Origin of the sequence: Nocardia amikacinitolerans NBRC 108937 (assembly GCF_001612615.1) — a bacterium.
GTDB lineage: Bacteria > Actinomycetota > Actinomycetes > Mycobacteriales > Mycobacteriaceae > Nocardia > Nocardia amikacinitolerans.
The window spans coordinates 1-54,545 of the sequence record NZ_BDAU01000054.1; the positions used below are offsets into that span (position 1 = coordinate 1).

General features: G+C 68.4%; 48 protein-coding genes, 1 other RNA gene and 1 pseudogene. 23 read left to right on the forward strand and 27 right to left on the reverse strand.

Going from position 1 to position 54,545, the window contains the following annotated elements:
* Nucleotides 1-63 precede the first annotated feature (63 nt).
* Entirely contained in the window at nt 64-270 is a 207-nt protein-coding gene (locus NAM01S_RS30585) for a hypothetical protein (protein ID WP_143861392.1), read from the reverse strand.
* Between the two features lie 82 nt (nt 271-352).
* Entirely contained in the window at nt 353-2,023 is a 1,671-nt protein-coding gene (gene ctaD, locus NAM01S_RS30590) for an aa3-type cytochrome oxidase subunit I (RefSeq protein WP_253799481.1), read from the reverse strand.
* 202 nt (nt 2,024-2,225) lie between these two features.
* On the opposite strand from ctaD, the gene NAM01S_RS30595 reads away from it, so the two are divergent.
* Entirely contained in the window at nt 2,226-3,521 is a 1,296-nt protein-coding gene (locus tag NAM01S_RS30595) for a cytochrome P450 (protein WP_067791943.1), read from the forward strand.
* Nucleotides 3,522-3,910: 389 nt separating this feature from the next.
* Here NAM01S_RS30595 and NAM01S_RS30600 read toward each other — a convergent pair whose 3' ends face one another.
* The 6 genes from NAM01S_RS30600 to NAM01S_RS30625 all read right to left on the reverse strand — a co-directional run bounded on the left by NAM01S_RS30600 (nt 3,911) and on the right by NAM01S_RS30625 (nt 11,665).
* The gene (locus NAM01S_RS30600) at nt 3,911-5,287 is read right to left on the reverse strand and encodes a DoxX family protein (protein ID WP_067791946.1); all 1,377 of its coding nucleotides are present in this window, start codon (nt 5,285-5,287) and stop codon (nt 3,911-3,913) included.
* A 134-nt stretch (nt 5,288-5,421) separates the two neighbouring features.
* Complete coding sequence (locus NAM01S_RS30605; protein ID WP_067791949.1) at nt 5,422-6,309, reverse strand: alpha/beta fold hydrolase; 888 nt, start codon at nt 6,307-6,309, stop codon at nt 5,422-5,424.
* Nucleotides 6,310-6,397: 88 nt separating this feature from the next.
* Entirely contained in the window at nt 6,398-8,074 is a 1,677-nt protein-coding gene (gene casG, locus NAM01S_RS30610) for a steroid-24-oyl-CoA synthetase (RefSeq protein WP_067792048.1), read from the reverse strand.
* Between the two features lie 29 nt (nt 8,075-8,103).
* On the reverse strand, nt 8,104-9,144 hold the full coding sequence (locus tag NAM01S_RS30615; protein WP_067791952.1) for an NAD(P)-dependent alcohol dehydrogenase: 1,041 nt from the start codon (nt 9,142-9,144) through the stop codon (nt 8,104-8,106).
* Nucleotides 9,141-10,292 (reverse strand): serine hydrolase domain-containing protein, encoded by a 1,152-nt coding sequence (locus tag NAM01S_RS30620; RefSeq protein ID WP_067791955.1) that lies wholly within the window; start codon nt 10,290-10,292, stop codon nt 9,141-9,143. The genes NAM01S_RS30615 and NAM01S_RS30620 overlap by 4 nt, the downstream gene beginning before the upstream one ends.
* A 5-nt stretch (nt 10,293-10,297) precedes the next feature.
* Complete coding sequence (locus NAM01S_RS30625) at nt 10,298-11,665, reverse strand: flavin-containing monooxygenase (protein WP_157107984.1); 1,368 nt, start codon at nt 11,663-11,665, stop codon at nt 10,298-10,300.
* Between the two features lie 180 nt (nt 11,666-11,845).
* On the opposite strand from NAM01S_RS30625, the gene NAM01S_RS30630 reads away from it, so the two are divergent.
* Together NAM01S_RS30630 and NAM01S_RS30635 are read left to right on the forward strand one after the other, a co-directional pair.
* Nucleotides 11,846-12,484 carry a TetR/AcrR family transcriptional regulator gene (locus NAM01S_RS30630; protein ID WP_067791961.1) on the forward strand — a complete coding sequence of 213 codons (639 nt, stop codon included), beginning with the start codon at nt 11,846-11,848 and terminating at the stop codon, nt 12,482-12,484.
* Between the two features lie 240 nt (nt 12,485-12,724).
* Nucleotides 12,725-13,450 (forward strand): DUF6319 family protein, encoded by a 726-nt coding sequence (locus NAM01S_RS30635; protein ID WP_253799480.1) that lies wholly within the window; start codon nt 12,725-12,727, stop codon nt 13,448-13,450.
* Between the two features lie 93 nt (nt 13,451-13,543).
* Here NAM01S_RS30635 and NAM01S_RS30640 read toward each other — a convergent pair whose 3' ends face one another.
* Genes NAM01S_RS30640 through NAM01S_RS30650 form a run of 3 tightly spaced genes read right to left on the reverse strand, consistent with a single transcriptional unit; the run spans nt 13,544 to nt 16,256 of the window.
* Nucleotides 13,544-15,097: a GGDEF domain-containing protein gene (locus NAM01S_RS30640; protein WP_067791967.1), complete on the reverse strand. Its 1,554-nt coding sequence runs from the start codon at nt 15,095-15,097 to the stop codon at nt 13,544-13,546.
* Nucleotides 15,097-15,666 carry a hypothetical protein gene (locus NAM01S_RS30645; protein WP_067791969.1) on the reverse strand — a complete coding sequence of 190 codons (570 nt, stop codon included), beginning with the start codon at nt 15,664-15,666 and terminating at the stop codon, nt 15,097-15,099. Before NAM01S_RS30645 ends, NAM01S_RS30640 begins: the two co-directional genes overlap by 1 nt.
* A 5-nt stretch (nt 15,667-15,671) precedes the next feature.
* The gene (locus tag NAM01S_RS30650) at nt 15,672-16,256 is read right to left on the reverse strand and encodes a pyruvoyl-dependent arginine decarboxylase (RefSeq protein WP_169810925.1); all 585 of its coding nucleotides are present in this window, start codon (nt 16,254-16,256) and stop codon (nt 15,672-15,674) included.
* Between the two features lie 172 nt (nt 16,257-16,428).
* On the opposite strand from NAM01S_RS30650, the gene galK reads away from it, so the two are divergent.
* The 3 genes from galK (at nt 16,429) to NAM01S_RS30665 (ending at nt 19,817) form a co-directional block, all read left to right on the forward strand.
* Nucleotides 16,429-17,538: a galactokinase gene (galK, locus tag NAM01S_RS30655; protein ID WP_084483440.1), complete on the forward strand. Its 1,110-nt coding sequence runs from the start codon at nt 16,429-16,431 to the stop codon at nt 17,536-17,538.
* Between the two features lie 308 nt (nt 17,539-17,846).
* A complete protein-coding gene (locus tag NAM01S_RS30660) occupies nt 17,847-19,535 on the forward strand; it encodes a sodium:solute symporter family protein (RefSeq protein ID WP_067792057.1) in 1,689 nt (562 codons plus the stop codon).
* Between the two features lie 12 nt (nt 19,536-19,547).
* Complete coding sequence (locus NAM01S_RS30665; RefSeq protein WP_067791971.1) at nt 19,548-19,817, forward strand: hypothetical protein; 270 nt, start codon at nt 19,548-19,550, stop codon at nt 19,815-19,817.
* A gap of 163 nt (nt 19,818-19,980) precedes the next feature.
* Here the strand turns inward: NAM01S_RS30665 and NAM01S_RS30670 are convergent.
* From NAM01S_RS30670 to NAM01S_RS30710, 8 genes and pseudogenes are all read right to left on the reverse strand, one after another.
* Nucleotides 19,981-20,436, reverse strand: a pseudogene (locus NAM01S_RS30670) (SRPBCC family protein); the annotation flags it as partial.
* Between the two features lie 17 nt (nt 20,437-20,453).
* The gene (locus tag NAM01S_RS30675; RefSeq protein WP_067791976.1) at nt 20,454-20,924 is read right to left on the reverse strand and encodes a DUF4383 domain-containing protein; all 471 of its coding nucleotides are present in this window, start codon (nt 20,922-20,924) and stop codon (nt 20,454-20,456) included.
* A 146-nt stretch (nt 20,925-21,070) separates the two neighbouring features.
* Nucleotides 21,071-21,781: a DUF8020 domain-containing protein gene (locus NAM01S_RS30680; RefSeq protein WP_067791979.1), complete on the reverse strand. Its 711-nt coding sequence runs from the start codon at nt 21,779-21,781 to the stop codon at nt 21,071-21,073.
* A 133-nt stretch (nt 21,782-21,914) separates the two neighbouring features.
* Nucleotides 21,915-23,387: a PepSY-associated TM helix domain-containing protein gene (locus tag NAM01S_RS30685; protein ID WP_067791981.1), complete on the reverse strand. Its 1,473-nt coding sequence runs from the start codon at nt 23,385-23,387 to the stop codon at nt 21,915-21,917.
* 203 nt (nt 23,388-23,590) lie between these two features.
* Nucleotides 23,591-24,154: a hypothetical protein gene (locus NAM01S_RS30690; RefSeq protein WP_084483442.1), complete on the reverse strand. Its 564-nt coding sequence runs from the start codon at nt 24,152-24,154 to the stop codon at nt 23,591-23,593.
* Between the two features lie 96 nt (nt 24,155-24,250).
* A complete protein-coding gene (locus NAM01S_RS37005; RefSeq protein WP_084483443.1) occupies nt 24,251-25,987 on the reverse strand; it encodes a TerD family protein in 1,737 nt (578 codons plus the stop codon).
* A gap of 120 nt (nt 25,988-26,107) precedes the next feature.
* Nucleotides 26,108-27,763 (reverse strand): acyl-CoA synthetase, encoded by a 1,656-nt coding sequence (locus NAM01S_RS30705; protein WP_067791988.1) that lies wholly within the window; start codon nt 27,761-27,763, stop codon nt 26,108-26,110.
* Nucleotides 27,764-27,975: 212 nt separating this feature from the next.
* Nucleotides 27,976-29,595, reverse strand: a complete 1,620-nt coding sequence (locus NAM01S_RS30710) for an acyl-CoA synthetase (protein WP_157107985.1) — start codon at nt 29,593-29,595, stop codon at nt 27,976-27,978.
* A 241-nt stretch (nt 29,596-29,836) separates the two neighbouring features.
* On the opposite strand from NAM01S_RS30710, the gene NAM01S_RS30715 reads away from it, so the two are divergent.
* Nucleotides 29,837-30,817, forward strand: a complete 981-nt coding sequence (locus NAM01S_RS30715; RefSeq protein WP_067791996.1) for an acyl-ACP desaturase — start codon at nt 29,837-29,839, stop codon at nt 30,815-30,817.
* 235 nt (nt 30,818-31,052) lie between these two features.
* Here the strand turns inward: NAM01S_RS30715 and NAM01S_RS30720 are convergent, their stop codons facing one another.
* From NAM01S_RS30720 to NAM01S_RS30730, 3 genes are all read right to left on the reverse strand, one after another.
* Nucleotides 31,053-31,694, reverse strand: a complete 642-nt coding sequence (locus NAM01S_RS30720) for a hypothetical protein (protein WP_067791999.1) — start codon at nt 31,692-31,694, stop codon at nt 31,053-31,055.
* A gap of 219 nt (nt 31,695-31,913) precedes the next feature.
* Complete coding sequence (locus NAM01S_RS30725) at nt 31,914-33,137, reverse strand: acyl-CoA dehydrogenase family protein (protein WP_067792003.1); 1,224 nt, start codon at nt 33,135-33,137, stop codon at nt 31,914-31,916.
* Nucleotides 33,138-33,171: 34 nt separating this feature from the next.
* Nucleotides 33,172-34,566, reverse strand: coding sequence for an acyl-CoA dehydrogenase family protein (locus NAM01S_RS30730; RefSeq protein ID WP_372511751.1), 1,395 nt, complete (start codon nt 34,564-34,566; stop codon nt 33,172-33,174).
* Nucleotides 34,567-34,856: 290 nt separating this feature from the next.
* Here NAM01S_RS30730 and NAM01S_RS30735 point away from each other — a divergent pair, with 290 nt between their 5' ends.
* The 3 genes from NAM01S_RS30735 (at nt 34,857) to NAM01S_RS30745 (ending at nt 36,845) form a co-directional block, all read left to right on the forward strand.
* Nucleotides 34,857-35,159 carry a hypothetical protein gene (locus tag NAM01S_RS30735; protein ID WP_157107986.1) on the forward strand — a complete coding sequence of 101 codons (303 nt, stop codon included), beginning with the start codon at nt 34,857-34,859 and terminating at the stop codon, nt 35,157-35,159.
* A gap of 146 nt (nt 35,160-35,305) precedes the next feature.
* Complete coding sequence (locus tag NAM01S_RS30740; protein WP_067792012.1) at nt 35,306-36,271, forward strand: SMP-30/gluconolactonase/LRE family protein; 966 nt, start codon at nt 35,306-35,308, stop codon at nt 36,269-36,271.
* A gap of 46 nt (nt 36,272-36,317) precedes the next feature.
* Nucleotides 36,318-36,845 (forward strand): GNAT family N-acetyltransferase, encoded by a 528-nt coding sequence (locus NAM01S_RS30745; RefSeq protein WP_245910029.1) that lies wholly within the window; start codon nt 36,318-36,320, stop codon nt 36,843-36,845.
* 68 nt (nt 36,846-36,913) lie between these two features.
* Here the strand turns inward: NAM01S_RS30745 and hisN are convergent, their stop codons facing one another.
* Both hisN and NAM01S_RS30755 read right to left on the reverse strand, forming a co-directional pair.
* Nucleotides 36,914-37,699, reverse strand: a complete 786-nt coding sequence (hisN, locus tag NAM01S_RS30750) for a histidinol-phosphatase (RefSeq protein ID WP_067792015.1) — start codon at nt 37,697-37,699, stop codon at nt 36,914-36,916.
* A gap of 19 nt (nt 37,700-37,718) precedes the next feature.
* Nucleotides 37,719-38,309 (reverse strand): NADPH-dependent FMN reductase, encoded by a 591-nt coding sequence (locus NAM01S_RS30755; RefSeq protein ID WP_067792018.1) that lies wholly within the window; start codon nt 38,307-38,309, stop codon nt 37,719-37,721.
* A gap of 144 nt (nt 38,310-38,453) precedes the next feature.
* Between NAM01S_RS30755 and NAM01S_RS30760 the strand changes: the two genes are divergently transcribed.
* The 10 genes from NAM01S_RS30760 (at nt 38,454) to smpB (ending at nt 47,484) form a co-directional block, all read left to right on the forward strand.
* Entirely contained in the window at nt 38,454-39,308 is an 855-nt protein-coding gene (locus tag NAM01S_RS30760) for a helix-turn-helix transcriptional regulator (protein WP_067792021.1), read from the forward strand.
* Between the two features lie 65 nt (nt 39,309-39,373).
* Nucleotides 39,374-40,492, forward strand: a complete 1,119-nt coding sequence (gene prfB, locus NAM01S_RS30765) for a peptide chain release factor 2 (protein ID WP_067792023.1) — start codon at nt 39,374-39,376, stop codon at nt 40,490-40,492.
* 143 nt (nt 40,493-40,635) lie between these two features.
* Entirely contained in the window at nt 40,636-41,493 is an 858-nt protein-coding gene (locus tag NAM01S_RS30770) for a mechanosensitive ion channel family protein (RefSeq protein ID WP_067792026.1), read from the forward strand.
* Nucleotides 41,480-41,638, forward strand: coding sequence for an Rv3103c transmembrane domain-containing protein (locus tag NAM01S_RS37590; RefSeq protein ID WP_505250233.1), 159 nt, complete (start codon nt 41,480-41,482; stop codon nt 41,636-41,638). Before NAM01S_RS30770 ends, NAM01S_RS37590 begins: the two co-directional genes overlap by 14 nt.
* Before the next feature lie 74 nt (nt 41,639-41,712).
* Nucleotides 41,713-42,402 carry a cell division ATP-binding protein FtsE gene (gene ftsE / locus NAM01S_RS30775; RefSeq protein WP_067792029.1) on the forward strand — a complete coding sequence of 230 codons (690 nt, stop codon included), beginning with the start codon at nt 41,713-41,715 and terminating at the stop codon, nt 42,400-42,402.
* A complete protein-coding gene (gene ftsX / locus NAM01S_RS30780) occupies nt 42,402-43,304 on the forward strand; it encodes a permease-like cell division protein FtsX (RefSeq protein ID WP_067792032.1) in 903 nt (300 codons plus the stop codon). The genes ftsE and ftsX overlap by 1 nt, the downstream gene beginning before the upstream one ends.
* 150 nt (nt 43,305-43,454) lie before the next feature.
* Nucleotides 43,455-45,350 carry a DNA helicase RecQ gene (recQ, locus tag NAM01S_RS30785; protein ID WP_372511750.1) on the forward strand — a complete coding sequence of 632 codons (1,896 nt, stop codon included), beginning with the start codon at nt 43,455-43,457 and terminating at the stop codon, nt 45,348-45,350.
* A gap of 109 nt (nt 45,351-45,459) precedes the next feature.
* Nucleotides 45,460-46,542, forward strand: coding sequence for a metallophosphoesterase (locus tag NAM01S_RS30790; RefSeq protein ID WP_067792035.1), 1,083 nt, complete (start codon nt 45,460-45,462; stop codon nt 46,540-46,542).
* 164 nt (nt 46,543-46,706) lie between these two features.
* The gene (locus NAM01S_RS35470; RefSeq protein WP_143861391.1) at nt 46,707-46,943 is read left to right on the forward strand and encodes a WLR motif membrane protein; all 237 of its coding nucleotides are present in this window, start codon (nt 46,707-46,709) and stop codon (nt 46,941-46,943) included.
* A gap of 67 nt (nt 46,944-47,010) precedes the next feature.
* The gene (gene smpB, locus NAM01S_RS30795; RefSeq protein ID WP_043729939.1) at nt 47,011-47,484 is read left to right on the forward strand and encodes an SsrA-binding protein SmpB; all 474 of its coding nucleotides are present in this window, start codon (nt 47,011-47,013) and stop codon (nt 47,482-47,484) included.
* 72 nt (nt 47,485-47,556) lie between these two features.
* Here smpB and NAM01S_RS30800 read toward each other — a convergent pair whose 3' ends face one another.
* Nucleotides 47,557-48,855: an ABC transporter substrate-binding protein gene (locus tag NAM01S_RS30800; RefSeq protein WP_067792039.1), complete on the reverse strand. Its 1,299-nt coding sequence runs from the start codon at nt 48,853-48,855 to the stop codon at nt 47,557-47,559.
* A 50-nt stretch (nt 48,856-48,905) separates the two neighbouring features.
* Nucleotides 48,906-50,210, reverse strand: a complete 1,305-nt coding sequence (locus NAM01S_RS30805; protein ID WP_067792042.1) for an ABC transporter substrate-binding protein — start codon at nt 50,208-50,210, stop codon at nt 48,906-48,908.
* Between the two features lie 605 nt (nt 50,211-50,815).
* On the opposite strand from NAM01S_RS30805, the gene ssrA reads away from it, so the two are divergent.
* The 3 genes from ssrA to NAM01S_RS30820 all read left to right on the forward strand — a co-directional run bounded on the left by ssrA (nt 50,816) and on the right by NAM01S_RS30820 (nt 53,433).
* Nucleotides 50,816-51,184: a transfer-messenger RNA gene (gene ssrA / locus NAM01S_RS30810) on the forward strand.
* Between the two features lie 334 nt (nt 51,185-51,518).
* Nucleotides 51,519-52,871: an AAA family ATPase gene (locus tag NAM01S_RS30815; protein ID WP_067792045.1), complete on the forward strand. Its 1,353-nt coding sequence runs from the start codon at nt 51,519-51,521 to the stop codon at nt 52,869-52,871.
* Entirely contained in the window at nt 52,855-53,433 is a 579-nt protein-coding gene (locus tag NAM01S_RS30820) for an RloB family protein (RefSeq protein ID WP_084483445.1), read from the forward strand. Before NAM01S_RS30815 ends, NAM01S_RS30820 begins: the two co-directional genes overlap by 17 nt.
* 200 nt (nt 53,434-53,633) lie before the next feature.
* Here the strand turns inward: NAM01S_RS30820 and NAM01S_RS35475 are convergent, their stop codons facing one another.
* Nucleotides 53,634-54,317, reverse strand: a complete 684-nt coding sequence (locus NAM01S_RS35475) for a hypothetical protein (protein WP_157107987.1) — start codon at nt 54,315-54,317, stop codon at nt 53,634-53,636.
* Nucleotides 54,318-54,545 lie beyond the last annotated feature (228 nt).

A 54,545-nucleotide genomic window follows, 5' to 3' on the forward strand; every position in this document is an offset into this window, starting at 1 on the left:
ACGCCTCACATAGGCACCGCCTATGCGAGGCGTGCACGGGATATGTGGCAGCTTCGGCGTGGCTCAGAAATAGGCCGGGTCGGGTAGTGCCCGTTCGGCCGCGCGTAGTCGTTCGGCGAGGCTGGTCAACAGGTCGATCGACTCGGCCGAAAGGCCGATGCTCGTGCGAACGAGTCGACTCAGCCGCGGGTCGCTGAGTTCGCCGATCAACGGGAGGTCGGGATCGGCGGGGTGCTGGTCGAGATGGTCGAGATCCACGGGGGCGCTCACAATCTGACGACTGGAATTGGCGTCACCGTCGCACAAATTGCCCCGTCACGCCAGTACGAATACGTCACGCCAGTGCGAATCGTCAGTGCCGACCCGCCTCCGCTTCCATCCGCGCCACCATGTGCGGATAGTGCAGCTCGAAAGCCGGGCGCTCGGAGCGAATGCGTGGGAGCTCGAAGAAGTTGTGCCGCGGCGGCGGGCACGGCGTCGCCCATTCCAGCGAATTGCCGTATCCCCAAGGGTCGTCCACCGTCACCGGCTCCCCGTAGCGGTAGCTCTTGAAGACGTTCCAGATGAACGGCAGCATCGAGGCGCCAAGCAGGAAAGCGCCGATTGTCGAGACGGTGTTCAGGGTGGTGAAACCGTCGCCGGGCAGGTAGTCGGCGTAGCGGCGCGGCATGCCTTCGGCGCCGAGCCAGTGCTGGACGAGGAAGGTCAGGTGGAAGCCGATCAATGTAGTCCAGAAATGCAACCGCGCGAGGCGCTCGTCCAGCAGCCTGCCGGTCATCTTCGGGAACCAGAAGTAGATGCCCGCGAAGGTGGCGAACACGATGGTGCCGAACAGCACGTAGTGGAAGTGCGCCACCACGAAATAGGTGTCCGTGACGTGGAAGTCGAGCGGCGGGCTGGCCAGGACCACACCCGAGAGCCCGCCGAAGAGGAACGTCACCAGGAAGCCGACCGAGAACAGCATCGGCGATTCGAAGGTCAGCTGCCCACGCCACATCGTGCCGATCCAGTTGAAGAACTTGACGCCCGTCGGCACCGCGATCAGGAACGTCATCAGCGAAAAGAACGGCAGCAGAACGGCTCCCGTCGCGTACATGTGGTGTGCCCACACCGCGACGGAGAGCACGCCGATCGCGAGCGTCGCGTAGACCAGCGCGGCATAACCGAAGATCGGTTTGCGGCTGAACACCGGGAAGATCTCGGTGACGATCCCGAAGAACGGCAGCGCCACGATGTACACCTCGGGGTGCCCGAAGTACCAGAACAGGTGCTGCCACAACAGGTTTCCGCCGGTGGCCGGATCGAAGACGTGCCCGCCGAGGTGCCGGTCCACCGCGAGCCCCATCAGCGCCGCGGTCAAAATCGGAAAAGCCAGCAGCACAAGCACACTGGTGACGAGGATGTTCCAGGTGAAGATCGGCATGCGGAACATCGTCATGCCGGGGCAGCGCAGGCAGACCACGGTGGTGATCATGTTGACCGCCCCGAGAATGGTGCCGAGACCCGAGACGACCAGACCCATGATCCACAGATCCGCACCCACGCCGGGTGAGTGCTCGAACAGGCTCAGCGGCGTGTAGCCGGTCCAGCCGAAGTCGGCGGGACCGCCCGGGGTGAGGAAACCGGCCGTCGCGATCGTCGCGCCGAACAGGTAGAGCCAGTAGCTGAACGCGTTGAGCCTGGGAAACGCCACGTCGGGCGCGCCGATCTGCAAGGGCAACACCGCGTTCGCGAAGCCGAACACGACCGGCGTGGCGTAGAACAGCAGCATGATCGTGCCGTGCATGGTGAACAGCTGATTGAACTGCTCCGGCGAGAGGAACTGCATGCCGGGCCTGGCCAGCTCGGCGCGCATCAGCAGCGCGATCAGACCGCCGATGAAGAAGAACGTCATCGCGGTGGTCAGATACATGACCCCGAGCACCTTCGGATCGGTGGTGGTGATCATCTTCCACAGATAGGAACCCTTGGGCCCCAACCGACGTGGATAAGGACGGACGGCCTGCAGTTGGGTCGTGCTCACGATCGCGCCACCTTCCGAGAACGCCGGCGGGCCTGTGGACCGGATTATGCGCCGCCGCGCCGGGCGACATGCCGAATTCGGACATCCGCACCCGCGTGTGCGACCTACCCGGGTAGGAGGCGCATTTGCGACCGGGGGCGGATGTGCGCGCCGTAGCGCGGCCGTAGCGTGAGGATATTCCGACAGAGACGTGGGGGCCGAGATGAAAAGCTGGATTCGGTGGGCGGCGATCAGCGGCGTGCCAACGGTGTTTCTCCGGATGCGGGCGCGGCGCGGCGAGCCGCTGGCGCAACTGCTGACCGATCCGCACGCGCGCGAGAATCCGTATCCGTTCGGCGCGCGGATCAGGGCCGAGGGCAGGCTGGTTCGGACGCCGTTCCTGCTCGCATCGGCCGACCACGAGGTCTGCCGGAATATTCTGCGCGACAAGAACTTCGGCGTGACCCCGCCGGACGCGATAGACCTGCCCGAGCCGTTTCGGCGGCTGATCCGCGCCACGGATCTGCGGCTGGCCAGTCCGGTGGAGCCGCCGTCCATGCTCATGGTCGATCCGCCGGAGCACACCCGCTACCGCAAGCTGGTGGCAGGCGCCTTCACCCCGCGCGCGGTGGCCCGGCTGCGCGACCGGGTCGGCGAGGTGACCGAGGAACTGCTCGATGGCCTAGCGGCACGCGAAAACGCCGATCTCATCGGCGATTTCGCGCTGCTGTTGCCGATCGCGATCATCAGCGAGATCCTCGGCATCCCCGCCGAGAAACGCGACGACATGCTCGAATTCGGGAACGCGGGCTCACCGCTGCTTGACATCACCGTCTCGTGGCGCCAGTTCCGCGCGGCCGTCGCCGCGCTGCGCGCCAGCCAGGACTACCTGATCGGCCACATCGAGCACCTGCGCCGCGCACCGGGCGACAACATCCTCAGCGACCTCGCCACCGGCGGCCAACTCACCGACCGCGAACTGCTCGCCACCGCGACCCTGGTCGCGGGCGCGGGATTCGAGACGACCGTCAACCTGCTCGGCAACGGCGCGATGCTGCTGCGCGACCACCCCGACCAACTGGATCTGCTGCGCGCCGAACCGGCCCGCTGGCCCGGCGCGATCGAGGAGATGCTGCGCTACGACAGCCCCGTGCAGATGACCGCCCGAACGGCGTTGCGCGACACGGAGATAGCGGGCGAGCGGATACGGGCGGGCGAGACGATCGCGCTCCTGCTCGGCTCGGCGAACCGCGATCCCGCCGTGTTCCTCGATCCCGACACCTTCGACATCACCCGATCCAACGCCAAGGACCACTTGGCCTTCGGCAGCGGCGTGCACGCTTGTCTCGGCGCGAGCCTGGCCAGGATGGAAGGGGCGATCGCGCTCCGGGCGCTCTACGACCGCTTCCCCGACCTGCGGCACACCGGACCGGCGACGCGGCGCGGACTGGTGAATCTGCGTGGGTACGAGCACATTCCGGTGTCGACCGGCGTGGAGCGGCGCGTGGTGGTCGGCTGATCGCTCGACCTTCATTTCCGGCCGGGTCGCTGCCTGAGCGTCAGGCAAGCGCTGGGCGGCCAAACGGTCGAGTTCGGAGGGCATCTCCGCCAGTCGCACCGGATGGGGGCCAGGCAAACGTGGTTGCCAGCAGACCAAGAGCGCCTTGGGCGCCCCCTGAGCGATCAAGGAAGCCCTGATCAGCGGCTGAGCGGCCAGTAGACAGCCGCGAACTTCTCTGTTGGCGGGCGCGGCTCTGCCGCGTATGCGGGCCGCTGAGCGAGCGCCGCGGTTGGTCGCGAACGGGGTAGCACGGCGGGCGGTGCTCGGCGGCTGGCCGATCAACGCGAAGACAGCGCAGGGCGGTCGCCGGTGGGGATACCGGCGACCGCCCTGAACTTCGATCGCGACTACCTGAGCTTGCGCGCCTTCCCAGCCCAGTCCGCACCCTGATGCCTTGCCGCCTCGGTGAATTCGGCTCCGCGGTGCCGCGCGGTCTCACCCAGCTCCGCACCCTTGTGCCGGGCTGCCTCGCGCAGCTCCGCGCGACGGTGCCGCGCGGCCTCGCTCAGTTCGGCGCGCCGGTGCTTGGCGGTCTCGCCGAACCCGGACCCGCCCTTGGCCGCCTTCTTCAGTTCGGCGCGGCGCTGCTTCGCTGCCTTCTTCAGCTCGGCACGGCGCTGCCTCGCGGTCTGGCCCAGTTCGGCTCCGCGCAGCTTGGCGACTTCGCCCAGTTCGGCTCCGCGGTGCTTGGCGACTTCGCTCAACTCGGCTCCGCGGTGCTTCGCGACTTCACCGAGTTCGGCTCCCCGCAGCCGCGCGACCTCGCCCCATTCGGCGCCGCGCTGTTTGGCGACGTCACCGAGCTCGGAGCCGCGCACCTTGGCGACCTCACCCAACTCCGCTCCACGCGCCCGGGCGACCTCACCCAACTCCGCTCCGCGCCCCTTGGCGATACCAGCCCACACCCCACCGCGCGCCTTCGCCACATCGCCGAACTCGTCGCCGCGTTCCTTCGCGATCTCCGCCCACTCCGAACCGTGAGTCCTTGCGGCATCGGCGAATTCGGCGCCGTGCTCGCGGGCGGCGGCGGCCAGTTCCGCGCCGCGCTCCTTCGCCACCGCGGCGATCGCCGCGCCGCGTTGCTTGGCCGCGGCGGCCCAGTCGGGTCCGTGGGTCTGCACGATCTCGGCGAGCTCGGAGCTCTTGGTAGCGGCGGTGCCGCCCAGCACCTTCGCGCGCTCCGCGACGACGTGCGCCTGCTGGCGCAGTGCCTCACCGTTCGCATTGTCGGCGGCCGCGCCGAACGGCAGCGCCGCCGAGACCGTGGCCGCCGCGTTGCGTGCCGCGCGCTTGCCGCGCCAGCCGAGGGACGGTTTGCCCTCGGTGTCGGCGCTGGCGATCAGCAGTCCGCCGAGCAGGCTGATGTCCTTGAGGAAGGCGTTGCGTTTGGCCGCCTTCCGGTCCGGGTCCTGTTCGGCCCAGAAGTCCTGTTCGGTGATGGTGGCGGGCACCACCGTGGCCGCGAGTACGAGCGAGGCGAGGCGTGGCGCCTTGCCAAGTGCGAGCAGCACGCCGCCCGAGACCTGCGCGATGGCGTTGATCCGCACCACCGTGGCCGGGTCGGCGGGCAGCTTCGCGGCGACGTTGTCCGGCAGCGAACGCTCACCGCGCTCGACCAGCGTCGCGGCGGTCTTCGCGCGCGGTTCGGGATGAATCAGCGTGTCGACCCCATCGGCGACGAAGGCGGTCGCCAGCAGTGGTCGGGCTAGTCGGCGCAGCAACATGAACGTCAACCCTTTCCTCGATGGCTTATCGACCGGGTTCCCGTGGCATAGATCGCCAAACACCAAGATCAGCATACGCCCGAGCGCCATCCCGCCCGGGCGAAAAGTGCTCGTCAGCCGCGTCCGAACCTCCGTCAGGAACTGCGCGGCAGCGAGTCGGCGCGCGGCGCGTGCGGTCGGCGGCCGCCGTGCGGGCGGATCTCGGGAGCGGCGAGGAACTCGGTGATCGTGGCCGTCACCGTCGCCGGGTCCTCCACCATCGGGAGGTGGCCGCAGTCGGGGAGCACCACGCTGGTGTGCGGGCGCAGGGTGCGGTCGAGGACGGCGCCCGCCGAGGCGGAGAGGATGTGGTTCTGCTTGCCCCAGATCGTGCAGATCGTCGGGAAGGCCGGGCCGGGGGTGAACTCGTCGAGGACGCGGAAGCTCGGAAAGTCCTGCACCAGCCCGTGCAGCGCCTGCAACCGGCCGCGATCGCCCCAGTGCGCCTTGAGCCGCCGCGAATGCTGCATGCCGAGGCGGCGCCCCCGCGCGCCGAGCTGGTTGGCGATGATCAGCGAGATCACCCGGTCGGGCAGGGCGAGCCGCTTGGCGATGGGCGCCAGCGGCAGCTTGGCGTCCACCCAGGCAAGGCCCGCGGACTCGCCCTTGCGCACGGTGTTCCGGGTGAGCGGGCTGACCAGCACCAGCGCGCGCACGTTCGACGGATGCGCCATGGCGTAGCCGAGCGAGGTGGCGCTGCCGAGGCAGTTGCCGATGAGCACGACGTCGGACAGGTCGTGCGCGTCGAGGAAGGCGCCGAGCATCCGCACATACTCTTCGAGCCGGTAGCCGTTGGCCGGTTGATCGGATTCGCCGTAGCCCGGCAGGTCGAGTGCGAAGACCTCGTGGTCGCGCTTGAGCACCGCCACCTGATCGTCCCAGATATGTCGCTGCGTTCCCGCGTTGTGCAGCAACACGATCGGCGGCCCACTGCCGATACGGTCGAAGACTACGGTCCGGCCCTGGTGCGCGAAACTCGCCACGTCGCCTCCTTGCGAGTGGTCAGGCATGCGACGTGCACACCTGATTCCCAAGGTAGACCCCGTTATGGTGGCAGGTCGAGACCCCGCGTCACCCGCTCACGTCTGTGATGGCCTCCGCAATGCCCGCGCGAACCACCTTGCCGGTCGCGTTGCGGCTGAGTGGGGTGGTGGTGAGACGCCAGCGGGCGGGCACCTTGTAGTAGGCCAGCCGCTCCCCGGCGAACTCGCGCAGGTCCGCTTCGCTGACCGTCGCGCCCTCACGCACCACCACGAGGGCGGCCACCTGCTGACCCAGATCGGCGTCCGGCACGCCGACCACGGCGCTCTCCTCGACGTCGGGGTGTTCGTCGAGACACTGCTCGACCTCGGTCGGGTAGACGTTCTCCCCGCCACGCAGGATGAGATCCGACCGTCTGCCCGACAGCCGCAGCCTGCCCTCTTCGAGGATTCCGATGTCGCCGGTGCGCAACCAGCGATCCGGGGTAATCGCGGCCGCCGTGGCTTCGGGATCGTTCCAGTAGCCGAGCATCACGTACGGGCTGCGCACCCAGATCTCGCCCTCCACGCCCTCGCCGACCGGCTCGCCGAGCGGGTCGCGAATCTCCAGGCTCACGCCGATCACCGGACGGCCGACCGTGTCCGGGTGCGCGGCGAGTTCGGCGGGGGCGGCGATGGTGGCGGCCGTCGAGCATTCGGTCATCCCGTAGCTGGTCACCAGCGCATTCCGCGCGACGGGCAGCCGCTGCCGCAGCCGCTCTTGCAGTGCCGCCGAGGAAGGCGCGGAGTTGAGCGAGAAGGCGGCCAGCGAAGACACGTCGTAGGCGTCGAGGTCGACCTCGAGCAGCCGGGTGGCCATGGTCGGCATCGCGCCCCAGTTGCTGATCCGTTCCCGTTCGATCAGCCGAAGCACCCGGTCGGCGTCGAACGCGCCCTGGTAGATGACGGCCGTGTCGCCGGTGACCATCCGCGGCAGCACCAGGTTGTGCAGGCTGGCGATGTGGAACAGCGGGGAGGTCAGCAGGAAACGCCTGCCCTTGGGGCTACCGTCGTCCGCCCCGCCCGCGAAGGCCGCGGCCAGCGCGTCGTTGAAGCGGTGATAGTCGATGACCGCCAACAGGTTTCGGTGCGAGTGCACCGCGCCCTTTGGTCGTCCGCTTGTGCCGCTGGTGTAGAGGATGACGGCCGGATCGTCTTCGACGACGGCGGCGTCGGGCAACTCGCCCGCCGCGAACTCGGCGACCAGCGCAGGGACGTCGCGCTCCATGGTGAGCACCGGCACGGCGACGCCGAGCTCGGCGACCCGCTCGGCGCGCTTGGCGTCCACGATCAGCACCGCGGGTTCGGTGTGTCCGAGGCCGTAGGCGATCTCGCGCGGCGTCCACCACGCGTTGTAGCCGACCGCGATCGCGCCGAGGCACTGCGCGGCCCAGAACGCCACCACCCACTCGGGAGTGTTCGCCGCGAGGATGCCGACGCGGTCGCCCTTGCCGACGCCGTAGCGGTCCCGCAGCGCCCTGGCCAGCGCGCCGACTTCGGCCGCGTGCTCGGCGTAGGACAGCCGCCGGTCCTCGGTCACCAGGTATTCGCGGTCGCCGAGCGCGGCCGAGGCGGCGAGTACCTCGCGCAGCGCGCGCCCGCGGTTCTTCAGCACCGGAAGCGGCGCGCCGAGCACGTCCTCGACCGTCGTCTCGAAGGGGCCGCCCGGCCCGGTGAGCCGCCCGATGACGATCGCGGCCAGCGCCTGGGGATCCATGGATTTCGTCATTCGATGTTCCTCGTCGTTCGTGCGCGGGTTCACGGGATCAGTACCGCCCGTCCGCGGATTCGCCCGTTTGCCAGGCGGTCGAGCGCTTCGGGGCCGTCGTCCAGCGCGAAGACCTCGACCTCGACCCGGAGTCTGCCCGATCGAGCAAGCGCGACGGACTCGATCAGGTCGGATTTGGTGCCGCCGTAGGACTTTCGTACCGTCGCACCCCACGGCCAGCCGGGGCCGCCCGCGGGCGCCGCGGTGAGTTCCGGCGCGCCCGCGCCGAGCCCGATCATCCGGTACGCGCCGTTGGGCGCCACGCATTCGACCGCGAGGCGCGCGGTCTGGTCCACGCCGACGAAATCGAACACCGCCTCGGCGCCGCGCCCGCCGGTCCGGTCGAGGATGGCCGCGGCGGTTCCTGCGTCGACGAGCAGTCCTTCCTCGGCGCCGTGCGCGCTCGCCAGCGCGAGCTTGTCCTCGTGCACGTCCACCGCGATCACCCTGGCGGCGGTGGTGGCGGCGAGGATCTGCACCGCGACGTGCCCGAGGCCGCCGACGCCGATGACCACGGCCGTCGCGCCGGGCCGCAACTGGTCGCGCGCGCCGTCGATCGCGTGATAGCTGGTCAGCCCCGCGTCGGCGAGCGGCGCCGCCTGGGCGAAGTCCAGATCACCGATCGGCACGAAAGCCGTTGCGGGAATACGGATGTACTCCGCCATGCCGCCGTCGGGACCGAGTCCGGGACACGGCGGCATGGCTGCCCGACCTGCGGCCAGGCACACGTTCTCGTTGCCGCGCACGCACTCCCGGCACACGCCGCACGACCAGCACAGGTAGACGATGCCGCGATCGCCGATCGCCAGGCCGGTCACCCGTTCGCCGACTTCCGCGACGGTGCCCGCGATCTCGTGGCCGAGCGTGAGCGGGTCGTCGCGCAGGCGGAACGGTATCTTCAGCACGTGCAGGTCCGAATGGCAGATGCCCGCCGCGCCGACCCGCAGCAGCAGATCTTCGGGTCCGATCGTGGGCACCGGCACCTCGCGCAACTCCAGCGTGCCGGGACCGGTCAGCTGGAGCGCTCTCATGCCGCCCCCTCCCGCACCGCCGCGTAGGTCGCACGCAGGTAGGCGTCGGCGCGGGCCGAGCCCATGATGCCCGGCTCCATCTTGTTCATGGTGTAGGCGAAGGTCAGGCGGTGGTCCAAATCGTTGACCACGATCGCTCCGCCGTACCCGGCCCACCAGCAGACGCGGCCCTCGGGCACGGCGGGCGCGGTCTGCGGGTGTGGCAGGCCGTAGCCGATGCCGAAGCGCAGCGGAACGAGCAGCGCCTGGTCGACGCCGTCCGATTGCTGCTCGAAGATCAGGTCGATGGTCTTGTCCGACAACAGTTTCCGTCCGTCCAGCGCGCCGCCGCAGGACACCACCGACTGCGCCCGCGCCACCGAGCGCGCGTTGCCGTGGCCGTTGACCGCGCCGATCTCGGCCTCCTGCCACCCGGGGGTCGCGGTCTCGGCGATATCCAGCAGCGGATTCGTGAGCGTCTTGACCAGGATGCTGTCCTGGTCCAGCGTCGACATGTCGAATTGCAGTGCGGGCGGCGGGATCAGCGGGGCGATGCGGTCGCGGTGCTGGGGGCCGGTGCCGATGTGGAAGTCGGCGCCGAGCGGCTCGGCGAGTTCCTCGGCGAAGAAGCGGCCGAGGCTGCGTCCGGTGACGCGGCGAATCACCTCGCCGACCAGGTGGCCGTAGTTGAGCGCGTGATACCCCGATGCGCTGCCCGGCTCCCACCACGGCGGCTGGGCGGCCAAGCGCGCCGCGGCCGCTTCGGTGTCGTAGATGTCCGCCAGGTCGATCGGCGGCTGCCACCCCGAGACGCCGGAGGTGTGCGCGAGTACGTGCCGAATCTCGATGTCGCCCTTGCCGTTCGCGGCGAACTCCGGCCAGTAGTGTGCGACCTTCTGGTGCACGTCGAGCTCGCCGCGATCGACGAGCAGCAGCGCGCACAGCGCCGTCATGGTCTTGCTGATCGAGAAGACGTTCACCAGGGTGTCGGTCCGCCACGGCACGGTGCGGTCCTCGTCCAGGTGCCCGCCCCAGATGTCGACCACCGGCTCGCCGTCGACGGTGACGCAGATCGACGCGCCGAGTTCGGCGCCGGAATCCAGTTGGCGCGCAAGCTCGCTCCGGACGCCTTCGAAGCGATCCGCGCAGTATCCCGAGGTGTCACTCATGGCTCTCACACCCGGTCCAGCGCTCGGGCGGGCACCGGCAGCGCGTAGCCTGCCGCGGCGGCGCGCTTGGCGCCCCTGGCCATCTCCCGCTGCATATCGCGCATGTACGGCTCGAATTCGACCTGGATCGTGTGGCGCGGTGAGTTGTAATAGCGGCCCGCGCGGGCGTTTTCGGCGGCGCGGATGTCCTCGCGCATCCCCTCCGGGTCGGGCGGAAGATAGCGTCCGGTCAGATACGCGGCGACCAGCTTGCTCTGCTGCTCGGCGAAGTTGACCAGCGTGGGCAGCGGCTGGGCGAGTCCGAGGTAGAAGAGGTTGTCGACGCCCGGCTTCATCATCTGCTTGAACAGCGGGAGCCGATTATCGCTGTCCGGCAACAACTCCGGATCGCTGAAGAACGGGAAGCTGATGTGATAGCCCGTCGCGCAAACGATCACGTCCACCTCTTCCACGCTGCCATCGGCGAAGCGCACCCGCGGCCCCTCCAGCGCGGTGATGGCGGGCTTGAACGCGATGTCGCCGCAGCCGGCGCGGTGCAGGAACTCCTCGCTCGCCGAGGGGTGCGCCTCGAACGGCTTGTGATCCGGCGCGGGCAGACCGTAGAACTCCATGTCGCCGCGGAACTTACGGACGAAGCGCTGCTTCAACTTCAGCGCGAGCTTCCGCGGCATCCACGGCGGCACACGGCGTTTGTCGCCGACTTCGCCGTGCACGTATTTCGGCAGCACCCACACTCCGCGCCGGGCCGAGACCGTCAGCCGCGCGGCGAGGAAGCGCTGGGACAGCTCCGAGGCGATGTCGAGCCCGGAGTTGCCCATGCCAACCACGACAACCCGCTTGCCGCGCATGTCGACCGGGTCGAACGGGTCGTTGTAGGCATGGCTGTGCATGAGCACACCGTCGAATTCGCCCGGGTAATCCGGCATTCTGGGATCCCAGTGGTGGCCGTTGCACACGATCAGCGCGTCGTAGGCGCGGGTGCGCCCGTCGGAGGCGGTCACCAGCCAGAGCCCGTCGGGCTGCCGTTCGGCCGCGGTGACCTTGGTGTCGAACAGGATCTTGTCGCGCAGGCCGAAGTGGTCGACGTAGTTCTTGAAGTACTCGAACAGCTGCGAGTGGTGCGGGAAGTCCGGCCACGACTCCGGCACCGGATAGTCCTCGAAGGCCAAGCGCCACTTGGACGTATCGATGTGCAGGCTCTGGTAGCAGGCCGACATGCCGTTGGGGTTCTTGAAATACCAATTGCCGCCGACCTCGTCACCCGCCTCGAAGCAATCGAACGGAATGCCGTGGTCCTGGAGGCGTTTGGCGGCGGTGATGCCCGATGGCCCCGCGCCGATGACGCATACCCGGGGGAGTTGCTGAGAAGTCAAAGTCGATGTCCTCGTCTGGAGCTGCCTGCGTCGAGCGGGCCGCGAGCGGTGGGCGACCACCGCTCGCGCCGTCCGTCGCCGAAGTGACGTAGGCAACAAATTAACACTCGCTAGACTTACTGTCTAGTGAGTGGCAAGCTGTCTATTGGAAGCGCCGACGAGACGGAGTTACCGTTCACCATGCCGACCAAGCCGAAGCAAGCCGGGCTCAGCCTGCGCGACGAACAGAAGCTGCAGACCAGGGCCAAACTGCTGGAGGCCGCCAAGACGCTGTTCGGCGCGAACGGCTACGCCGCGGTGCGGGTCGACGAGATCGCCGCCGAGGTCGGGTGCAGTCGCGCCACCTTCTACCTGCACTTCACCGGAAAGCTGGACATCCTGCGCGCGGTCGCCGCGCAATCCACCGCACCCACCGCGCTGCACTTCTACGAGGACCTGGACCGGGTGCTCGACGTCGGCACCCGCGAGGCGTTCGTCGGCTGGATGTCCAGGGCCATCGACTGGTTCCACGAATACAAGGACCTGCTGCCCGCCTGGGACGAGGCGACCACGCTGGAACCCGAGTTCCGCGCGATCGCCAGGCAGGGCATCGCGGCATTGCCCAACGCGATGCCCTCGTACCTGTCCCGCTGGCCCGCCGATCGCGTGGACGAGGCGCGGCTGCGCGTGGAACTGCTTGTGGCGCAACTGGAACGGTTCTTCACCCGGTGGGCGATGCAGGGCACCATCGATGTCGGCGCCGAGCAAGCCGCCGAAGTGCTCACCGACATCTGGTTTCCCGCACTGCAACCGCCCGCGGGGCCGAGTGGTGCGAAGTAGGCGTACCTCCGCATTCGCTCCGGCCGTGCGGGGTCTGGGGACGGACTGCATCCGGCAGCGCCGATTGGGTCGCTATATGTAGCCCCGTGTTTGCTGTCGCGGGTGGGCCGGGGTGAGGCGGTGCGAATTCCCGACGCGGTGCGAATCTGTCGGTGGCGTGCGGCATCATCTGTGCACGCAGACATCCACGAAGACCGCTCGGAGTGCCCCATGCCGTCGCCAAGAACCAAACCCAAGCCGTTGTCCGACACCGAGATCGAGCAGATCGCCGCGGAGATCGCGGGCGGCCGGCCGCCGATGGTCTGGTTCACCGCCGCCGCCGTCGGTGTGCCAGAGGGGCGTTCGGGCAAGGTGATCGCGCTCGGCGATCCGTCCGACGGTGATTTCCTGCAGGTGCGGCCGACCGGTTCGAAGGATGTACTGTCCTTTTCTCCGACCGAAGTGACGTTGACCAAGCCGTCGCGCGACCGGGCGGCGGCCGCACCACCCAGCCAGCCGAAGTCGACTACAAGGAAGGACTCGACCGTGACCCAGCCGTCGACCACGACGAGCGCATCGGCGCCGACCGCCAGCCTCGCTCCGGTTCCCCCCGCGCCGAAACCCGTTGCGCCGGTGGCGGAATCGAGCGGCTCCGCCGCAGGGGCGTCGAAGCCCGCGACCGCGCCGAAGCCGGCCAAGGCAGCGGCGGCGCGCAAGGCGAAGGCCGCGGAGGTCACGGTGACGCTGTCCGGCACGGCCGACGGCGAATGGACGGTCGAGGTGGTCAACGGTAAGAAGCGCTCGGTGCGCGGGCTGCCGGTGAACAGTTCCGCGGTCGCGCAGGCGGCCAAGATCCTGCACCCGGAAGTGGCCGAGGTGGTCGCCGGGGTCCTGGAAGCGGCACGGGGCGCGCAGCTGGCGAAGGTCGAGCAGTTGCAGGCCGAGCTCGAAGAGGCCAAGCGACTGTTAGATGAACTGACGGACTGAGTCCCGGCTCTTTCGGAGCTGCCTGCTAGGACGGCGGCCCCGGGTCGTTCGGCGCGCCGGGATACGGCAGTGTCGGGTGGTCCGTGGTCGCGCTCAGACCGCGGTGCTCTCGGCGTTCGAGCGCCAGGTCCGGGATGGGGTGTCGGGCGCGGCGATGGGGCGGCCCGCAGGCAGGTGCGGATGGCGCAGGTCGTCGTGGAAGGCGTAGCCGAGCGAGTACTCCTTGGCGTGGTACATCGCCGAATCCGCGTCCCGGATCAGGTCGTAGACGGTGGCCTCGGGGTCGCGTGGACTGTCGCACGCGATGCCGACGCTCGCGGTGATGGGCACTTCGCCCGCGCTCAGTTCGAAGGGGCGGACGAAGGCCCCGAGTAGTCGCTCGGCGAGCACGGCCGCGTCCTGCTTGCCGAGCGGAGCGAGCACCACGAACTCGTCGCCGCCGTACCGGGCGACCGCGTCGTCGCGGCGCACCACCCGCCGGATCCTGGAGGCGGCGTTGGCGATCAGTTCGTCGCCGACGGCGTGGCCGTAGCTGTCGTTGACCATCTTGAAGCCGTCCAGGTCGATGAACAGCAGGCACAGCGGCTGATCGCGCCAGTGCGCGCTGTTGCGGTTGAGCGCGCGCAGCAGCGCCGACCGGTTCAGCAGGCCGGTGAGCATGTCGTGATCGGCCTGGTACTGGGCCCGGCGCTCGCTGCGCGCGCTGCGTTGGATCGCGCGTTCGCTGCGCACCAGCACGCCGATCAGCAGCAGCGCGAACAGCGAGGACACCACCGCCCGGTCGACGGCGCCGAGACTCGAACCGACCACCGGCACCAGCGACGCCACGATCAGCGCGACCGCGATGAAACTGGCGCGCTGCCTGGAATGGTGCGGATGGATGTGGCGCGGCGCCCCGAGGCTCGCCATGGTCGGGTGCAGTGCGGCGATGCCGACCGTCGCGTAGGCGATCAGCAGCGGCGTCAGCAGGACCTCGTGGCCGAGGGAGGCGGTGCCCGCGGTTTCCAGGCTGTAGCCGAGATCGCCGACCAGCACGGCGACCATGGCCAGGTGCAGCAGCCGCAACGACGTCTCCGAGCGGGTCGCCGTGGCCACCGAATGGGCGACCAAGGTCAGCAGCAGGGCGTCGAGGATCGGATACGACGCCGCGACCACCGTGGTGAGGGTGGTCGCGCGCGATTGCAGGATGGGGGAGATGAGGAAGGTCCAGGAGGCCAGCAGCGCGCCGAGACCGATGAGCGCCGAATCGAGCAGCAGGTCGTAGTTGCCGCGGACCTGCCTTGGGCGTAGCCAGAGCGTGGCCGCCACCCCGATGCCCAGGTACCCGGCCAGCGTGCAGATGTCGTCGAACGGGCTGATCGCGTCGTCGGTGAAGTCGCGCAGCATGGTGCCGAGCGCGAAGAGCACCGCCGACAGCGACAGCAGATACCACGGCAGCGGCTGCGCAGGGCGATGGCGAAGCAGCCCGGCCCCGATCATGGTGAGGGCCCCCGCCACCACCGCCAGCATCGTCAGCAGGGCCAGCGCGCGAGAGTGGAACACCAGCGGCACCGAGATCAGTGCCGTCCAGCCGCCGAGAAGCGCCACGCACCAGAGGTTTCCGGTACAGTAGCTGCGGTCGCTCGCCTGCGCTTCGCTGGATGTCATCAGCCCCCCTTGGTCGCTCCGTCCCCGGTGAACTGTGCGGCGTAGTACGTCTGTGAATCCTCCACCGCGACTTCGACGTTCGTCTGCTCATCGAGCACCGCGCGAATGCTGTCGGCGAACGAGAGCTGAGTGTTGTTGTACGAGCAGATGTCCCAGCCGACCGCGGCGCGCTCGGCCACCAGTGTCCGGACAACTGATTTGATCATGGCATGGAAGGCGGCCCCTTGTCGTGCACTTGGCGCAACAAGGGTGAATCCCGCGTAGTAGATCGCGTTGCGCGCCGCGTGCTCGGGATAGCGCGCGGCGAAGTAGTCCGGGCTGATCCACGGCACCGTCTCCAAATGCCTGGTCAGCGTGGTCAGTCCGATCGGCTCGCCGGAGGCGGTGCGCGCGACGTGCTTGTGCACCCGCGGATCGACCATCTCCTCGTGGAATTCGTCGCGGTGCAGCACCTGCCTGGCGATGGCCTTGGTGCGCAGCGGGCCGAATGCCTCCTCGTAGAGGCGGTGGAACATCTCGATCCGGTCGTCCGGAATCGTGGTCTCGACGGTGACGTGCACCTCGCTCATCGCCGTCAGCTCCAGGAAGTCGTGTGGTAGGCGGCCAGGACGACCGCGCAGGCCGGGTCGCCCGCGCAGCGCGTCTGGGCGAGCGAGAGCTGAACGGGGCCGAAGGTTTCGGGCCGGTGTGCGGTCATGTCGGCGAGGCTGGCGCGGATCAGTACTTCGACCTCGGCCGCGCTCTCGCCCTCGTGCTCGACGAAGAGCCCCGCTCCGGAACCGTCGTCGCGCAGCGCCCAGCCGATGCCCGCGGCGGCCGAACTGCCCAGCTCGTCGGCGTGCTGCGCGGCGTAGACACAGTAGAGCCGATCGCCCCAGGGGATCGGCTTGCGGACACGGGCGGTGCGCTCCAGCATGGCGCGCGGCGGGATCACCGACGACAGGCGAATCAAGTTCGCATCACCCACTCCCAACTCGCGCAGGGCCGCGTCGAACGCCGACAGCGCTGTCGGGCCCACCCCGGTCGCCGCGCCGATCTCGATCCTCAGTGGCGCCCCGGGGATCTGCCGGTTGTCACGCTCCGGCCTGCCCAGGGGCGGAAGTAGTCGATCGAACCACTGCAGCCCGAGCAGGCCGCCGCGTGGGGTGGTGTGAATCATAGTGCCCTCCCAAAACTCTCGGCCTAATTTGCAGGCCGATATTGCTTCGAATTCGACTGTGCGGCACGATCGCGAATCGCGCACGCGCACCGGCCGAAAGCGATGCTGGGGCGGCGTGTCTCGTAACGTGTGGCGCGACGAACCAGCTCCGAGTCGATCGAGCGAGGCAGCAGTGCGGACATGGGTGGCGCCGGGCCGGGTGAACATCATCGGCGAGCACACGGACTACAACGACGGTTTCGTGTTGCCCATCGCGTTACCGATGGTGACGCGGTGCGCGGCCGCGACGACGGCCGACGGGTTCGTCCGCGTCGAATCACGGCAGCGCCCTGGCGAATCGGTGCAGGTCGGAATCGATGAGCTCGTCGCAGCGCGGGATCGACTGTCGGGTTGGGCGCGGTATCCGCTGGGCGTGGTCGCCGAGTTCGTGCGGCGCGGGCACGCCGTTCCCGGTCTCGTGCTGGAACTCGACGGAGCGGTGCCGATCGGCGCGGGACTGTCGAGTTCGGCGGCGCTGTCGTGCTCGGTGGCGGTAGCGGTGCGGGATCTGTGCGCGCCCACCGTCGCCGTCCGTGAACTCATCGATATCGCCAGGGCCGCCGAGAACGACTACGCGGGCGCTCCGACGGGGGTGCTCGACCAGTCCGCGGCCATGCTGTGCACCGCGGGACACGCGCTGTTCCTCGACGTGCGCCGGTTCAGCACCACCGACGCGGGCTACGAACAGATCCCGTTCGACCTCGCCGCTTTCGGCCTCGAGCTCTTGGTCGTCGACACCGGCCAGCCGCACGAACTGGTCGACGGCGGCTACGCGCGGCGGCGCGCCGAGTGTGCCTCGGCCGCGGCCGAACTCGGTGTGCCCGCGCTGCGCGACGCGGAGCTCGCGGACCTGGCGCGCATCACCGATCCGATCGGTCGGCGGCGGGCGCGCCACGTGATCACCGAGAACGCGCGCGTGCTTGCGGTTGCCGACAAGTTGCGCCGAGGGGCGGATCCGCGCGAGATCGGACCGGACCTGAGCGCGGGCCACGCCTCGCTGCGCGACGATTTCGAGGTCTCGACGGACGCGCTCGACACGGCGGTGACGGCGGCGCTGGACGTGGGCGCGCACGGCGCGCGGATGGTCGGCGGCGGCTTCGGTGGCAGCGTCATCGCGCTGGTCGACCGTGATCGCACCGAGGCGGTGGCCGCGGCGGTCGGTGATCGCTTCGCCCGCTCGGGCTTCCCCGCACCGCGCACGTTCGTCGTGGTTCCAGCCGCCGGAGCCCGCCGAGAGCTCTGAGCGCCGAGTTCTCGCGCGTTGACCAACGCTCGCCGCGGTGAAGTCCCCGGGCCGACGGACTCGCTGAGCAACCGTCCAGGATTTGTGCGTGATTGTGCCACGCGGGTGCGGCACAATCACGCACAGTGGATGTGAGTACCGCACGACGGACGAGCCCGGATCAGGCCCGTCCATAGCCCGCGCACGGCCGGAGCCAAGGCGGAGGTACGCCTCGTCGCCGGTTGCGCGCCAGGAGGGACGACGCTGTGCCGCTTGCCGATTCACCTTTCCTCCGGTCCGCGCTGTCCGGCGAACCTCCCAACGCGACGCTGGCCGCGACCACCCTTCGCCTGGACGCGGATCCCGTCGACTATGCGCTGGTAGCCCTGTATTTCGTGTTCGTGCTAGGCATCGGCCTGTTGGCCAGGCAGCGGGTGTCCTCCAGCATCGACTTCTTCCTGTCCGGTCGTTCGCTGCCCGCGTGGGTCACCGGCCTGGCGTTCATCTCGGCCAACCTCGGCGCGGTCGAGATCATGGGCATGTCGGCCAACGGCGCCGAGTACGGCTTCCCGACCTTCCACTACTTCTGGATCGGCGCTGTACCCGCCATGCTGTTCCTCGGCGTGGTGATGATGCCGTTCTACTACGGCTCCAAGGTGCGCAGCGTGCCGGAGTTCATGCGCCGCCGGTTCGGCACCGGCGCCCACTTGGTGAACGCGCTGAGCTTCGCGATAGCCCAGATCCTCATCGCCGGTGTGAATCTCTATCTGCTCGGTTCCATCGTCAACGTGCTGCTCGGCTGGCCGCTGTGGGTGTCGGTGATCGTGGCGGCGGTGATCGTGCTGTCCTACATCACCCTCGGCGGGCTCTCGGCCGCCATCTACAACGAGGTGCTGCAGTTCTTCGTCATCGTGGCGGCGCTGCTTCCGCTCACCCTGGTCGGTCTGCACAAGGTCGGCGGCTGGGATGGCTTGCGGGACAAGGTGACCGCGTCACCCGGCGGCGCGGAACAGCTGGAATCCTGGGCGGGCAACGCGCTCAGCGGATTCGCCAACGACTTCCTCTCGGTGCTCGGCATCGTGTTCGGCCTGGGTTTCGTGCTCTCCTTCGGCTATTGGACGACCAATTTCGTAGAGGTGCAGCGCGCCATGGCGACGCACTCCATCTCCGCGGCGCGGCGCACTCCCATCATCGGCGCGTACCCGAAGATGTTCATTCCGCTGATCGTCGTCATCCCCGGCATGATCAGCGCGGTGCTTGTGCCGCAGATGGCCGAGTACAAGCAGGCGGTGACCGCCGACCCGGAGTACTCGAGCGACGTCACCTACAACCAGGCGCTGCTGTATCTGATGAAAGACGTGCTGCCCAACGGACTTCTGGGCGTCGGGCTCGCCGGCCTGCTCGCGGCGTTCATGGCGGGCATGGCCGCCAACGTCTCGGCGTTCAACACCGTCTTCAGCTTCGACCTGTGGCAGCAGTACGTGGTCAAGGATCGCTCGGACGGGTACTACCTGACCGTCGGTCGCCTCGCCACCGTCGGCGCCACCGTCGCGGCCATCTTCACGGCGTTCATCGCGGGCAATTTCAGCAACATGATGGACTACTTGCAGACGCTGTTCAGCTTCTTCAACGCGCCGCTGTTCGCCACGTTCATTCTCGGCATGTTCTGGAAGAAGATGACGCCCACCGCGGGCTGGATGGGTCTGGTCGCCGGAACCGGCTCGGCCATCACCATTTTCATCATGCACGAGGTGGGCGTTTTCCAATTGTCCGGTCAGGGCGCGAGTTTCGTGGCGGCTGGCACGGCGTTCGTGGTCGACATCGTGGTCAGCGTCGTCGTCAGCCAGGTGACCCAGCCGAAACCGGCCGCCGAACTAGTCGGACTGGTCTACTCGGAGACCCCCGAGTCCATGCGCACCGACCCGGAAGCCGACACGCTGCCCTGGTACCAGCGACCGGTCCTGCTCGCGGGCATCGCGCTGGTGCTCGTCATCGCACTGAACATCCTCGTCGGATAAGGAAGAACGTCAATGCTGTTCGATATCCGCACCATCGTCGGAGCCCTGCTCGGCAGCTACGGGGTGATCCTGGTGGTCACCGGCTTGGTCCACGACACCGGCGCCGAAGAGGCCAAGACCGGCGGCATCAACGTCAACGTGTGGGCCGGGGTCGGCATGATCGCCGTCGCGCTGGTCTTTCTCGTCTGGGTGCTGTTGCGTCCGGTCGTGCCTGCCGAATCCGAGACGCCGCACCCCGACGATCAGCCGCGCGCCGGCGATCAGCCGAACACCGCGGAGTGAATCAGATTCCCGGCCGCGGAATATCGCCACCCGGCCGTGGGATGTCGCCGCCCGGCCTCGGCATTTCGCCTCCCGGGCGCGGCATTTCGCCGCCCGGCCTCGGCATGTCGCCCATTCCCTGGCGCGGCATGTCGCCAGCCCCCTGACGCGGCATGTCACCGGCGCCCGGCCGCGGGATGTCGCCACGCCACGCGCCGGTCTCGCTGCCTCGGCTCTCGATGAACTCCTTGAACCGCTTCATGTCCCGGTCGACGCGGTGCTCGAGCACGCCGAGCTTGTCGGCGACGTTCTCCACGAAACCCTCGGGGTCCACGTCCATTTGCGCGGTGACCCGGGTGTGGGTGTCGTCGAGCCGGTGGAAGGTGATCACGCCCGCGTGCCGAGGGCCGCTGTCGGACTTCCACGCGACGCGCTCGTCGGGATGCTGTTCGGTGATGGTCGCGTCGAATTCGCGGGTCGAGGGTCCGACGTGGATGCGCCAGTGGGTGTGCCGGTCGTCGATCTGCTGGACGGCCTCGACTCCCTCCATGAACTGGGGGAAGGTCTCGAACTGCGTCCACTGGTTGTAGGCGGTGTGGACGGGTACGTCGACGTCCACGGTGGCGGCCATTGTGCTCATATTCTTCCTTTCTCTCGTCAGTTCAGCAGGCCGGTGTGCCTGCGTCCGGTGGTCCTGTGTGGCAGCGCGACGCCGAGGGCGATCATGGCGGCCCCGAGCCCGAAGTGCAGCCAGTTGTCGGCCGTGTTGAGCGGAACGAAGTTCGCGTCGCTCGCCTCGTCGACGATCAACCCGTACAGCCACAGGACCAGGTAGATCGCCCCGCCGCCGACCAGGAAGCCCGACGCGGCGCCGGCCGCTCGGGAGGCGAGCAAGCCCGCAACGCCGAAGACGAGGTGAACGATGTTGTGCAGGATGGACACCTGGAAGAGCCCGAGCAGCATGGCTTGGGAGTGGTGTCCAGCCCAGTCGAGACTGTCGTAATCGGTCGTGACGCCCGGGATGAAGCCGAGAATGCCGACGAGCAGGAAAACCGCGCCGACGGCGAACGCGGCGATTCGCACCGGGGACCACTGGTTGGTCCGCGTGGTGGCGTCGAACGTTGCCATGGCAGATGCCTTTCTGTGTACAGGCAACTGGGACACCGGTCGCATACCCGGGCCATGGGCCGACAAACGGCGGCCCGGACGCGGCGAACCCCGCCCGGCCGTGGGCCGAACGGGGTTCGCGCAGGTGAGAGGGTGCTTCTACCGGTTCACTTCGCGGGCGGGGTGAACGGTGCGTTGATGGTGGTGAAGTACTGGATGGCCGCGCTGATGGCGACCGGTGCGGTCACGAGGATCTGCCCGGCGAGGGTGCCGAGCGCGCCGACGGCGAGGATGCCGCCGAGGCAGCCGACGGCGGCGGCGGGGATGAAGGGTCCGAAGAGGCCGATGATGGTGGCCGAGGCGACGGTGGCGCCGACGATGCCACCGAGCAGGCAGCCGACCGCGCCCCCACCGAGTCCGCCGACCAGGGTGCCGATGCTGGCGCCCATGCCGATGGTGCTGGTCATGCGGGACCAGGCGTCCTTTTCCCTGTCGTACTCGTTCTTCCACGGCGCCTTGTCCTCGAAGGGCAGGGCGACGGGCTTGTAGACGGCTTTGTCCATCGACAGCTGCGGGGTGAGCGTCGCGGTGCGGTCGGCGATGTCCGCGGCGATGGGGAACTCGAAGTCATCGATGCGCAGCGTGAGCGGGGTCCCCGCGACGACGGTGCCGTCGGCGGCCTTGATCTTCAAGGCGTTGTCCTCGACGACGAGCGAGCCCGCGTCGATCGAGACGATCGAGGACGTGTCCGTGGCGTTCGCCGTGAAGTTGATCGCGGCGGGGGCGTCGGCGAGCGGGGCGGCCGAGCCGGTGCCTGCGGCGATACCGAGCGTGCTGGTCAGGAACGCGGCGGCGAAGGCGAACTTGGTGATCTTCATGGTGCGGTGAATTCCTTGTTGTCCGGGCTGTCGCGGGCGCGACAGGGCGACGGCCGTCCCTATGACGAATGGGCAGGCCGTGAGGTAACGCGCCGGGGTCGGTCCCGCGCGGCGCGGACAGGTCAGTGGGGGATCAGGACGCGGTGGCGCGCAGCCGTCCGACGAGCCCGATCGCGACGTCAACGGCCAGGAAGGCGAGCAGGCTCAGGCCGACCAACGGCACGAACCAGCCGACGACCAGCGCGGCAGCCAGCACGGGCAGCGCGAGCCACGGCGACGTGCCGCGCAACGCGCCGCGGCGCGGAGCCCGGCCGAGCGCGAATCGCGAACCGCGGGTCGGACGCCTGCGCCACCACATCAGGTAGCCGAACACGATCACCATGATCAGGCCGATCATCGCGACGAGCAGCAGCAGCTGATTCGGCAGACCGAACAGCAAGCCCATGTGGAACGCGATGCCCCAGTTGGTGAGCTTGGCCATCAGCGGCCAGTCGGCGAAGGCGAGCCGGTCGGTGATGCTGCCGGTGGCGCCGTCCACCGCGACCGCGTCGACGGAGTAGGTGCCTGGCATGCGCCGCTCCTTGACGGCGAACGCCTTCTCCGGAGTGGCCGGAATCGTGATCTCCACTGCCTGGGTGATCCCCGCGGCGCGTGCGGACTCATACACCCGATCGACCTGCGCGATGCGGGCTTGCGGGTCGGCGGGCTTCGGTGCGTGCGCGTGACCGCCGCCGTGGTGGTCGCCACCCGAGGAGTGGTCGGGCGCGGTCGAGCCGGGCATGGCGGTGCTCACGGCGGGTGTGGTCCAGCTGAGCTGCTCGCGCAACTCGGTGATGTTCTCGCCCGCGTAGGTCGACCAAGTCATGCCGGTGGCCGAGAGCAGCAGGATCAGCGGCAGGATCCACACGCCGATCGCGCCGTGCCAGTTCATCGTCCGGCCGCGGCCGCCCTTGGAGCGGTCGGGCGCGAACAGCCACGCGGCGGAGTTGCGCTGCCTGCGCGCGCGGACGCGGCGGAACCACAGCACCAGACCGGCCAGCGCGATGACCCACAGCCAGGAGGCGGCGAGTTCGCTGTAGAGCCTGCCGGGTTCGCCGAGGTGCAGATCGCGGTGCAGCTGGTCGATCCAGGTGCGCAGCGGCAGCGCTTGCGAGCTGCCGTAGATGACGGATTCGCCAACCGGCTCGGCGGTGTAGGGGTTGACGAACACCGCGCGGCGCTCGGATTCGCCGAGCGACGGGTCGGTGAAGACGACCCGCGTGGTGTCCTCGGGACCCGGCGCGGGCGAGACCGCCGCGAGCGCGAGGTCCGGCCTGGTCGCCACCGCGGCGGTGACCTGCTCCGCCAGCGGGCGTGCCGTTTCGCCCGGTTCGACCGTCAGCAGGTCGCGGGAGAGGAACGACTCCAGCGTCGGTGAGATGGCGTAGAGCGCGCCGGTGACGGCCGCGATCAGAATGAACGGCGCCACGAAGACGCCCGCGTAGAAGTGCAGCCGCATGGCCAGCGCTTGCAGGCCGTTGCGAGCCGAGGACTTGCGCCGCTCGGCGGGTTCTGGTGGCGGCGCCGAGGATTCGGCGTCGGGAGTGATGGTTTCTGTTGTGCTCACGGTCGTTTCGTTTCTGAGGTTCGGAAACCCGGTGGGTGCGCGAGACACCGGCACGCGAACGCACACGGCCGCACCGAGGAGTGCTCGGCGGGTCGACTACATCGCAAAGCGGCGAAAGTCCGGACGCGCTACGGCCCCGCGTCGAAACGCGGGACGGCGGCGGGAACGCGAACAGCGCGTTCACACACCGGGTGTGGGTGAGATCAGACGTGAACGAGCTGCGGCGGGCCACGGGTGCGCAGCGTCTCGGCGGCGAGAATCCGCAGGATGACGCGGTCGCGGTGGGTGGTGCGCAGCGGAGCGGGATCGGCGACGACCGGCACCCGACGCAGCACGGGCAGCACCCGAGCCAGGACGGCGGTGCCGATCCGATAAGCCGCCTCGGCGCCGCGAATGACGACGGCGGCGACGCAGGCGGCGACGATGTGCGCGGCGAGCATCTGCGGGGTCAGCTGCGCGTCGCCGTGGTGCAGGTGCCCTGAGCTGAATCCCATGGCGACGTGGCCGAGCAGCTGACCGCCGACCAGCGCCGTGATCAGACCCGCCGCGGTGTCGCGCAGCGGAGCGAGTCCGGCCACCAGCGCGCCGACGACCGCGGAAGCCGCGGCGAGCAGGGCGAGGGTGGTGCTGTCGGGGGTCATGCCGCCCGAGGCCCAGCCGTGGGCCGCGATGGAGACGGTTCCCGAGATCGCACCGGCCGACCCGCCGCGCAGCCGCGCGACGGCGCTGCGACGTCCCGCAGCCGACCGGTCGAACTCGATACTCACCCGCTGATGATAACGGACCGGTTACCGGTCGCCGACCACACTGAGCGACCGCTGGAAAACCACGTCGACCAGGCGTTTCCGCATGGAAACTTCGGGTCAGCTCCGGTCGGCCTTGAACTGGTTGATCGGGCCCTTGTCCATCTTCACCTCGACGCGGCCGTCGGGTTGCAGGAACGCCGCGGGCCGGGACTCGGAGAACCGCTTGCTGTAGAGCTCGAGCCGTTCGATGAGCACGCCCTCGGGACGGTTGTAGACGATGCCGGGCACGCAGGTGAAGATCCAGCTGGACTTCTTCGCCTGATCGGCAGGGATCACCACCTGATCGGCGCCGTTCTCGATGGACAGCGACACCCGGTACTTGAAGAACGACCCGGTGCCGTTGTTGATCGCCGAGTACGCCACCGGCACGATCGCGACGATCTCGGGGGCGAAGCGGACCTCGATGATCTCCTCGGTCTGCCCGCCGCCGCTGCGCACGTGGCCCCGGCCGCGGTCGCCGAGGTGCCGGACCAGATCACGGTAGTGCGGGTTGGCCGGGGTGTCCTTGGCGTCGAAGGTGGCGACGTGCACGACCTCGCCGGTGTTCAGCACGACAAGGGCGTAGGCCTCGTAGTCGGTGCCGCTGGCCCACGCCACCCGTAGTCGGATCACCGGGGACTTCTCCAGCAGGACCGGTGGGGCGTTCTTGGTCAGGGTGACGGCGCCCTTGGAGAAGTTCACGCCGGGTGGTGGTGGAGTCTGTGGGTGCATGCCGTGTGGTGCGGCCGATGGTGGAAAAGCTCGTTGGTGCGAGTCCGGCGTCGCGCCGGGATTTGCGCCGGCGTGCGGAGGCGGGAAAGTCTGCGGGGCAGCTTCATACGGGCCGGGAGCTGGGCCGGATGTTGGACCAGGAGGTTGCCCGGACAGAGGTGGGAACGCCTGCGGGGCAGTCCGATACTGGCCGGGCGGCGTGCCGAAGCTCGCATCGGCGGGTGGTCCCGCAGGGGGAGACGGAAACGACTGTGCGCCAGTCTGATACGGGCCAGGGGGCGTCCCGAAATGCGTGCCGGACGATGGCCCGGCAGGCGGTTGCCCGAACGGCGCGCCCGTGGTCGGCCCGGTCGGCGGCTGCCCTGACGACGTGCCGCCGGTCGGCCCCGTTGGAGGCTGCCCGAACGCCGCGCTCGCCGTCGGCCTGGTGGGTGGCTGCCCAAACGACGCCGCATGCGGTGACCCGGCAGGCGGCTGGCCGAACGCGGTACCCGGCGACCCGGTGGGCGGAACCTGCGGCTGCCCGAACGCGGGGGTGTGCGGAACCGCGGACTGGGCTGGCGATGAAAATGGCTGTGCCGCATTCTGATTCGCACCAGATGGCTCGTCATCGACGGAGATGCCGAAATCGGTGGCCAGCCCGGCCAATCCGCTCGAATACCCCTGCGCCACATTGCGCAGCTTCCAGCCGCTCGCGCGGCGATACACCTCGCCGAGGATGACGGTGGTCTCCGAACTCAGCCCGGTGATCGGCAGATCGTGGGCTAGCCCGCCGTCCTCGGTGATGCGGACCGCGAGCGGAATGCCGCCGAACACGCCGTTGTCCACCGAGGCGGCCACGACCAGCCGGTCGGTCACCGCGCCGACATTGGGCAGGTCGATGCAGATCGCGCCGTCGGTCAGCCGCACCGCACCGTCCGGCGAGACCGGCTGGTTGTAGAAGACGAATTCGCTGTCGTCGCCGACCTTCCCGTGGTCGCGGACGCACAACACCGACAGATCGATACCGGCGGGCGCGACCGTCACGTGCAATCGCCCGCCGCCCAGCGCGACGTTCCCGCCCTTGCCGATCACGCTGGACATCGCGCCCCTGTCGCTCGAACTGCCTTCTCGCGCAAGCCTAATACGAGCAGACCGGACGGTCGACAGCTCGCGCGGCGCCGATACTCGACGAACACCGGCGCCGCGCGCGCGATCACGGGATCAGTTCTCGATCTCCATCTCGATCAACGGCTTGCGCAGCAGCTTGCCGGTGGCGTTGCGCGGCAGTTCGTCGAGGAAGATCACCTCGCGCGGCACCTTGTAGCGGGCCAGGTTCGCCTTGACGTAGTCCTTGATCTCCTGCGGATCGCGCTTGGAGCCCGGGCCCGGCACGACGAACGCGCGCAGCCGCTTGCCGTACTCGCGGTCGTCGACGCCGACCACGGCGGCCTCGAAGATGTCCTCGCGCCCGGCGATCAGGTTCTCCACCTCGAGCGGGAAGACGTTCTCGCCGCCGGAGACGATCATGTCGTCGTCGCGGCCGTCGATGTAGAGCAGGCCGTCGGCGTCGAAGTGCCCGACGTCGCCGCTGGACATCATGCCGTCGACGATTTCCTTGGTCCGGCCGTCGGTGTAGCCGCTGAACGCGAATCCGTTGTCCACGAAGATGGTTCCGGTGACGTTCGGCTCGGTGATCGGCTTGCGGTTCTCGTCGAGCAGCACGATGCGGATGCCGACGGGCGGACGGCCCGCGGTGGTCGGCGACTTGCGCATGTCCGCCGGGGTGGCCACGGTCATCACCGCGCACTCGGTGGAGCCGTACAGGTTGTAGAGGCTGTCGTTGAAGTGGTCCAGCGTGCGGGTGACCACGTCGGGCGCGATGGCCGAGCCCGCCGCGAAGATCACCTTGATGCTGCGCACGTCGTACTTGGCGAGCACGTCGTCGCCGAGATCGAGGATGCGCTGCAACATGGTCGGCACGACGACCAGCGAGTCCGCCCGGTACTTCTCGATATTGGCAAGCGTCTGCTCGGGGTTGAAGCGGCGCTGCTGGAAGACGACACGGTTGCCGAGCGCCAGACCGATGGTGAACTGGGAAAGCCCGGTGCCGTGGAAGATCGGCGCGGCCATGATCATCGTGCCGTTGGCGGGCAGCGGCACCCGGTCGACGAACTGCGCCGAGGCGAACGGGCTGACCCGGTCGCGCGGCGCGCCCTTCGGGGTGCCGGTGGTGCCGCTGGTCAGGATGACCATGCCGCCTGGCTTGGCGGGGGCGGGCAGCGGCGCGGTGGACCGGTCCGCGGACAGCGAATCGACGGTCGGGATCGACGGGTCGGCGTCGTCCTTTTCGTCGACCCAGGTGAGGATGCGCGGGATCTCGGCGGGGATGGCGCTCATCAGGTCGAGGAACTCGCTGTCGTGCAGCACGGCCTTGACCTTCTCGCGCGTGGCGACGTCGGCGAACTGCGGCTTGGCGAACCCCGTGTTCATCAGGACCGCGCGAACGCCGAGCTTGCCCGCGGCCAGCAGGCTGAGGACCATGCCGCGGTGATCGCGCGCCAGCACGGCGACGACGTCGCCCGGGCGGATGCCCTGAGCTTCCAAACCGCGCGCGAAAGCGTTGGACTGGTCGTTGAGCTGGCCGAAGGTCAGTTCGCCGCGCTCGTCCACGATGGCGGCCGCGTGCGGCCTGGCCTGCGCGGCGTGCATGACGACGCCCGCGAACGGACCGAACTTCAGCACGTTGAACGCCGAGCGTGCCGCGTGGTCCGGGCGCAGCGGGTTGAACAGACCCCGCTTCACCATGACGTTCACGCCGAGTGCGAGGTCACCGGCCTTGCGAACGGAACCGCCGAGCGCGGGAAAGGACAAAGACATATGGGACAACCTTCCGCGGTCCAGCCACCGGGACTCGGGGTGGTGTGGACCGCAACATCGAGATCCAGTGCTGGCGCTAACAATAGCAAGCAACTGTTACCGAGTGTGTCATCCATCTCACCGCGCGGAGGACTTGGCTTTCAGGTACCTTTCGGGTCGCGAATCGGGTTGCAGCGCAACGGGCTCCGATTCGCGACCCGGTCCGGTCGGCTTTAGATCTGGTACTCCACGAGCACCCGGCGCAGCAGCTTGCCCGTCGGGTTGCGCGGCAGATCGTCGAGGAAGACCACCTCGCGCGGCACCTTGTACCTGGCCAGGTTGTCCTTGACGTAGGCCTTGAGCTCCTCGCCGTCGGGCGTGTGGCCGGGCTCCGGGACGATGAAGGCGCGCAGCCGCTTGCCGAACTCGACATCGTCCACGCCGATCACCGCGGCGTCGAACACGTCGGGACGCTCCAGCAGCAGGTTCTCCACCTCCTGCGGGAAGACGTTCTCGCCACCGGAGACGATCATGTCGTCGTCACGGCCGTCGACCATCAGCAGGCCGTTGTCGTCGAAGTGGCCGACGTCGCCGCTGGACATGTAGCCGTCGATGATCTGCTTGTTGCGGCCGTCGGTGTAGCCCTCGAACGGCGCGCCGCTGCGCACGAAGATGCGCGCGGTGACATTGCGGTCGGTGACCGGCTGGTCGTTGTCGTCGTAGAGCCGCACATCGCAGGTGATCGGCGGGCGGCCGACCGTGCCGGGCGCCTGCGCGAGCTCTTCCGGCTTGGCGATGGTGGCGATCGCGACCTCGGTCGAGCCGTACAGGTTGTGCAGCACCGGACCGAAGACCTCGGCGGCGCGCACGCACAGCTCGGGCGAGAGCGCGGAACCGGCCAGCACGATGGCTTTCAGCGAGGAGGTGTCGTACTTGGCGCGCACCTCCTCGGGCAGCTCGACCATGCGGTGCAGCATGGTCGGCACCGCGACCAGCATGTCGGCCTTGTGGTCGGACACCATCTTCAAGGTGGCCTCGGCGTCGAAGCGGCGGCGCATCACGATCTTGTTGGACAGCACGGTGCCGACCAGCCAGGTGCCGAGGCCGGTGCTGTGGAAGATCGGCGAGACGATCACCATCGTGCCGAACTTCTGGAACGGGATGCGGTCGACGAACTGCGCGGTGGCCATCGGCGTCACCTTGGTGCGCGGCGCGCCCTTGGGGAGGCCGGTGGTACCGCTGGTGAGGATGATGAAGCCGCCTGGCTTGCTCGGCGCGGGCAGCGGCTCGGTGGAGTTCGCGGCGATCAGGTCGTCGAAGGTCTGCGCGCCTTCCGGCAGCTGGGCGCCCTCGTCGACCCAGGTCAGGTAGCGCGGCAGGTCGGCGGGCAGCGCGTCGAGCAGCCCGAGGAACTCGCTGTCGTGCAGCACCGCCCTGACCTTCTCGCGGACGCACACCTCGGCGAACTGCGGCTTGGCGAAGCCGGTGTTCATCAGCGCGATCCGCGCGCCTAGTTTGCCCGCGGCGATCATCGACATGATCAGCCCTCGGTGGTCGCGCGCCAGCACGCCGATCACGGTGCCCTCGGTGATACCGGCCGCGTGCAGACCGCGCGCGACGGCGGTGGACTGCTCGTCCAGCTCGCGATAGGTCAGCTCGCCGCGCTCGTCGGCGAGGGCGACCCGGTCCGGCGCGATGCGCGCGGAATGCCGCACCAGGGCCGCCTGCGGGCCGAATACCTTGGTCTCGCGCATGGTGCGCAGAGTTTCCAGCGGTGCCTTGGGATCGCTGACTCCACGAGACCGCAGCACTCCCAGGGCTTTCACGGTTTCCAGCGCACGCGCCACGCTCACTCGAACTCCTCCACTGAACACTCGCGTCGGCACTCGACCTCGCGATGCGGCTATGTGGATGCCTACCGTAGCAGCGAACGTGTCATGGGTCACATGTGAAGGCGACAAAGCGGACAATGGTCCTGTGTGACGTGGCATCGCCGGCGCGGGTCTCCCCGGGCGGCGCCAGTGGCTCGCTCCCGCGGCCTCGCCACCCGCCCGAGCCGACGCACGACACCCGCCGCCCGGATGGGACACCGACATGTCGAGAAATCTGACCCAACTGGAATTGCTGATCGAGCTGGAGCCGGTCGTCGAGCGCGAACTGAATCGGCACCTGTCCACGGCCAAGAACTGGCACCCGCACGACTACGTGCCATGGGGTGAGGGCCGCAACTACGCCGCGATGGGCGGCGCCGACTGGGAACCGGAACAGTCGCGGCTGTCCGAAGTGGCCAGGGCGGCCATGGTGGTCAACCTGCTCACCGAGGACAACCTGCCCTCCTACCACCGTGAGATCGCCGAGGGCTTCTCCAGGGACGGGGCATGGGGCACCTGGGTCGGCCGCTGGACCGCCGAGGAGAACCGGCACGGCATCACGATGCGCGACTACCTCGTCGTCACCAGGGGAGTGGACCCGGTCGCGCTGGAACACGCTCGCATGGCGCACATGACCAAGGGCGCCGACACGCCCGCCGCCTGGGACGACGACACCAACGCGCTCTACGGCCTCGCGTACGTGACCTTCCAGGAGCTGGCCACCCGGGTGAGCCATCGCAACACCGGCAAGGTCTGCGACGACCCGATCGCGGACAAGATGCTGCAACGCATCGCCGCCGACGAGAACCTGCACATGGTCTTCTACCGCAACATGTGCGAGGCGGCCCTCGAGCTCACGCCCGACCAAGCGCTGGAGGCGATCTCGATGATCGTGCGGAGGTTCCGGATGCCGGGCGTCGGCATGCCGGACTTCCGCCGCAAGGCGGCGCTCATCGCCAAACACGGAATCTACGATCCCCGCCAGCACTTGGACGACGTGGTGATGCCGGTATTGAAGAAGTGGAACATCTTCGGCCGCAACGACTTCGGACCTCGCGGCGAGCAGTGCCGAGAGGAGCTCGGCGCGTTCGTCGAGCAATTGGATCGGGACGCCGCACGGTTCGAGGAGCGGCGCGATCGGATACTGATGGCGGAGGCGGCGCGCCGATTGGCCGCCGAGACAGGGGATTCCGGGCGAGGCTGAGCCCGTAGCGATCGTCTCTTACGGCGGAAGCAGCTCGAAGACCGGCGGCCGATACGAGAGGTGCCGGGCGGCCATGCCCGGGCGGTGCGGCGCTGGCCCGAATCGTCAGGCGCGCCGCGCGCGAGCGCGTAAGTCTCTGCGGCGCTGGGCCATTGCCGCGCGGCGGGATGCGCGTGACGGGGCAAGGTGACCGGTTCGTCGCGGCGGCGCGGTGGCCGCCGCGACGAATCTGGGATCAGTTGTAGACCGCGCCCATCGAGGGGACCGAGACGGTGCCGCGCTGGTACTGGTACCCGTCCGGATTGGCGTCGCTGACCGGGACCGACCAACGGTGCCACAGGGTTCCGTACACCGCGGAGACGATCATGCCGGGGCCGAGGTCGAGCGCCCTGGAACGAATGGTGGTGTCCACCGGCACGTCCTCGTGCTCGAAGAGCACCTCGGTGCCGCTGCGGCCGTTGGACAGATTGACCCACAGCGCTTCCATTTTGGCGCCGCCCTGGTTCGGCGAGATGGTGCCCGGGCCGCCGAAGAAGCCGAGGCGGAAGCCGTCGACGCCCAGCGCGATGCCCGACCCGTACACGCCGGGGCCCTGGCCACGGCCGATGTCGGACTGCGCCGGAATCTGGAACGGCTGGGCGGGCAGCGCGACCTCGCTCTTGGCGGGCAACCGGTCCCGCTCGGCGAGCAGCCGATCGATCGCCTCCTCCGCCATCGGATTACCCTCGGCGGCCTCCCGCAGCTTCTGCACCGCGATGCCCCAGTCCACCGTCGGGACCTCGGGCTCCGCCGCCGCGCTCCCGCTGAACACCGTTGCCAGCACGGCCGAAACGGCCGCCGCCGCGGTGAGATGACGCTTGAAACTCAGTCGACGCATAACCAATCTCCTTGCCAGAGTCCTTGGTACAGCCTTACTGAAATTCGTCCGCTGACTCGCGGTAACCCTCGAGACCCTAACCGATCCCCCAACCCCCTCCGCCAACCCACCCCGCACTGCCGAAACCGCACCGGCTCATGTGTCGCCGAAAGCCCTGCGACACAAGAAAACCGGTGCGGGGCCACCCACCCCGCACCGGTTTCGTTGTGTGTCAGCCCGTTACTTGAGCTCGGCGCTGGTCTTGCCGAGCACCCGCCGCGCCACGATGAGCTGCTGGATCTGCTGGGTCCCTTCGAAGATGTCGAGGATCTTCGAGTCGCGGCCCCACTTCTCCAGCAGGGTGCGCTGGGAGTAGCCGATGGTGCCTGCCAGTTCGACGGCCTTGAGGGTGATGTCGGTGCCGGTGCGGCCGGCCTTGGCCTTCGACATGGAGGCTTCCAGCGAGTTGGGCTTCTTGTTGTCGGCCATCCACGCCGCGCGCAGCGCGAGCAGGTAGGCGGACTCGTAATCGGCTTCCATGCGCAGGAATTCGGCCGCGGCGGCGTGCTGGTTGATCGCCGGGGTGTCGTAGGAGATCTCGATACCGGCGGCGGTCAGGATGGCGCGCAGCTCCTCGAGCGCGGCACGCGCCACGCCGACGGCCATGGCCGCCACCAGCGGACGGGTGTTGTCGAAGGTCTGCATGACCCCCGCGAAACCCTTCTCCACGTTGACTTCCGGGCTGCCGAGGATGTTGTCGGCGGGAATCCGGCAGTCCTGCAACAGGAGCACGGCGGTGTCGGAGGCCTTGATGCCGAGCTTGTGCTCGAGCCGGGCCACCGAGAGACCGGGAGCGTCGCGCGGCACGACGAACGACTTGATCGCCGCGCGGCCGAGGCTCTTGTCGACGGTCGCCCACACCACGATGTGGGTGGCGCGCTGACCGGCGGTGACGAAGATCTTCTCGCCGTTGAGCACCCACTCGTCGCCGTCGCGCACCGCGGTGGTGGTGACGGCGGCGGAGTCGGAGCCGAAGGACGGCTCGGTGATGGCCATCGCGGCCCACACCTTGCCGAAGCGCTTCAGCTGCTCGTCGGTGGCGACGGCCGCGATGGCCGCGTTGCCGAGACCCTGGTAGGGGATCGACAGCATGAGGCCGACGTCGCCCCACGAGGTCTCCAGGGCGTTCAGCAGCGCGGACATGTTGCCGCCGTTGGTGTTTCCGAGCAGCTCGGTGGCGTGCGCGTCGGACTCGTCGGAGCGGCCGCCCGCGGCGCCGCCGATCTTCTGGGTGCCGGAGTCGGCGAGGCCCTCGACCATGGCGGCCATGGTGTCCAGCTCGACCGGGTAGTCGTGCTCGGCGAGGTCGTACTTGCGCGAGATCGGCCGGAAGATCTCCGAGGCGACCTGGTGGGCCTGGTTGGCGCTGGCCCGCAGCTTCTTGGGGAGTTCGAGATTGATCATTGTGGAAGGTCTCCTGAAGGAAGGAACGAGCCGATCAGATGAGCACGACACCCTCGGCGACGCCGATGGCCCGCAGATCGCGGTACCAGCGCTCGACCGGGTGTTCCTTGGTGAAGCCGTGGCCGCCGAGCAGCTGCACGCCGTCCAGACCGATCTGCATGCCCTTGTCGGTGGCGAGCTTGCGGGCCAGCGCCGCCTCACGGCCGAAGGAAAGGCCCTGCTCCGCGCGTGACGCACCCCGCAGGGTCACGAGCCGCAGGCCGTCGAGTTCGATGGCGATGTTGGCGACCATGAACGCCACCGCCTGGCGGTGCGAGATCGGCTCGCCGAATGCCTCGCGCTCGTTGACGTAGGGGATCACGTAGTCCAGCACGGCCTGGCCGGTGCCCGCGGCGAGCGAAGCCCAGCCGAGGCGCGCGAGGCGCACCGCGTCGGCGTACTCCTCGGCGCGGGTCTTGGCGTCGCCGTCGCCGAGCACGGCGTCGGCGGGGACCGCCACGTCGTTGAGCAGCAGGCGGCCGATGCCCGCGGCGCGCAGACCCATGCTCGGGTCGGCCTCCACGACCAGGCCCGGCGCGTCGGACTCGACGATGAACAGGGCGGGACGGCCGTCGAGCTCGGCGGCGATCAGGAACAGCTCGGCGTCCGCGGCGGCGGGCACCAGGCTCTTGACGCCGTTGAGGCGGTAGCCGCTCGGCGCGCGGGTGGCCTTGGTCTGGAGCGCGAACGGGTCGAACAGCGCGCGCGGCTCGTTGATCACGACCGAGGCCTGCGGCACGTTCTCGCCGGTGAAGGCGGGCAGGTAGGTCTTCTGCTGGGAATCGGTGCCCCACTGGGCGAGGGCGACCGCGACGCCGCTCGGCGCCAGGATCGGCAGCGCGAGGCCCATGTCACCGTGCGCGAGCGCCTCGGCGACCATCGAGTTGGTGACCGCGCCGCGTTCGGAGGCCGCACCCTCGAGCTCCTCGGGCACGTTGATCAGGGTGATGCCGAGTTCGGCGGCACGCTCGAGCAGGTCGCGGGGCGCCTTGGCGGAGTTGTCGGCCTCGTAGGCCGCGGGGCGCAGGATCTCGGCGGCGAATTCCTTCACCGTCTCGACGATCATCTGCTGCTCGTCGGACGGGGTGATGTCGAAGAGATCCTTCTTCTTCGACTCGTTGTCCGCGAGCCGCTTGGGGGCGCCGCCGCCCGCCACCTTGTTGAACGCGCGGGTGGCCGCACCCAGGGTGCGGAAGCCGGTCTTGGTGCCTTCGTAGGTGACTCGCTCGATCGGCTTGCGCAGGTTGTACTTCTCGGCGAGCTCCGACCCGGTGAGGGTTGTCATGACCCGCATCGCCGCGCCCATCCAGTCCCGCTTGGGTTGGTTGAGGCCGACGGCGGACGTGTCTGGACGTCGCGTCGTTGCGCTGTCTCGAGTGCTCATCATCACCTGTTTTCTCGGATGGGTGGGGTGAGGTCTTGTCCCAGCTATCTTACTCCTGAGTAAGGCTATCTTACTCCAGAGTAAGAAGACCGTCGAGCGGGTGTCCGAGTCGATGGTGCCTGAGGTTGCGGGCGCTTGCTGGACGAGTGACCGATTCACCTCTCGATCCCAGGTGTGCGCGGTTTTTTCAGTGATACCTCACGATTGCTCAATAGTGAAACGAATGTGCTTCACAACCCTGCGGATTCGGCTACGGTGGCGGCACATCGTCTGCCCCCGAAATGGAGGTCTTGTTCATGAAAAGGCTTGTGGTAACAGCCGGGTTCGCGTTGGTGATGGGATTGGGCGCACCGGTCGCGAGCGCCGCGCCCGGACTGCCCTTGACGCCCATCGATGTGGATCCGGGCGGCCCACCGCGCGTCGATTTCGGTTCCGGCGCACCGGTCTTCGACTTGGGCTCGGGTGAGGCGGGGACGGGTATCGACCTCGGTTCGGGCGAGGTCGGGATCCCGTCCGGGTCGGCGGGTTCGGGGTCCGGTGGGTCAGGTTCGGCGTCGGGATCGGGGACCGGATCCGCGCGGCCGGGTAGCGCGGGCTGATGCGGGCGGCTCTGCGGGGCCGCCGTTGTGCGGTGGTTCCGCGGAGTCGACCGCTGTTTCGTCGAACGGAGGCTCGGACCGGACGGACGACCGCCGCCCGTGACAGGCTCGCGCGGAAACCACCCGGGAGCATTAGCGTATGCCGCATGTCTTCAGGGATGGGGAGTAAGCGTTTCGGCGCAGCGCTCTTGGCGATCGCGGCCGGAATGGTCATCGGAACACCCACGGCGAGCGCCGATTTCGTGCCCGCGTCGTGTGCGCAGGGGTGGGTCGCGGAGACCGTGGTCGAAGGTGTCGGGAATCTGGAGAATCTCGACAGCGACGGTGCGGGTGGGTTCTACGTCACCGGCATCCTCGACGGATTCCTCGCCCATGTCGACGCGTCCGGCCGTTTCGAACCGCTGCTCACCGGGCTCGACCACCCGGCGGGCGTCCGCGTGGTCGGCCGCTCCGTGTACTTCCTGACCGGCGACGGCCTCGACGCCCCGCCGGGCACGTTGCAGCGCTACGACATCGACACCGGCGCGGTCGAGGTCCTGCTTACCGGCCTGAACGGACCGAACGGCCTGCTGGTGCTCCCCGACGGAGACCTGCTCTTCACCACCATCGGCATCAAGGCGCCGCCGACCGGCATCTCGCGCTACCGGCCGTCCACGGGTGAGTACACCAAGACGTGGTCGGCGCTGCCGCTGACGAACGGACTCGCGCTCGCCCCCGACGGCCGGACGATCTTCACCGACAGCCTGGAACTGAAGATCTTCCGCATCCCGCTGGACGCGCCCAACAGCTGGAGCGTCGTCACCGGCATTCCGCAGCTGCTGGCCCTGCCGGACGACATGGAGGCCACCCGCGACGGCCTGCTGTTCGTCGCCGACCACGCGCTGGGCGCCGTGTACCAGGTCGACACCGCCACCGGCGCGGCATGCGCGATCATTTCCGGCTTGATCAAACCGGGTCCGTTCCGCAACCCGCCGGACGGCGCGACCTCGGTGCGCATCGTGCGCGACGGCGACGGTTGGGCGCTGTACGTCACGAGCATGGACGGCGCCCTGCGCCGCTTGCGCCCGCCGTCCGGTCTCGACCTCACTCCCGCGGACGAACGGCGGCGATAGCCGGAACCTGCGCCTACGGCGTCCCCGCGCCAAGTAGGTTGGCGGCATGGTGGATTCCCGAGCGCTCGAACCCCTCGAGATGGTTCCGGCGACCACGGCCGACGCCGCACCCATCATCGCCATGCGCGATGGCTTGGCGCGTTGGATGGTGAACAACGGCATCGCGCAGTGGCTGCCCGGCGAGTACCCCGTCGCGATCCTCGCGCGGGAGGCGGCGCGCGGCGAATGGTACGTGCGGCGCGAGCCGACCGGCGAGGTGCTCGCGGCCGTCCGGCTGATCTGGCACGACCCCGACTTCTGGGGGCCCGACGAGATCGAAGCCGGGTACGTGCACGGACTCATGGTCGCGCCGGGCCACCGCGGCCGAAGTCTCGGCGCGCGCGCTCTCGCGTTCTGCGCCGAACGTACGCTGGCGCGCGGTCTCGACCGCCAGCGGCTGGACACCGCCGCGGACAACCGGGCGCTCCGGAAGTATTACGCCGCACAGGGTTTCACCGAGCTGCGGGAGACAACGCTGCCGCCGCAATTCCACGGCACCGATCGCGTCGTCCTGATGGAGAAGCTGCTGAGCTGATCAGGCGTACCTCCGCATTCGCTCCGGCCATGCGCGGGCTGTTGGCGGACTGCGTCCGGCCGCGTCCGCTAGTGCGCGAAGCGGGACAGCACCGCCTCGTGCAACAGCCCGTTCGTCGCGACGGCGTCGCCGCCGTGCGGTCCAGGCGCGCCGGAGAGCGAGGTGAACACCCCGCCCGCCTCGCGGACCAGGATGTCGAGTGCGGCCAGATCCCACAGCGACACTTCGGGTTCGGTGGCGATGTCGACCGCGCCCTCGGCGAGCAGGCAGTAGCTGAAGAAATCGCCGTAGCCGCGGACCCGCCACACGTCGTCGGTGAGCGCGAGGAAGTCCTCGCGCATGCCGCGCTCGCGCCAGCCGGACAGGCTCGAGAAGGCGAGGCTCGCCGAGTCGAGCTCGGCGACGGCGGACACCGAGATCGGGTGCGGCGCACCGGGATGGAACGTGGTCCAGGCGCCCGAACCGGCCGCCGCCCACCAGCGCCGCGCCAGCGCGGGCGCGCTCACCACGCCGACCACCGGTACCCCGTCCTCCAGCAGCGCTATCAGGCTGGCCCAGATCGGCACGCCGCGCACGAAGTTCTTGGTGCCGTCGATCGGGTCGACCACCCACTGCCGTCCGGCGAATTCCGCGTCGCCGCCGAACTCCTCGCCGAGCACCGAATCCTGCGGCCGTTCGTGCGTCAGCGTGTGGCGGATCGCCCGCTCCACCGCGAGGTCGGCGTCGGAGACCGGTGTCAGGTCCGGCTTCGCGTCCACCTTCAGGTCCAGCGCGCCGAACCGCGCCCTGGTGATCGAGTCGGCCGCGTCGGCCAGCCGCAACGCGAGTTCCAGATCAGAGGAGTGAGCAGCCACGTCCGCAAACCTTAGCGGTTCACGCGGCGACCGAAGCCGTCCGCGCCGCGGCCAGCGCGCCCGCCCACCACCGCAGCCGGTCGAGCATCGTCTGCGCGGCGGCGGCGGGCTCGTCCGGTTCACGCAACCGGCCCGCTTCGTCGAAGAGCAGGTAGTAGCGCGGGAACGACACGTACTCCCGGACCGTGTGCGCGTTCAGCTCGTTGAAGACCTGTCGAAGGTGCTCGATCGCCAGCAGCCCGCCACTGCCACCGCTGTAGCCGACGAACCCGATCGCCTTGGCGTCCCACTGGGTGAAGTGCCAGTCGATGGCCGCCTTGAGCGCGGCCGGGTAGCTGCGGTTGTAGTCGGGGGTGACGATGACGAACGCGTCGGCGGCGGCCAGCCGCGCGGTGAGATCGTCCATGCCCTCAGGGCGTGGCGGGTTCGGTTCCATGGCGGGCGGGACAGCGGGCAGCGCGAGCGGCAGGTCCGCGTCGGCGAGGTCGATCACGTCGACCTCGAAGCCGCCGTGCCGAGCGGCCTGCTCGGCGAACCAGGAGGCCACTGTAGGACCGAACCGTCCCTCCCGGACGCTGCCGATGATCACCGCGAGTCTGAGTGACGACATTGCTGTTCTCCTTGCGCATCGAGTGCGGCCGGTGCGACCGCCATGTCTCACTGTGCTGGGGTACGGAAGGAGCTGGAAGGCCGCGCGGAGAGTGGTAGCGGCAGGGCCACCCTCGCGGCGGCCACCGCTTGTACCGTTCGAAGGGTGAGCGACAACGAGCTTGGCCTGTTCCTGCGCAGCAGGCGCGAGGCGGTGACTCCCGCGCAGGTCGGCCTGCCCGCCGGACCGCGCAGGCGCACCCCCGGACTCCGCCGCGCCGAGCTGGCCACCCTGGCCGGGGTCAGTGTCGAATACATCACCCGGCTGGAGCAGGGGCGCGACCGTCATCCGTCGCCGCCGGTGCTCGCCGCGCTGGCCGACGCACTCCAGCTCGCGCCGAGCGAACGCATCCACCTGCATCGCCTGACCAAGACCGACCCCGGCTTCACGTGTATGGGCGACGCGCAGCCGAACCGCCAGGTGCGTGCGACCGTGCGCGCGATGCTCGATCATCTGGACCCGGCGGCCGCGGTCGTGGTCAACCGGCTCGGCGAGGTGCTGGCCTGCACCGACGGCTACCGCAGGCTGATGGGTCCGACGGGCCTGCTCGACGCCGACCCCTTCGCCAACCTCGCGCGGTTCGTCTTCGCCGACCCGCGCGCCCGCGAGATCTATCCGGACTGGGACCACGTGGCCGACCAGCAGGTCGCGACGCTGAAGCAGGGCCCTTTCCGTGCGGACCCGGCCATCGCGGCGCTCGCCGACGAACTCACCGTCGTCGCGGGCGACGAGTTCACCGACCGGGTGGCGAGCGTGCCGAGCCTGCCCGCCGCCACCGGCATCACCCGGCTCGCCCACCCGACGGCCGGTCCGCTGCGGCTGGCCTACGAGACGCTCGACCTGTTCGCCGACGACGACCAGCAGATCATCGTCCTTCTCCCCGCCGACGACGCCACGGCCGCGGCGCTGGACGCGTTGGCCGGTCGCCGCCCGGGACAGCTGCGCGCGGTCTCCGGTTGAGGTGTGCCGGGAAATCGCGGGCGCGCTTTTCGTGGTATCGACCGGGACCGGTAGCCTAGTAGACCGTGCATCCTGATGTTTCCGCTGATCTCGCCGAACTCGACGCCACGCTGAAGACGGTCGAGTCGGTCCTCGACATCGAGGAACTGCGCCGCCGCATCGACGAGCTCGAGCACCAGGCGGCGGATCCCGACCTGTGGAACGACCAGGACCACGCCCAGCAGGTGACCAGCGAGTTGTCCCACGCGCAGGGCGAGCTGCGCCGGGTCGAGGAGCTGCGTCAGCGGCTCGACGACCTGCCGGTGCTCTACGAGCTGGCCGAGGGCGAGGAGGGCGAGGCCCGCACCCAGGCCCTCGCCGAGGCCGACGCCGAACGCGCCGCGCTGCACGGTGACGTGGAGGCGATGGAGGTCCGCACCCTGCTCTCCGGCGAGTACGACAAGCGCGAGGCGCTGGTCAACATCCGCTCCGGCGCCGGTGGCGACGACGCCGCCGACTGGGCCGAGATGCTGATGCGCATGTACATCCGCTGGGCGGACCGGCACAAGTACCCGGTCGAGGTGTACGACACCTCCTACGCCGAGGGTCAGGGCATCAAGAGCGCCACCTTCGCGGTGAAGACGCCGTACGCCTACGGCACCCTCTCGGTCGAGATGGGCACCCACCGCCTGGTGCGGATCAGCCCGTTCGACAACCAGGGCCGCCGCCAGACGTCGTTCGCCGAGGTCGAGGTGCTTCCGGTGGTCGAGACCACCGACCACATCGAGGTGCCCGAGACCGAGATCCGCGTCGACGTGTACCGCTCCTCGGGCCCCGGTGGTCAGAGCGTCAACACCACCGACTCCGCGGTGCGCATCACGCACATCCCGACCGGCATCGTCGTCACCTGCCAGAACGAGAAATCCCAACTCCAGAACAAGATCTCGGCCATGCGCGTGCTCCAGGCCAAGCTGCTGGAGCGCAAGCGGCAGGAGGAGCGCGCCGAGATGGACGCGCTGAAGACCAACGAGGGCGCGTCCTGGGGCAACCAGATGCGCTCCTACGTGCTGCACCCCTACCAGATGGTCAAGGACCTGCGCACCGCGCACGAGGTGAACAACCCGACCGCCGTGCTGGACGGCGACATCGACGGTTTCATCGAGTCCGGTATCCGGTGGCGCATGCGGGAAAGCCAGAACCAGTGAGCTGTTTCGGCAGTCGCGGCACGCGGGAGCAGGCGAATTAGTTTGTGGTGCGTGGCATTCCGGTGCGACGCGCGGCCCGGAACAGCGCTCCGTTGTAGCCTGTCTGGCGTGCGTGTCGCGGATGGTGTGAAACGGCAACAGGGATGGTCGCGGTGATCGCGGCGGCGTCCGCCGCGGAATCCACGGCGTGGCTACGCTCGAGCGGCCTCGAGATCGTACTGCTGATCCTCGGCGCGATGTTGTTCAGCCGATTCGCCACGTTCGTGCGCGACCGGGTCACCAGCAAGATCGACGCCGGGTTCCGCAGCAGCGACGCGCTCGTGCGGACCGAGGCGGCCAAGCATCGGCACGCGCTGGCCCAGGTGCTCACCTGGGTGGTGCTGACCATCGTCTACGTGCTGGTCGGCATGGAGGTGTTGCAGCGTCTCGGTTTCGCGGTGACCGGACTCGTCGCGCCCGCCGCGGTGCTCGGCGCCGCGCTCGGTTTCGGCGCGCAGCGCATCGTGCAGGACATTCTGGCCGGGTTCTTCCTGATCACCGAGCGGCAGTACGGATTCGGTGACGTAGTTCGCATCGCCGTGACTGGATCAGCGGAGATGGCGGAGGGTACGGTCGAGGACGTCACGCTGCGGATCACCACGTTGCGCAACGCCGACGGCGAGGTGATCACCGTGCCGAACGGTCAGATCGTGAAAGTGACCAATCTGTCGAAGGATTGGGCGCGCGCCGCGATCGACGTTCCGGTGGCGGCCAGCGCCGACATCACCAGGGTGAACGAGATATTGCACAAGGTAGGAGCCGAAGCGTTCCGCGACCGCAGGCTCGAGCCGCTGCTGCTCGACGAACCCACCGTGATGGGCGTCGACGACCTCGCGATGGACCAGGTGCGCATCCGGATGGTTGCCCGAACGTTGCCGGGGAAGCAGTTCGAGGTCGGACGCGAACTGCGGGTCCGAGTGGCCGCGGCCTTGCGCCGGGAAGGTATCAGTGAAACCACGTAAATCGACCGCGCTCCTCGGGTCCGCCTGGATCGCGACATTCGTGTTGTACCTGTTCGTCAAGCCTGATCAACCGGCTGCGACCGGGATCACTCAGGTCGTGAACGCCGTACCGGCAGTGGCGAATACGGAGCAGGCCGGGAAGTAGCCGCCGCTCCGGGCTGGATGGTAGCTGCGTATCCGGGGTGGATGCGCGGGTTTAGCTGGTTAAACTGGCTCCCCGTGATCACCATGCGGAACGTCACCAAGTCGTACAAGACGTCGACGCGACCCGCGCTGGACAACATCACGGTCGATGTGAACAAGGGCGAGTTCGTCTTCATCATCGGACCGTCCGGTTCAGGCAAGTCGACCTTCATGCGTCTGCTCCTCAAGGAGGAATCGCCGAACGCGGGGGAGATCCGCGTCGCCGACTTCCGAGTCGATCGGCTACCCGGACGCAAAGTGCCGAAGCTGCGCCAGCGCATCGGCTGCGTGTTCCAGGACTTCCGGCTGTTGCAGCAGAAGACGGTCCAGGAGAACGTCGCGTTCGCCCTGGAGGTGATCGGCAAGCGTCGCCAGTTCATCGACCGCACGGTGCCCGAGGTGCTGGACATGGTCGGCCTCGGCGGTAAGGCCGACCGGCTGCCCAGCGAGTTGTCCGGCGGTGAGCAGCAGCGAGTCGCCATCGCGCGCGCGTTCGTGAACCGGCCGCTGGTACTGCTCGCCGACGAGCCGACCGGCAATCTGGACCCCGACACCAGCGGCGACATCATGATGCTGCTCGAGCGCATCAACCGCACCGGGACCACGGTGGTGATGGCCACCCACGACAACCACATCGTCGACTCGATGCGCAGGCGGGTGGTCGAGCTCGACCGCGGCCGCCTAGTGCGCGACGACGCGATCGGCGTGTACGGAGTGGATCGATAATGCGCGCGAGTTTCCTGTTCAGCGAGGTTGCCACCGGTCTGCGCCGGAATGTGACGATGACCGTCGCGATGATCCTGACCACCGCGGTGTCGCTGGCGATGCTCGGCGGCGGCCTGCTGTCGGTGCGGATGGCCGATAAGACCGAGCAGTACTTCACCGGCCGCCTCGAGGTGCGCTTCTACCTCGACGAGAACATCTCCGCGAACGACCCGGACTGCGCCACCGATCCGTGTCGCTCGCTGCTGGCCGACATGAAGAACACCTCGGGCGTGGTCAGTGTGCAATACCTCAATCGCGCCGCCGCGCTGGAGGAGGCGAAGAAACTCTTCGCCGATCAGCCGGAGATGGTGCAGTACATCTCGGAGACGCCGCTGCCCGCGTCGATGCGGGTCAAGATGACCGACGGCGACCAGTATGAGCGGATCTACGACAGCTATCACGCCCGCGAAGGCGTGCGCACCGTCGCCAACGACCGCGAGTTCGTCGACCGGCTGCTGCGGCTGTTCGACGGCCTGCGCAACGCGGCCTTCGGCCTCGCCGTGGTGATGGCGCTCGCGGCGCTGTTGCTGATCGCGAACATGATGCAGATCGCGGCGTTCACCAGGCGCACCGAGGTCGGGATCATGCGGTTGGTCGGTGCGACGCGCTGGTACACCCAGCTGCCGTTCCTGCTCGAGGCCGTGGTCGCGGCGGTCGCGGGTTCGGTGCTGGCGATCTTCGGGCTGCTCGTCGCCCGGCCGCTGGTCATCGACCGTGCGCTCGGGCCGCTGTTCGACAGCAATGTGTTCCCGCGGATCACCGGGGACGACATCGCCACGGTCGCGCTGACGATTCTGCCTGTCGGCATCCTGGTCGCGGCCGTGGCCGCCTACGCCACGCTGCGGTACTACGTGCGCGAATAGGACGATGTCCGGCGGGCGGGCGGTGTGCACGAGCGGGCCGCCGCGCCCGGCGGAATCGGTTTGTCCCCATGTGGAGAACTCGGCCCATACGGCCGGATTCAGCGTGCAGCGGCGGCGCGATGGTCGGGGGTCGCTCGTAGGATGGGCGGCGTGAATCCCCCCGAAGCCCTCCCCGTCGACGTGACCGGCCCAGGCGCTCCCGCGAGCGCCGAAAGCGCTGCGGCGCAAGAGGTTCTATGGTCGCGGGAGGTGCTGAGCCGGGTCTTCGGGTACGACAGTTTCCGCGGCGACCAGGCCGAGATCGTCGAGCACGTGATCGCGGGCGGGGACGCGCTGGTGCTGATGCCGACCGGCGGCGGCAAGTCGCTGTGCTACCAGGTGCCCGCGCTGGTGCGGCCCGGCGTCGGCGTGGTGGTCTCGCCGCTCATCGCGTTGATGCAGGATCAGGTGGACGCGCTCAGCGCGCTCGGCGTGCGCGCGGGTTTCCTCAACTCGACGCAGTTTCCCGACGAGCGGCGCACGGTGGAGGCGCAGTTCCTCGCGGGTGAGCTCGACCTGCTGTATCTGGCGCCGGAGCGGCTGCGACTGGAGTCGACCGCGCAGTTGCTCGATCGCGGCAAGGTCGCGTTGTTCGCCATCGACGAGGCGCACTGCGTGTCGCAGTGGGGCCACGACTTCCGCCCCGACTACCTGGGCCTGTCGATGCTGCACGAGCGCTGGCCCGACGTGCCGCGCATCGCGCTGACCGCGACCGCGACCGAGAAGACCCGCGACGAGATCATCGAGCGCCTCGATCTGGGCGGGGCGCGGCGATTCGTCGCCAGTTTCGACCGGCCCAACATCCAGTACCGGATCGAGCCGAAGAACCGGCCGGAACGCCAGCTGCTGGAGTTCATCCGCGCCGAGCACGCCGGTGACGCGGGCATCGTGTATTGCCTGTCGCGCAATTCGGTGGAGAAGACGGCGGCCTTCCTCAACGAGAACGGTATCGGCGCGGTGCCGTATCACGCGGGTCTGGACAACCGCACCCGCGCGGTGAACCAGGCGCGATTCCTGCGCGAGGACGGGCTGGTGGTCGTCGCCACCATCGCTTTCGGCATGGGGATCGACAAGCCCGACGTGCGTTTCGTCGCGCATCTCGATCTGCCGAAGTCGGTGGAGGGCTACTACCAGGAGACCGGCCGCGCCGGACGCGACGGTCAACCGTCGACCGCGTGGATGGTCTACGGACTCAACGACGTGGTGCAGCAGCGCAGGCTGATCGACTCCTCCGAAGGCGACGCCGCGCACCGCAGGCAGCTGCAACTGCACCTGGACGCCATGCTGGCCCTATGCGAGACCGTGGCCTGCCGTCGCACGCAGCTGCTCGCCTACTTCGGGCAGAGCGGTCTGCCGTGCGGCAACTGCGACACCTGCCTCACCCCGCCCGAATCCTGGGACGGCACGGTCGCCGCGCAGAAGTTGCTGTCCACCGTTCTGCGCCTGAAGCGTGAGCGCGGTCAGAGCTTCGGCGCGGGTCATCTGGTCGACATCCTGCTCGGCAAGAAGAACCCCAAGGTGCTCCAGTACGACCATCACGAGCTCAAGGTCTTCGGCATCGGCACCGATCTGCGCGATACCGAATGGCGCGGGGTCATCCGGCAGCTGCTCGCGCAAGGACTGCTCGCCGTGCACGGCGACTACGGCGTGCTGACCCTGACCGAGGCCAGCCAAGAGGTGCTTTTCGACGGCCGCCAGGTGCGGTTGCGTCGCGAGCCGGAGCGGGTGGTCAAACCGGCGCGGTCCGCCAAGACGGCCAAGGCGGCCGCGGCGGTCGACCTCGCGGCCGCCGATGTGCCGCTGTTCGAGAAGCTGCGCGAATGGCGCGGCGCCACCGCCAAGGAGCAGGGCGTGCCCGCCTACGTCGTCTTCCACGACGCGACGTTGCGCGAGATCGCCACCCGCAAGCCGGCGAGTCTGGCGCAGCTGGGCGCGATCGGTGGCATCGGCGAGAACAAGCTCGCCAAGTACGGCGAGCAGGTGCTCGAGGTGCTCGCCGCGGAGTAACGGCTCCCACACTTCGGTAGGCGAACTGTGAAATAGTGCCCCCTCAAATCGACGGCTCCGCCGGTATCGGCCAGGATGGTCGGGGATATCGGAGTGGTGGAGGATCGGCATGAGTGGTGGGCAGGGGATCGGTCGTCGGGAACTGCTGGCGGGTGCCGCCGCGGTGGCGGCCGGAGCGTCGTTGGTCGGGCTGACGCCCGCTCGAGCGGTGCCGGTCGCGGCGGGCGTCACCAAGTTCGGGCTCCCTGCCGAGGACGCCGTGCGCGTGCTCGTCACCGGCGACGCGGGCACCGGCACGCGCGCGCAGTGGGCGGTCGCCGACGCCGCCCGGGCCTTCCACGCCCGCGAGCCGTTCTCGCTGGCGGTCGGCCTCGGCGACAACATCTACGACAGCGGCCCGAACGGCGGCGCCGACGCGCAGTTCGCGAGCAAGTTCGAGGACCCGAACGCCGGGCTGGACTTCCCGTGGGCGATGGTGCTCGGCAATCACGACACGAGCTCGGTCATCGGCGGGGACGGCGGCTGGCTGCTGCGCGGGAACCACGAGGTCGAGTACCACGCCAATTCGCCGCGCTGGTGGATGCCGAGCCGTTACTACTCCGTTCGGGTGCCCGAAGAGCGGCCGGTGGTCGAGTTCTTCGTGCTCGACCTCAACCCGCTCGCCGCCTACCTGCCGCCGCTGTTCGCGCCCTACTGGGCGGTCGACGGCGAGTTCATGAACGCGCAGCGCGCCTGGCTGGATCGGGCGATCGCCGAATCGCCCGCGCGCTGGAAGATCGCGTGCACGCACCACCCGTACCTGAACAACGGCCCGCACGGCGACGCGGGCAACTACGAGGGCCTGTCCATCGAGCCCATCAATGGCGTGCACGTGAAGCGGTTCTTCGAGGACCACGTGGTGGGCACGTGCCACTTCATCCTGTCCGGCCACGATCACTCGCTCCAGGTGCTCGAACCGACCGCGGCGACCAAGGGCACCCGCCAGTTGGTGTCCGGCGCGGCCGCGAAAACCGTTGGCGCCGAGCCGCGGGTGACGCCGAGCGGCGCCGGGACGCCCGCGCTGTACGAGACCTACCACCAGCTGGGCTTCATGGTGATGGACCTGACTCCGAGTGCGGTCGATCTCCGGGTCGTCACCGTGGATCCGGCGACGAGTGCGGGCAGCGAGGTGTTCGGCCGTCGGCTTGCCTGACGGGTGCGGGTCGCCGGACTCGGCAACCCCGCGCGGATCGGGACACGGTTCCTCACAAGCCGAGCGCGGCCGAAACCGTGCGGTGAGCGGACGAACGTCACCGAATCACAACACCCCGAGGGGTTGCGCCGGTAACTTCCCGCCGCGGCGGTTACCGTGCAGGCATGGCACCCGGTGATGGCCCGCCCGAAGGCGGTCCCGAAACGTCCGGCGGATCGCCGCCGCCCGACACCCCCGCCCTAGCGCCGCACGGCCCGATGGACGACGCGGTGGAGTCGGTGTGGCTCGGTCGCCGGCGCACTCCCGTCCACCTCGGCCGCCCGCGCCTGTCCACCCTGCTCATGCTCGCCGCGTTCGTCGCGGTCCTCGTGCTCTACATCGCGCTGCGACCCGGCGGCTGACGGTCTCGCCCGGCCGTAGCCGGAGCGCGGAATAAAACGGTTGCCGCGTCACTTAGAGTTGACCGTTATGAAGGAAAAGGGGCGCAAGGTCATCGCGACCAACCGCCGGGCGCGGCACAACTACACGATCCTCGACGTCTACGAGGCGGGGATCGCGTTGGTCGGTACCGAGGTCAAGAGCCTGCGGGAGGGCAAGGCCTCGCTGGTGGACGCCTTCGCCACGGTCGACAACGGCGAAGTGTGGCTGCGCGGGCTGCACATTCCGGAGTTCAGCCACGGCACCTGGACCAACCACGCGCCGCGCCGCGTGCGCAAGCTGCTGCTGCACAAGCGCGAGATCGAGCGCCTGGTCGGCAAGTCGCGCGAGGGCAACCAGACGCTGGTGCCGTTGTCGATGTACTTCTCCGACGGCAAGGTCAAGGTCGAGCTCGCGCTGGCCAGAGGTAAGCAGGATTACGACAAGCGCCAGGATCTGGCGCGGCGGACCGCCGAACGCGAGGTCACCCGGGAGCTCGGCCGCCGGGTCAAGGGCATGCGCTGAGGCTTCGGCCGACGGTTGTCGACGAACCCCTGCCGCGATCGAACGATCGCGGCAGGGGTTCGTCCGTTCACGTCACAACCGCGCGCACGGTCCGTGCAGCGTCACCCGTTGCAGCGTCGGCCCGCGGAAGTCGGGCACGAGCGTGCGCGACCCCAACGGCGCGTTCGCGTCGGGCACACCGATGACCGCCTGCTGTTTGGTGAGGTCCGGTTCGCCCGACCCGTAGTTGTGCACGGCGGCCATGCCCTCCGAGTCCACCGACAGCCCTTCCAGCGCGCCGCGCACACCCGCGCGGGTCAGGTCGCCCGCCGCTTCCGCGCTGCTGAGCACCGCCTTCATCGGATAGGACACGGCCCAGCCGAGGTTGTAGCCCCAGTTGGTCGGCGGCTGCAAGGCGGCGGCGCGGGCATGCTGAGCGCCGATGCTGCGGCCGTCCCAGCCGTCGTAGGGCGAGGTGTAGTTGTACAGCGAGGTGATCGCCGCCGCGGCGGGCGTCTTCAGCAGGGCGCCGTTCCAGGTCGGGGTGGAACCCAGGAATCGGCCGTCGTAGCCGCCCGCGACCAGTTTGCCGATGATCTCGGCGGTTTCGGCGGGACCGGTGGCGAGCAGCACGACGTCCGGCGGGTTGGCCAGGATCTCGGCGACCGGTCCGTCCTGGTTGCCGACCTCGGCGTTCGGGCCGGTGTCGATGCGCGCGTTGACGATCGCGTTGTTCTCCGAAGCCCAGCGCAGCGCGCCGTTGGCGTAGTCCCCGCCGTAGTTGCCTCGGAAGGCGACGACAGCGATCGTGCGTGGCCTCGACTGGAACTGGGCGAACCAGTCCAGGCCCATGATCGCTTCGGTGCAGTACGAATACCCGGTGTCCAGCACCAGGTTTCGATCGGTCTCGCGATACTGCCAGCCCGACCACAGGGTGCCCGCGCCGGTCAGCAGATCGACGGCGTCCATCTCCGGCAGCACCGAAAGTGTCTGCGCCGTCCCGAAACTCATCGCCAATGCGAGGACGTTCGGTTCGATCTCGTGGAACTTCTCGCGGTGCAGGCCGGGGTCGTAGGCGGTGTCCCTGGCGTAGGTCGTGATGTCGACCTCGTAATTGCCGATGCCGCCTGCCTTGTTGACCTCTCGCCAGAAGGCCAGCTGGCCGTCGTTGAGCGCCTTGCCGAGCGGGGCGAACGGCCCGGCCTCCAAGTCGGAGAGCACGCCTAGGTAGATACAGCCCTTGCTCTTGTCCACCGCCTGCGGGCACGGCGCGCTGGTGACGCCCTGTCCCGTCTCGGTCGATGCCGACGAACAGGCCGACAGTGCGAAGCCCAAGGCGATCGCGGCCGCGGCGGCGCGGAACAGCCCGCGGCGGCGGCGGATTGGTACCAAAATTCTCTTCCTTCGATCCAGACGAACGCGTTGCGCGGTGGCCCGCCGGTTCACAGCCGGGCGCACGGCCCGTGCATGGGCAGTTGCGGCAGGGTCGGTCCGCGGTAGTCGGTGGTCACCGTGCGCGAGCCTAGCGGCGCGGACGGGTCAGGGGCACCGATCGCGGCACGCTGGGCCGCGTAATCCGGTGCGCCCGCGTTGTAGGTGTGCGGTGCGGCCATGCCCTCGAAATCGACGGTCAGCGCGTCCTGCGCCGCGCGCACGCCCGCCCGGTTCAGCGGGCCATGTTCGGCCGCCTTCGTGAGCAGTGCCCGCATCGTGTAGGAACCGGCCCAGCCCAGGCTGTAACCCCAGTTCGTCGGCTCCTGCGGCGCGGCGGCGCGAGCCCGGCGAGCGCCCGTGCTGCGCCCGTCCCAGCCGTCGACGGGCGAGGTGTAGTTGAAGAGGGCCGAAAGTGCGGGCCCGGCTGGGGTTTTCAGCAGTGCGCCGTTCCAGGTGGGAGCCGAGCCGAGGAAGCGTCCGTGGAAGCCGCCCGCGACGAGTTTGCCTATGATCTCCGCGGTTTCCGCGGGGCCGGTGGCCAGCAGCACGAGATCCGGTGGGTTGGCGAGGATCTCGGCGACCGGCCGGTCCTGGTTGCCGACCTCGGTGTTGGGTCCGGTGTCGACCCGCGAGGTGACGGTCACGTTGTTGTGCGCCGCCCAGCGCAGCGCGCCGTTGGCGTAGTCGCCGCCGTAGTTGCCGCGGAACGCGACGACAGCCACGTTGCGCGGCCGGTACTGGTGCTCGGTGAACCAGTCGAGACCCATGATCGCTTCGGTGCAGTACGAATATCCGCTGTCCAGCACCAGATCCCGGTCCGTTTCGCGATACTCCCAGCCCGACCACAGCGTGCCCGCCGAGGTCACGATGTCCGCCGCGTCCATCTCCTGCAGCACCGCGAGGGTCTGAGCGGTGCCGAGGCTCATCGCCAGCGCGAGCACGTTCGGCTCGATCTCGCGGAATTCCTCGACATGGCGGTGCGGATCGTAGGCGGTGTCCCTGGCGTAGGTCGAGATGTCGACCTCGTAGCCGCCGATCCCACCCGCCTTGTTGACCTCGGTCCAGAACGCCGTCTGCCCGTCCTGCATCGCCCTGCCGAGCATGGCGAAAGGCCCGCCGCCGAGGTCGGAGAGAACGCCGAGATAGATACAGCCCTTGTCCCTGTCGATCGCGTTCGGGCACGGCGCGCTGGTGACGCCGGGGCCGGTGGTCGCACTCGGCGTCGAACACGCCGCGGCCAAGACGATTCCGACGATCATCGGCACCGCCGCGGCGTGGAACAGACGACGAGGTCGTCTGCTGGTGTTGCCCATTATTGCTCCCTGTCCCAGCCGCCGGTCGATCCAAATCCGGTACGGCCGAACAGGAACAGTACCGGGCAAGGGGTCGGCGAGATGGTGGTTTCGCGGTTGCGGTGGGGTCGCTTGGGGGGCCTTCTGGGGAATCGGACGCTTGACCGACTCGGGATTGGGCTGCGTGTGCGCAATTCGTGGGCTAATTGAGGGTTCAAGGAGTTCTGGTCTAGCGGGGTAGACGCTCGTCAGCGGGGTAGACGCTCGTCGGGTTCGTGTGGGCCCGGCGTAGCTCACCCCGCGGGCCGCATGCTCGACGGGCGTGGGCCCGGCGCGACCGGGTGCGGATGTCGGGCTCGCCCTCGTATTCCGTTCCCTGTCCGGCATGAGGAGGCGGCTGGGCGAGATCGCCCCTGACTCTGCCCGTCGGGATCGCCCTGACCTGCCCGGTTCACGGCTGAGGGCAAGGCTGACGGCGTTGGATCTCTGCAACGCGCCCACGGCCGTAGAGGGCCGCCCGATTGATCGAGTCTGATCGATATGACCTAGAACACGCACAAATAATCGGGATGATTCCGCGTTGGGCGGGTGTTAGCATTACTAGCCCGCAAGGTGCGGGCACGTACGGGGCTGAACGGTTTCGACTGCGTACGTTGATTCAGGGGAAGCGTGTCGGTGCAGGCAAGAGACCACCGTAAGCGTCGTTGCAACCAATTAAGCGCCGATTCTCATCAGCGCGAGTACGCTCTCGCTGCCTAAGCGACAGCGTCTCTGTCGGCCCGGGATATGCCCTCGGTCCCGGTGCCGGCATCAGCTAGAGGGCTCACCGTCCGACTCGGTCGCGGAGCCGGACGGGACATCGAACAGCGACTGGGATCGTCATCTCGGCTTGTTCGCGTGACCGAGAGATCCGAGCAGAGACACAGCGAACTGCACACGGAGAAGTCCTGAAGACACGGCGGAGGACCCGGGTTCGATTCCCGGCAGCTCCACCAACGAAGGCGAGTGCTCGCGAAGAGAGCACTCGCCTTTTTGGTTGGTTCCGCGTGTGTTGTGGGGGCGCGGCCCCCCACACCCCACCAGGCGGGCTCCGCTCCCGGACCCCGGGTCCTGGATCGCCTCCCCAATGCTGCTCTTGGCCTGGGGTCGGCAACCCTTGGCCTGCCTACCCAATGCCGCTGCCCCGGAGCCCCGTCCCGGGTCCGTCTACCCAGTGCTGTGCCCGTCGAACCCAGGCCAGCCCCGAGGACGACATTTGAGGCACTTCAGGGGTGATTCTGCAGGTATGCTGTTCAATAGTCCCTTTAACTCGGTTTAGGGAGGTGGCAGATGCTTCGTAGCTTCAGGGTCGGCAACCATCGTTCGTTCGCGGACGAGAACGAGTTGCTGCTGATGCCTGCCGCTGATGATCGGCCTGCGGTTCCGGTTGCCGCGGTGTACGGGGCGAACGCCTCGGGGAAGTCCAACCTGTTGGATGGGCTCCGGTTCATGCAGCGGGCCGTGACGCAGTCGTTTTCCCAGTGGGAGCCATTCGCGGGTGTTCCGCGCACTCCTTACAGCTTTCGGACGAGTCACATAGTCTCTGTGGCGTCGACTTACGTCGTCGAGATCATGGCCGACGGAATTCCGTGGACCTACGGGTTCACTGTCGACAACGAGCGGGTGCTCGAGGAATGGCTTTTCAGCTATCCAGAGAAGCGTAAGCGGGTGTTGTTTCAGCGGACCGGGGACGAGTACAGCTCTGGGTCGGCGATGGCCGAGCATCGGGCTCAGCTCAAAATTCTGCAGGAACTCACCCGGCCAAACGCCCTGTTCCTGAGTGCTGTCGCCCAAGCCAAGCCGGATATGTTCGAGCCGGTACACCGCTGGTTCCGTGAAACGCTGATTCTGTCAGACGGACGACGTGCGTCGACCGCTGCGATCGCTCGTCGTCTGCGTCGAGTTCTTCTTCGTGGTTCGGCGGCCGAGGGGGCTCGTCTGGTGGAGCTGGTTCAAGAGGCAGACTTCGGAATTGCCGCCATCGACACACCTGTTGTTCCCGAGGCTCTGCTCGATTCCGTCCCGCCCGGGCAACGGCACGACATCACGGGGCTGAAAATGCTCGATGAGTTCGCTTCGAGAAGTGAAGCGCAGGTCGATGACTCGACGGACAGGATTCCGGTGGTGCGCGATGTATACGCAGAGAGTGTTACTCACGCGTTGCCTCCGCTGGTCTTCGTTCATCACGGCAGCGAAGCGGCCGTGCTGCCCCTCGAGCAGGAGTCGGCGGGTACCATCGCCTGGCTCGAGATCTTGCCCGGAGTTCTGGACGCGCTCGATCACGGGCGGGTTCTGGTCATCGATGAGATCGACACCAGCCTTCATCCACTGCTCACCGCGTCGCTGATCGAACTGTTCCAGTCGGATGAGACCAATCCTCGTGGCGCGCAACTGATCCTGACGACACACGACTCCTCCCTGCTCGGTACGGTCGTTCGTCCCGATGGTTTGCTGCGCCGCGATCAGGTGTGGTTCGTCGAAAAGGGCGCGGACGGGGCAAGCTCGCTGTATCCGTTGACCGATTACAAGCCGCGCAACGAGCACAATCTCGAACGTCGCTATCTCGGAGGAAGTTTCGGTGCGATCCCGCGGGTCGACTTCCATCGACTCGCGGAGGTTTTGCGGCATGCCCACCCGGCGTGAGAACTCGCGACGTCGACGGGCGCCGTTCCGCGATCCGGTGACGCTGATCCTGATCGTTTGCGGCGGCGAAGTCACCGAGCCCACGTACTTCCACGGTCTACGCCGACACCTGCGCAATCCGGCAACCAAGTCCGCGGTGACCGTGCGCCCCGAGGACCCCAAGCGTGTCGTTGCCTTCGCGGCCAGGCAACGCGCGGACTACGACCAGATCTGGTGCGTTCTCGACGTCGACGAGTTCGACTACTCCGAAGCGATCCGAATGGCACGGACGTCGAAAATCGATCTGGCGGTGTCCAATCCGTGTTTCGAGTATTGGCTGCTACTTCATTTCGAGACTTGCGATGCAGCCCTGACAGGTTTTCGAGACGTCGAGAAGCGGCTCAAGAAGCACCTTCCGGCATATGACAAGACTGCGCTCCGTTTCGCGGACTACATCGAGGGTGTGGAGGAAGCCGTGCGCCGCGCGAAGTCGCGGAGTGTGGGCGGCGGCGATGACCATCGCGCCAATCCGTCGACGGGTGTGTGGAAGCTGGTGGAGCTTATGCTGCCCGAATCCTCGTAGCGGCAGAGATCGTGCGGACGCGACCCCGCAGGAAGTAACGCGACGGTCAACGACGAGGGCGACGGGTACCGTGAAGTGCTCGGCATCATGCACTCGGTGTTCGATCGCCGACACCGAATCAGTTGCCGCCCAGGATGATCAGATGCTCGATGCCTTGACCGAGAAGCTGTCGACAGTGGCCGACCGATTCTCGGCAGTGGTCACGATCTATCGGCTCGCATCTCCGATCCATAGCCACCATGCTGGAATCGGTCCAAGCCGGCTTGGTTACCGAGTTCCCATCGGAGCTCGGGATTGCAGACGTAGAACCGGAGTAGGTGATAGACCCTGGTGGGGTCGGTGGCCAGGAAGGTATGGGGGAGATCGATGATTCGGGATTCGTTTTCAGGTCCTCGGGGAACGATATCGATGACGGTGGTTCGGGTGGACCGTACCTTGTCGCAACGGGATTCGATCGCCGAGATATCATCCCAGGCAATGCCTATTGGCGATTTTCCGTACCTGATCGTCACGTGACCAGGAGTCAATTCGATACCGGCGGTGGAACGTCTTCCAGCCAGAACCGAATTTCGCCGAACTGGTAGTACCAACGCACTACCACCGGCGGCAGTCCGAATCTCCGCGGCTACCGGCGCTTTTCGTGGAACCTGCGACCATGCCGCCAGCAGAAAGGCAGCGCCCAGAGCGCCGGGGAGGCAAATGCCCAGAATCCCCTCCCACGCCGACCCTTCTCCGACCAGAACAGCCCAGATCACCCCGAGCACGGCCTGAAGAAAGACTAGTCCTATCGCGAACGGCAATACCGCATATCGGTACGAACCGAACGCCTTTCGCTCCCAGTCCGCAGGCAGCGGCAAGTCGGACGTGCTCAGATAGGCGCCCATGAACAACCTTTCCCGCCCGCCACCGGCGGCCGAAGCGACGCTCCGAACGACCGTCGGTCGACCCAACCCTGTCAACGAAACCCGCACCGCGCAAATCACAGAGCGATCCTTCGGTTTCGTCTTCCGGTATAGACGCGCCGCAGATCCGTTCGGTTCCATCGGGTTGCCACGAGGCCCAGCGAGGGCCAGCATCTCCGAGATGCACGGTTAGGCGCGGGCCACTGCGAT

Coding starts and splice junctions, on each gene's coding strand:
- NAM01S_RS30595 (WP_067791943.1), top strand. CDS start 2,226: ATGAAAAGCTGGATTCGGTGGGCGGCGATCAGCGGCGTGCCAACGGTG.
- NAM01S_RS30600 (WP_067791946.1), bottom strand. CDS start 5,287: ATGTTGCTGCGCCGACTAGCCCGACCACTGCTGGCGACCGCCTTCGTC.
- casG (WP_067792048.1), bottom strand. CDS start 8,074: ATGACGAAATCCATGGATCCCCAGGCGCTGGCCGCGATCGTCATCGGG.
- NAM01S_RS30615 (WP_067791952.1), bottom strand. CDS start 9,144: ATGAGAGCGCTCCAGCTGACCGGTCCCGGCACGCTGGAGTTGCGCGAG.
- NAM01S_RS30620 (WP_067791955.1), bottom strand. CDS start 10,292: ATGAGTGACACCTCGGGATACTGCGCGGATCGCTTCGAAGGCGTCCGG.
- NAM01S_RS30630 (WP_067791961.1), top strand. CDS start 11,846: ATGCCGACCAAGCCGAAGCAAGCCGGGCTCAGCCTGCGCGACGAACAG.
- NAM01S_RS30640 (WP_067791967.1), bottom strand. CDS start 15,097: ATGACATCCAGCGAAGCGCAGGCGAGCGACCGCAGCTACTGTACCGGA.
- NAM01S_RS30645 (WP_067791969.1), bottom strand. CDS start 15,666: ATGAGCGAGGTGCACGTCACCGTCGAGACCACGATTCCGGACGACCGG.
- NAM01S_RS30650 (WP_169810925.1), bottom strand. CDS start 16,256: ATGATTCACACCACCCCACGCGGCGGCCTGCTCGGGCTGCAGTGGTTC.
- NAM01S_RS30665 (WP_067791971.1), top strand. CDS start 19,548: ATGCTGTTCGATATCCGCACCATCGTCGGAGCCCTGCTCGGCAGCTAC.
- NAM01S_RS30675 (WP_067791976.1), bottom strand. CDS start 20,924: ATGGCAACGTTCGACGCCACCACGCGGACCAACCAGTGGTCCCCGGTG.
- NAM01S_RS30680 (WP_067791979.1), bottom strand. CDS start 21,781: ATGAAGATCACCAAGTTCGCCTTCGCCGCCGCGTTCCTGACCAGCACG.
- NAM01S_RS37005 (WP_084483443.1), bottom strand. CDS start 25,987: ATGTCCAGCGTGATCGGCAAGGGCGGGAACGTCGCGCTGGGCGGCGGG.
- NAM01S_RS30705 (WP_067791988.1), bottom strand. CDS start 27,763: ATGTCTTTGTCCTTTCCCGCGCTCGGCGGTTCCGTTCGCAAGGCCGGT.
- NAM01S_RS30715 (WP_067791996.1), top strand. CDS start 29,837: ATGTCGAGAAATCTGACCCAACTGGAATTGCTGATCGAGCTGGAGCCG.
- NAM01S_RS30720 (WP_067791999.1), bottom strand. CDS start 31,694: ATGCGTCGACTGAGTTTCAAGCGTCATCTCACCGCGGCGGCGGCCGTT.
- NAM01S_RS30725 (WP_067792003.1), bottom strand. CDS start 33,137: ATGATCAATCTCGAACTCCCCAAGAAGCTGCGGGCCAGCGCCAACCAG.
- NAM01S_RS30735 (WP_157107986.1), top strand. CDS start 34,857: ATGAAAAGGCTTGTGGTAACAGCCGGGTTCGCGTTGGTGATGGGATTG.
- NAM01S_RS30740 (WP_067792012.1), top strand. CDS start 35,306: ATGTCTTCAGGGATGGGGAGTAAGCGTTTCGGCGCAGCGCTCTTGGCG.
- NAM01S_RS30745 (WP_245910029.1), top strand. CDS start 36,318: ATGGTGGATTCCCGAGCGCTCGAACCCCTCGAGATGGTTCCGGCGACC.
- NAM01S_RS30755 (WP_067792018.1), bottom strand. CDS start 38,309: ATGTCGTCACTCAGACTCGCGGTGATCATCGGCAGCGTCCGGGAGGGA.
- NAM01S_RS30770 (WP_067792026.1), top strand. CDS start 40,636: ATGGTCGCGGTGATCGCGGCGGCGTCCGCCGCGGAATCCACGGCGTGG.
- ftsX (WP_067792032.1), top strand. CDS start 42,402: ATGCGCGCGAGTTTCCTGTTCAGCGAGGTTGCCACCGGTCTGCGCCGG.
- NAM01S_RS30790 (WP_067792035.1), top strand. CDS start 45,460: ATGAGTGGTGGGCAGGGGATCGGTCGTCGGGAACTGCTGGCGGGTGCC.
- NAM01S_RS35470 (WP_143861391.1), top strand. CDS start 46,707: ATGGCACCCGGTGATGGCCCGCCCGAAGGCGGTCCCGAAACGTCCGGC.
- smpB (WP_043729939.1), top strand. CDS start 47,011: ATGAAGGAAAAGGGGCGCAAGGTCATCGCGACCAACCGCCGGGCGCGG.
- NAM01S_RS30805 (WP_067792042.1), bottom strand. CDS start 50,210: ATGGGCAACACCAGCAGACGACCTCGTCGTCTGTTCCACGCCGCGGCG.
- NAM01S_RS30815 (WP_067792045.1), top strand. CDS start 51,519: ATGCTTCGTAGCTTCAGGGTCGGCAACCATCGTTCGTTCGCGGACGAG.
- NAM01S_RS30820 (WP_084483445.1), top strand. CDS start 52,855: ATGCCCACCCGGCGTGAGAACTCGCGACGTCGACGGGCGCCGTTCCGC.
- NAM01S_RS35475 (WP_157107987.1), bottom strand. CDS start 54,317: ATGGGCGCCTATCTGAGCACGTCCGACTTGCCGCTGCCTGCGGACTGG.